This window comes from Mycobacterium sp. BK086 (assembly GCA_004362315.1).
GTDB lineage: Bacteria > Actinomycetota > Actinomycetes > Mycobacteriales > Mycobacteriaceae > Mycobacterium.
In genome coordinates, this window is the sequence record SNWL01000003.1 from 288,358 (window position 1) to 345,653 (window position 57,296).

50 protein-coding genes and 1 pseudogene (2 of these 51 only partly in view) are annotated in these 57,296 nt (G+C 68.0%); 17 read left to right on the forward strand and 34 right to left on the reverse strand.

The features are described 5' to 3' along the window. From opcA to EV580_RS01365, 5 genes are all read left to right on the forward strand, one after another. Nucleotides 1-311: the end of a glucose-6-phosphate dehydrogenase assembly protein OpcA gene (gene opcA, locus EV580_RS01345; RefSeq protein ID WP_133689364.1), read on the forward strand. 601 nt of this gene lie to the left of the window's left edge; only the last 311 of its 912 coding nucleotides appear in the window; its start codon lies off the left edge, out of view; it ends in the stop codon at nt 309-311. Beyond that, nucleotides 308-1,024 (forward strand): 6-phosphogluconolactonase, encoded by a 717-nt coding sequence (gene pgl / locus EV580_RS01350; RefSeq protein WP_133689365.1) that lies wholly within the window; start codon nt 308-310, stop codon nt 1,022-1,024. The genes opcA and pgl overlap by 4 nt, the downstream gene beginning before the upstream one ends. Nucleotides 1,025-1,028: 4 nt before the next feature. After that, nucleotides 1,029-1,415, forward strand: coding sequence for an ATPase (locus EV580_RS01355; RefSeq protein ID WP_133689366.1), 387 nt, complete (start codon nt 1,029-1,031; stop codon nt 1,413-1,415). A 10-nt stretch (nt 1,416-1,425) separates the two neighbouring features. Continuing rightward, nucleotides 1,426-2,718, forward strand: coding sequence for a cytochrome P450 (locus EV580_RS01360; protein WP_133689367.1), 1,293 nt, complete (start codon nt 1,426-1,428; stop codon nt 2,716-2,718). A gap of 238 nt (nt 2,719-2,956) precedes the next feature. Further along, on the forward strand, nt 2,957-3,184 hold the full coding sequence (locus tag EV580_RS01365) for a hypothetical protein (protein ID WP_133689368.1): 228 nt from the start codon (nt 2,957-2,959) through the stop codon (nt 3,182-3,184). Here EV580_RS01365 and ppc read toward each other — a convergent pair. Beyond that, entirely contained in the window at nt 3,181-5,973 is a 2,793-nt protein-coding gene (gene ppc, locus EV580_RS01370; RefSeq protein ID WP_133689369.1) for a phosphoenolpyruvate carboxylase, read from the reverse strand. The two genes, EV580_RS01365 and ppc, sit on opposite strands and share 4 nt — an antisense overlap. A 121-nt stretch (nt 5,974-6,094) precedes the next feature. Here ppc and EV580_RS01375 point away from each other — a divergent pair, with 121 nt between their 5' ends. After that, entirely contained in the window at nt 6,095-7,411 is a 1,317-nt protein-coding gene (locus EV580_RS01375; protein WP_133689370.1) for an HNH endonuclease signature motif containing protein, read from the forward strand. Here the strand turns inward: EV580_RS01375 and EV580_RS01380 are convergent. Beyond that, nucleotides 7,383-7,823: a MarR family winged helix-turn-helix transcriptional regulator gene (locus EV580_RS01380; RefSeq protein WP_255497342.1), complete on the reverse strand. Its 441-nt coding sequence runs from the start codon at nt 7,821-7,823 to the stop codon at nt 7,383-7,385. The two genes, EV580_RS01375 and EV580_RS01380, sit on opposite strands and share 29 nt — an antisense overlap. A gap of 73 nt (nt 7,824-7,896) precedes the next feature. On the opposite strand from EV580_RS01380, the gene EV580_RS01385 reads away from it, so the two are divergent. Then, complete coding sequence (locus EV580_RS01385) at nt 7,897-8,835, forward strand: quinone oxidoreductase family protein (RefSeq protein ID WP_133689372.1); 939 nt, start codon at nt 7,897-7,899, stop codon at nt 8,833-8,835. A gap of 4 nt (nt 8,836-8,839) precedes the next feature. Here the strand turns inward: EV580_RS01385 and secG are convergent, their stop codons facing one another. From secG to EV580_RS01415, 6 genes and pseudogenes are all read right to left on the reverse strand, one after another. After that, entirely contained in the window at nt 8,840-9,073 is a 234-nt protein-coding gene (gene secG, locus EV580_RS01390) for a preprotein translocase subunit SecG (protein ID WP_133689373.1), read from the reverse strand. Between the two features lie 30 nt (nt 9,074-9,103). Then, on the reverse strand, nt 9,104-9,889 hold the full coding sequence (tpiA, locus tag EV580_RS01395; protein WP_133689374.1) for a triose-phosphate isomerase: 786 nt from the start codon (nt 9,887-9,889) through the stop codon (nt 9,104-9,106). Next, nucleotides 9,871-11,120: pseudogene (locus EV580_RS01400) on the reverse strand (phosphoglycerate kinase). Before EV580_RS01400 ends, tpiA begins: the two are co-directional and overlap by 19 nt. A gap of 5 nt (nt 11,121-11,125) precedes the next feature. Beyond that, the gene (gap, locus tag EV580_RS01405; protein ID WP_133689376.1) at nt 11,126-12,148 is read right to left on the reverse strand and encodes a type I glyceraldehyde-3-phosphate dehydrogenase; all 1,023 of its coding nucleotides are present in this window, start codon (nt 12,146-12,148) and stop codon (nt 11,126-11,128) included. Nucleotides 12,149-12,219: 71 nt separating this feature from the next. Beyond that, complete coding sequence (locus EV580_RS01410; protein WP_133689377.1) at nt 12,220-12,933, reverse strand: ABC transporter substrate-binding protein; 714 nt, start codon at nt 12,931-12,933, stop codon at nt 12,220-12,222. A 10-nt stretch (nt 12,934-12,943) separates the two neighbouring features. Next, nucleotides 12,944-14,353 carry a glycosyltransferase family 2 protein gene (locus tag EV580_RS01415; protein ID WP_255525493.1) on the reverse strand — a complete coding sequence of 470 codons (1,410 nt, stop codon included), beginning with the start codon at nt 14,351-14,353 and terminating at the stop codon, nt 12,944-12,946. 88 nt (nt 14,354-14,441) lie between these two features. Between EV580_RS01415 and EV580_RS01420 the strand changes: the two genes are divergently transcribed. Further along, nucleotides 14,442-15,116 (forward strand): MOSC domain-containing protein, encoded by a 675-nt coding sequence (locus EV580_RS01420; RefSeq protein WP_133689378.1) that lies wholly within the window; start codon nt 14,442-14,444, stop codon nt 15,114-15,116. On the opposite strand, the gene whiA is transcribed toward EV580_RS01420, so the two are convergent. Genes whiA through uvrC form a run of 4 tightly spaced genes read right to left on the reverse strand, consistent with a single transcriptional unit; the run spans nt 15,088 to nt 19,995 of the window. Continuing rightward, complete coding sequence (gene whiA / locus EV580_RS01425) at nt 15,088-16,065, reverse strand: DNA-binding protein WhiA (RefSeq protein WP_094478415.1); 978 nt, start codon at nt 16,063-16,065, stop codon at nt 15,088-15,090. The genes EV580_RS01420 and whiA overlap by 29 nt on opposite strands. Then, entirely contained in the window at nt 16,062-17,084 is a 1,023-nt protein-coding gene (locus EV580_RS01430) for a gluconeogenesis factor YvcK family protein (protein WP_133689379.1), read from the reverse strand. The genes whiA and EV580_RS01430 overlap by 4 nt, the downstream gene beginning before the upstream one ends. Then, nucleotides 17,081-17,971, reverse strand: a complete 891-nt coding sequence (rapZ, locus tag EV580_RS01435; protein ID WP_502703915.1) for an RNase adapter RapZ — start codon at nt 17,969-17,971, stop codon at nt 17,081-17,083. Before rapZ ends, EV580_RS01430 begins: the two co-directional genes overlap by 4 nt. A 23-nt stretch (nt 17,972-17,994) precedes the next feature. Next, complete coding sequence (gene uvrC, locus EV580_RS01440) at nt 17,995-19,995, reverse strand: excinuclease ABC subunit UvrC (protein ID WP_133689381.1); 2,001 nt, start codon at nt 19,993-19,995, stop codon at nt 17,995-17,997. A gap of 60 nt (nt 19,996-20,055) precedes the next feature. Between uvrC and EV580_RS01445 the strand changes: the two genes are divergently transcribed. After that, nucleotides 20,056-20,520, forward strand: a complete 465-nt coding sequence (locus EV580_RS01445) for a GNAT family N-acetyltransferase (RefSeq protein ID WP_133689382.1) — start codon at nt 20,056-20,058, stop codon at nt 20,518-20,520. Here the strand turns inward: EV580_RS01445 and EV580_RS01450 are convergent. Genes EV580_RS01450 through EV580_RS01460 form a run of 3 tightly spaced genes read right to left on the reverse strand, consistent with a single transcriptional unit; the run spans nt 20,507 to nt 22,715 of the window. Beyond that, nucleotides 20,507-20,965, reverse strand: coding sequence for a PH domain-containing protein (locus EV580_RS01450; protein WP_133689383.1), 459 nt, complete (start codon nt 20,963-20,965; stop codon nt 20,507-20,509). The genes EV580_RS01445 and EV580_RS01450 overlap by 14 nt on opposite strands. Further along, the gene (gene ribH / locus EV580_RS01455) at nt 20,962-21,441 is read right to left on the reverse strand and encodes a 6,7-dimethyl-8-ribityllumazine synthase (protein WP_133689384.1); all 480 of its coding nucleotides are present in this window, start codon (nt 21,439-21,441) and stop codon (nt 20,962-20,964) included. The genes EV580_RS01450 and ribH overlap by 4 nt, the downstream gene beginning before the upstream one ends. A 2-nt stretch (nt 21,442-21,443) precedes the next feature. Next, nucleotides 21,444-22,715: a bifunctional 3,4-dihydroxy-2-butanone-4-phosphate synthase/GTP cyclohydrolase II gene (locus EV580_RS01460; protein ID WP_133689385.1), complete on the reverse strand. Its 1,272-nt coding sequence runs from the start codon at nt 22,713-22,715 to the stop codon at nt 21,444-21,446. Nucleotides 22,716-22,971: 256 nt separating this feature from the next. Between EV580_RS01460 and mgtE the strand changes: the two genes are divergently transcribed. Then, entirely contained in the window at nt 22,972-24,357 is a 1,386-nt protein-coding gene (gene mgtE / locus EV580_RS01465; protein WP_133689386.1) for a magnesium transporter, read from the forward strand. Nucleotides 24,358-24,473: 116 nt separating this feature from the next. Here mgtE and EV580_RS01470 read toward each other — a convergent pair whose 3' ends face one another. The 4 genes from EV580_RS01470 to EV580_RS01485 form a co-directional block, all read right to left on the reverse strand. After that, nucleotides 24,474-29,117, reverse strand: coding sequence for an Ig-like domain-containing protein (locus EV580_RS01470; RefSeq protein WP_133689387.1), 4,644 nt, complete (start codon nt 29,115-29,117; stop codon nt 24,474-24,476). A gap of 260 nt (nt 29,118-29,377) precedes the next feature. Next, entirely contained in the window at nt 29,378-30,718 is a 1,341-nt protein-coding gene (locus tag EV580_RS01475; protein ID WP_133689388.1) for an Ig-like domain-containing protein, read from the reverse strand. Between the two features lie 192 nt (nt 30,719-30,910). Next, nucleotides 30,911-34,840, reverse strand: a complete 3,930-nt coding sequence (locus EV580_RS01480; RefSeq protein ID WP_133689389.1) for a beta strand repeat-containing protein — start codon at nt 34,838-34,840, stop codon at nt 30,911-30,913. Between the two features lie 315 nt (nt 34,841-35,155). Then, complete coding sequence (locus EV580_RS01485; RefSeq protein ID WP_133689390.1) at nt 35,156-35,755, reverse strand: riboflavin synthase; 600 nt, start codon at nt 35,753-35,755, stop codon at nt 35,156-35,158. 130 nt (nt 35,756-35,885) lie between these two features. Between EV580_RS01485 and EV580_RS01490 the strand changes: the two genes are divergently transcribed. Next, the gene (locus EV580_RS01490; protein ID WP_166654553.1) at nt 35,886-36,584 is read left to right on the forward strand and encodes an LppX_LprAFG lipoprotein; all 699 of its coding nucleotides are present in this window, start codon (nt 35,886-35,888) and stop codon (nt 36,582-36,584) included. A gap of 11 nt (nt 36,585-36,595) precedes the next feature. Then, a complete protein-coding gene (locus EV580_RS01495; RefSeq protein WP_133689392.1) occupies nt 36,596-38,155 on the forward strand; it encodes an MFS transporter in 1,560 nt (519 codons plus the stop codon). Here the strand turns inward: EV580_RS01495 and lysA are convergent. Continuing rightward, complete coding sequence (gene lysA, locus EV580_RS01500) at nt 38,152-39,405, reverse strand: diaminopimelate decarboxylase (protein ID WP_133689393.1); 1,254 nt, start codon at nt 39,403-39,405, stop codon at nt 38,152-38,154. The genes EV580_RS01495 and lysA overlap by 4 nt on opposite strands. A 60-nt stretch (nt 39,406-39,465) precedes the next feature. Between lysA and EV580_RS01505 the strand changes: the two genes are divergently transcribed. Then, the gene (locus EV580_RS01505; RefSeq protein ID WP_133689394.1) at nt 39,466-40,020 is read left to right on the forward strand and encodes a type 1 glutamine amidotransferase domain-containing protein; all 555 of its coding nucleotides are present in this window, start codon (nt 39,466-39,468) and stop codon (nt 40,018-40,020) included. On the opposite strand, the gene ribD is transcribed toward EV580_RS01505, so the two are convergent. The 8 genes from ribD to EV580_RS01545 are packed head-to-tail and all read right to left on the reverse strand — an operon-like array spanning nt 40,017 to nt 49,156. After that, nucleotides 40,017-41,024: a bifunctional diaminohydroxyphosphoribosylaminopyrimidine deaminase/5-amino-6-(5-phosphoribosylamino)uracil reductase RibD gene (ribD, locus tag EV580_RS01510; RefSeq protein WP_133689395.1), complete on the reverse strand. Its 1,008-nt coding sequence runs from the start codon at nt 41,022-41,024 to the stop codon at nt 40,017-40,019. The genes EV580_RS01505 and ribD overlap by 4 nt on opposite strands. Then, a complete protein-coding gene (gene rpe / locus EV580_RS01515) occupies nt 41,021-41,695 on the reverse strand; it encodes a ribulose-phosphate 3-epimerase (RefSeq protein WP_133689396.1) in 675 nt (224 codons plus the stop codon). The genes ribD and rpe overlap by 4 nt, the downstream gene beginning before the upstream one ends. A gap of 11 nt (nt 41,696-41,706) precedes the next feature. Then, nucleotides 41,707-43,107, reverse strand: coding sequence for an RsmB/NOP family class I SAM-dependent RNA methyltransferase (locus EV580_RS01520; RefSeq protein WP_133689397.1), 1,401 nt, complete (start codon nt 43,105-43,107; stop codon nt 41,707-41,709). Next, a complete protein-coding gene (gene fmt, locus EV580_RS01525) occupies nt 43,104-44,033 on the reverse strand; it encodes a methionyl-tRNA formyltransferase (protein WP_133689398.1) in 930 nt (309 codons plus the stop codon). The genes EV580_RS01520 and fmt overlap by 4 nt, the downstream gene beginning before the upstream one ends. Before the next feature lie 4 nt (nt 44,034-44,037). After that, nucleotides 44,038-44,574 (reverse strand): LemA family protein, encoded by a 537-nt coding sequence (locus tag EV580_RS01530; RefSeq protein ID WP_133689399.1) that lies wholly within the window; start codon nt 44,572-44,574, stop codon nt 44,038-44,040. Beyond that, entirely contained in the window at nt 44,568-46,376 is a 1,809-nt protein-coding gene (locus EV580_RS01535) for a DUF2207 domain-containing protein (protein ID WP_133689400.1), read from the reverse strand. The genes EV580_RS01530 and EV580_RS01535 overlap by 7 nt, the downstream gene beginning before the upstream one ends. 27 nt (nt 46,377-46,403) lie before the next feature. Further along, entirely contained in the window at nt 46,404-48,401 is a 1,998-nt protein-coding gene (locus EV580_RS01540; protein ID WP_133689401.1) for a primosomal protein N', read from the reverse strand. A 32-nt stretch (nt 48,402-48,433) separates the two neighbouring features. After that, nucleotides 48,434-49,156 (reverse strand): lysoplasmalogenase, encoded by a 723-nt coding sequence (locus EV580_RS01545; protein WP_133689402.1) that lies wholly within the window; start codon nt 49,154-49,156, stop codon nt 48,434-48,436. Here EV580_RS01545 and lipI point away from each other — a divergent pair. The 4 genes from lipI (at nt 49,134) to EV580_RS01565 (ending at nt 52,997) form a co-directional block, all read left to right on the forward strand. Beyond that, on the forward strand, nt 49,134-50,060 hold the full coding sequence (gene lipI / locus EV580_RS01550; RefSeq protein ID WP_133689403.1) for an esterase LipI: 927 nt from the start codon (nt 49,134-49,136) through the stop codon (nt 50,058-50,060). The two genes, EV580_RS01545 and lipI, sit on opposite strands and share 23 nt — an antisense overlap. A 96-nt stretch (nt 50,061-50,156) precedes the next feature. Then, the gene (locus EV580_RS01555; RefSeq protein WP_133689404.1) at nt 50,157-50,552 is read left to right on the forward strand and encodes a hemophore-related protein; all 396 of its coding nucleotides are present in this window, start codon (nt 50,157-50,159) and stop codon (nt 50,550-50,552) included. 175 nt (nt 50,553-50,727) lie between these two features. Next, nucleotides 50,728-51,477 (forward strand): SDR family oxidoreductase, encoded by a 750-nt coding sequence (locus EV580_RS01560; protein ID WP_133689405.1) that lies wholly within the window; start codon nt 50,728-50,730, stop codon nt 51,475-51,477. Nucleotides 51,478-51,518: 41 nt separating this feature from the next. Further along, on the forward strand, nt 51,519-52,997 hold the full coding sequence (locus tag EV580_RS01565; protein ID WP_133689406.1) for a flavin-containing monooxygenase: 1,479 nt from the start codon (nt 51,519-51,521) through the stop codon (nt 52,995-52,997). A gap of 12 nt (nt 52,998-53,009) precedes the next feature. Here the strand turns inward: EV580_RS01565 and EV580_RS01570 are convergent, their stop codons facing one another. From EV580_RS01570 to coaBC, 6 genes are all read right to left on the reverse strand, one after another. Continuing rightward, a complete protein-coding gene (locus EV580_RS01570) occupies nt 53,010-53,252 on the reverse strand; it encodes an Ada metal-binding domain-containing protein (protein ID WP_133689407.1) in 243 nt (80 codons plus the stop codon). Then, nucleotides 53,249-53,959: a 2OG-Fe(II) oxygenase gene (locus tag EV580_RS01575; protein WP_133689408.1), complete on the reverse strand. Its 711-nt coding sequence runs from the start codon at nt 53,957-53,959 to the stop codon at nt 53,249-53,251. The genes EV580_RS01570 and EV580_RS01575 overlap by 4 nt, the downstream gene beginning before the upstream one ends. Further along, complete coding sequence (locus EV580_RS01580; RefSeq protein WP_255525543.1) at nt 53,959-54,507, reverse strand: methylated-DNA--[protein]-cysteine S-methyltransferase; 549 nt, start codon at nt 54,505-54,507, stop codon at nt 53,959-53,961. Before EV580_RS01580 ends, EV580_RS01575 begins: the two co-directional genes overlap by 1 nt. A 59-nt stretch (nt 54,508-54,566) precedes the next feature. Further along, nucleotides 54,567-55,049: an RNA polymerase sigma factor gene (locus EV580_RS01585; RefSeq protein WP_133689410.1), complete on the reverse strand. Its 483-nt coding sequence runs from the start codon at nt 55,047-55,049 to the stop codon at nt 54,567-54,569. 115 nt (nt 55,050-55,164) lie between these two features. Beyond that, nucleotides 55,165-56,373: a methionine adenosyltransferase gene (gene metK, locus EV580_RS01590; RefSeq protein ID WP_133689411.1), complete on the reverse strand. Its 1,209-nt coding sequence runs from the start codon at nt 56,371-56,373 to the stop codon at nt 55,165-55,167. A gap of 119 nt (nt 56,374-56,492) precedes the next feature. Next, nucleotides 56,493-57,296: the 3' portion of a bifunctional phosphopantothenoylcysteine decarboxylase/phosphopantothenate--cysteine ligase CoaBC gene (coaBC, locus tag EV580_RS01595; protein ID WP_183519152.1), read on the reverse strand. It continues 441 nt past the right edge of the window; the window shows 804 of its 1,245 coding nt (coding positions 442-1,245); its start codon lies beyond the right edge, outside the window; the stop codon is at nt 56,493-56,495.

Genomic DNA, 57,296 nt, shown 5'->3' on the forward strand with positions numbered 1-57,296 from the left:
TCTCCGGGCTGAAAGACGAACCGGCCCTGGATATCTTGGCTGGCTGGCTGGCCAGCCGCATCGACGGCACCGTCAAGCGCGCCGTCGGCGACCTGAAGGTCGAGCTGGTGCGCCCGACCGAGACGGTGACGCTGAGCCGCCCACAGGAGGGCATCACCGCCACCCTGACCCGCACCGACCGTCCCGAGGCTTTACTCCCGTTGCCGCGCAGGGAAACCCGCGAATGCCTTGCCGAGGATCTGCGCCGGCTCGATGCCGACGAGATCTATCACGAGGCGCTGGCCGGTATCGACAAGGTGCAGTACGTATGACCAGGATCATCGAGACCTACCCCGACACCGAAGCGCTGGTGACCGCCGTCGGCGATCGGCTCGTGGGAGCGATCACGTCGGCCATCGCCGCGCGCGGTGAGGCGTTCATCGTATTGACCGGTGGCGGAACGGGAATCGGCCTGCTCAAGCATGTCGGCGCCCACGACGAGGCGATCGACTGGTCCAAGGTGCACATCTTCTGGGGTGACGACCGCTTCGTGCCCGCGGACGACGACGAGCGCAACGACAAGCAGGCTCGCGAGGCGCTGCTCGACCACGTCGACATCCCCGCCGCCAACGTGCACCCGATGGCGGCCAGCGACGGCGAGTTCGGCGACGACCTCGACGCCGCCGCGGCGGCCTACGAGGGCGTGCTGGTGCCGTCGTTCGATGTGCACCTGCTCGGAATGGGCGGCGAAGGCCATATCAACTCGCTGTTCCCGCACACCCCGGCCGTCGCGGAGACCACGCGTCTGGTCGTCGGCGTCGAGGACTCCCCCAAGCCGCCGCCCCGGCGGATCACGCTGACGTTGCCCGCCGTCACCCGCTCGCGCGAGGTGTGGCTGGTCGTGTCGGGTGCGGCGAAAGCCGACGCCGTCGCCGAAGCCATCGGCGGCGCCAGCCCGGACGACGTGCCCGCGGCCGGCGCGATAGGACGCGAGGCCACGGTTTGGCTTCTCGACACCGAGGCGGCGAGCAAGCTGCAAGACTGAGCCCATGGTTGACACCCCGCCACCACCCCGCACTGGTCGCGACCGGATCAAAACCCTGGCTCAGGCCGCACTCAACGCCGACGTCACCGTCGACCAGCTCGATACCATCCTGACCGGCATGAGCGAGGCGCTCACCGATCTGAACAAGACGATGAGCGGCATGAACGGCACCCTCGAGTACTTCGAGGAAACGCTGGGCGTGTTCAATTCCACGCTGGGCCGGATCGACGAATTGGCCCCCAGGCTGGATGCGGTAGTCGCGCGGATGGAAGGGATCGTCGAGCGGGTCGAACGCATCGTCGGGGTCGGCGAGGCCGTGTTGTCGCCACTGGCCGCCACCGAGTCCGCGGTGCGCGGTGCGATCAACGCGGTGCGTCGAGTGGGCCGGTAGCGGTTGGCTCATGGACCTGCAGATCAAGACCAAGACCCACTGGTTGTTGGGATACGGACTTGCGCGTGGGTTACTGAAGCTCCTGGCCCGCCGTCGTGACCCGTTCGCCCGGCTGGTGATCGACAACCGCAGACCGCAGGATGCCCATCTCCTCATTGAGCAAATCCGCGCCCGTGGACGAATATCGCCGGGATTCGCCAAGAATGTGTGGGTCACAGCGGATGCGCGCATCATCCGAGATGTGTTGCGGGATGACAGGTTCCGGACGATCAAGCCCCACGACCGATCCCCGATCCGTCTTGTTCGGTGGTTGGCCGCAAAGACCGACCCGGACTTCATGAACCCGGTGGAGCCGCCGTCGCTGCTGGTGGTGGACCCACCCGAACACGCACGGCTCCGTCGCCTGGTGTCGCGGGCCTTCACCCCGCGTGCGATCGACGGGCTCCGGCAGCGCATCGAGGACATCACCGAGGCCGCGCTCGACGATCTCGACGGCCAGACGCACTGCGACCTGATCACAACGTTCGCCAGCCGAGTCCCGATCGAAGTCATCGCCGAGATGCTGGGGGTTCCCCAGGAGGAGATCCCCCAGCTGCACGCGTTCGCCGACCCCGCCGCCAAACTGCTGAGCACGACGGTGCCGCCCTGGGCCGACTTCCTCACGGCCACCACGGCATTGCGGGAATTCGACAGCTATATCGCCGCGCACATCGAACGGCTGCGGCGCGACGGCGCCGACGACAGCATCCTGTCAGCGGTTCTGCAGGACAGCGAGCTGACCGACGAGGAGGTCAGGATGTTCGCCGGCCTCCTGCTCGGCGCCGGATTCCTCACCACCACACACGCATTCGGCAACGCCGTGGTCGCGCTGCTGGCTCACCCGGAGCAGCTGGCCGACCTTCAGGCGCATCCCGAAGGCTGGCCGAACGCCGTCGAGGAGACGCTGCGGTACGACTCCGTCATCCGGATGGGAGCGCGGGTGACCACCGAGACGGTGCAGCTCGACGGCAATACCCTCGGCGCGGGCGAGACTCTCTTCGTCCTCATCGCCGGCGCCAATCGGGATCCGGCACTCTTCGAGCGCCCCGCCGAATTCGACGCCACCCGGCTCAATGCCCGTGAGCATCTGAGTTTCAGCAGCGGGATCCACGTCTGCCTCGGCGCGCCGCTCGCACGTCTGGAACTGCAGATCGGCCTCGAGGCACTGTTCAGGCGTTTTCCGCAGCTGTCGCTGGCCGGCGCCCCGACGCCCACCGACAGCACTCTGTTGCACGGGATCAAGCATCTGCCCGTGCACCTCTGAGAGCTACCACCAGCCGTCGTCGGGGTCGGCGACCGACCAGTCGGCGAGCACGGGCGGGGCGACCAACGGCAGCGGGCCGATCAGTTCAGCGGTGTTCTCCAACGAGCAGTCGGGTTGTGTCATAACGGTTTCGACGTGAGCGCGCGGTACGCGGTTCCCTTGTCCACCGATTGGGGGACAACAGAATCAACCCACTGCCCGATCGACGGCCTATCGACACTGGGGCAGATTGATAGTCATGACGATCAAGAACCGCCTCGCAGGATTCCTCGCCGCGCCGGCCGTCGCCGCAGCGGTCTTCGCAGGCGCACTGACGCTCGCCGGGCCGGCCAGCGCCGACGTCTCGACCAACACCTCCTCGGGCGGCACTTCGTCTGGCGCACACCCCAACACCGAGATCGTCGTCACGCCCAACACCTACGCTCGTCCCTCGGTCTTCGTGCCGTGGCCCGGCTGGTACAACTAGCCGCTATTGCGTAGCGCCGAGGCCAGCCCGCTCATCGTCAGCAGGATGCCGCGCTGCACCAACTCGTCCTCGTCGCCGGACCGGAAGCGCCTCAGCAGTTCAACCTGCAGGTGGTTCAGCGGCTCCAAATACGGGAAGCGGTTGAACACCGAACGGGCCAGCGCCGGGTTGTCGGCGAGCAGATCGTCCTGACCGGTGATGAGCTTGTGCATGCGGATGGTGCGGTCATGCTCGGCGACGATCTTGTCGAAGACCCGATGCCGCAACTCCTCGTCGTCGACGAGCTCGGAATAGCGTGCGGCCAAACCCATGTCGGACTTCGCCAGCACCTGCGCCATGTTCGACAGCACGGTGGCGAAAAACGGCCACTTCACGTAGAGGTCCTGCAATATTTCCAAACGTCCGTCGCCCTCGGCGATCCACTCCTCGAACGCGGTGCCCGTGCCGTACCAGCCGGGCAGCATCACGCGTGACTGACTCCACGCCAGCACCCACGGGATGGCCCGCAGATCCGCGATCGACGTGGTGGGTTTACGCGACGTCGGCCGGCTGCCGATATTGAGCGAGCCGATCTCGCTCACCGGCGTCGACGCCTTGAAATACTCGACGAAACCCGGTGTGTCATGGACCAATTCGCTGTACGCCCGCTGTGCGCGGGCGGCGAGGTCGTCGAGCACCTGATAGGCAGGCTCGGCGGCGTCACCGAGGCCCTCCACATCGAGCAGCGTCGACTCCAGGGTGGCCGCCAGCAGCGTCTCCAGATTGCGGTGAGCGATCCGAGGTTCGGCATATTTCGCCGCGATGATCTCACCCTGCTCGGTCAGCCGTAGCGATCCGTTCACCGCGCCCGGCGGTTGCGCCAGAATCGCGTCATAGCTCGGACCGCCACCGCGGCCGACGGTTCCGCCACGGCCATGAAACAGGCGCAGCCGGATACCGGTCTTGCGGGCCGACTCCACGAGATCCAATTCGGCCCGGTAGAGCGCCCAGTTGGCGGCCAGATACCCGCCGTCCTTGTTGGAATCCGAATACCCGAGCATGACCTCCTGACTCTCGCCGCGGGCATGCACCATCGCGCGGTAGAGCGGAAGATCCAGCACCGACTCCAGGATGGCGGAACCGCGCTGCAGGTCGTCGATCGTCTCGAACAGCGGCACGATTCCGACGGGCGCGTAGGCCTCTTCCCCCGAAACATCCAGCAGCCCAGCTTCTTTGAGCAGGATCGCCGCTTCGAGCATGTCGGATACCGACTGACACATCGAGATGATGTAGTTGGGCACCGCCGCCGGCCCGAACACCCGGACCGCGCGGGCCGCAGCGAAGACGATATCGAGTTCCTTGCGAGCCAGCTCCGAGAGATCGGAGTCGTCGCGCACCAGCGGGCGCCTGGTGGCCAGCTCCGCCGCCAGCACCTCGACGCGTTCCGGCTCGGACAACGACGCGTAGTCGGGGTGCACGCCGGCCCACGACAACAGCTCGGCAACCACCTCCTCGTGCATCTCTGAGTTCTGCCGCATGTCGAGGCCGGACAGGTGAAATCCGAAGACGTCCACGGCATCTCGCAGCCGCGCCAGCCGGTCATCGGCGAGCAGCGCACTGCCGTTGGCGCGCAGCGAGGCGTCGATGACGTCGAGGTCGGCCAGCAGTTCGGCCGGGGTCTGGTAGGGGTCCATGCCGAGATCGAGCGTGTGCGGCGGGGTTCGGTCCAGGATGTCCTGACCGGTGGCGGTCAGTCGTGCGTGCGCCACCCGCAGCGCCCGGCGGTAGGGCTCGTCGAGGCGAGCCGGCTCGTTACACGAGCCGGCCAGCGCTTCCAGGTCATCGGTGGTTTTCACCAGCCGCGCCGACATCGACAGCTCCTGCTCCAGGTGCGTCAGTTCGGCGAAGTAGTGCCCCAGCGCCGTGTAGGCGGCGCTCCCGGTCGCCAGCCGCACCACGTCGGCGGTGACGTTGGGGTTGCCGTCGCGGTCGCCGCCGATCCACGAGCCCGGGCGCAGGATCGGCTCGGCCAGAAGTTCGGTGTCGGGCCACCGTTTGCGCAGGGCGTTGCGGACTTCGGCGTTGACCTTCGGGATCACCTCGAAGAACGCCGCCGGGTAGTACCGCAGCCCGACCTCGATCTCGTCCTGAATCTTCAACCGGGACAAGCGGATCAGTGCGGTCTGCCACAGCGTGAGGATCTGGCGGCGCAATTCGGTCTCGACCGGCTGTCCGTCCTCGGTCTCGTTCTGGCCGTGCAGCCGCACCCGCATGAGCTGGGTGATGCGGTGCTGGGTGTCGAACACGGTGCGGCGGCGGGTCTCCGTCGGATGAGCGGTGATCACCGGCGACACCAGCGCCCCCCTCAGTGCATCGGCGACGGTGCCCGCCTTCAGATTCGCGGCGTCGAGCTTCTCGTAGGTGGCGGCCAGCGTGCTGTTCTGCGGCGGCTCGCCGGCGGCCACGTGGACGGCCCGGCGGCGTTCCCGGTGGATGTCCTCGGCGACGTTGGCCAGCAGCGCGAAATGGCTGAAGGCCCGGATCACCGGGATCGCCTGGTGGATGTCGATGCCGTCGAACAACTCTGCCAGTTCGGAGCGGTCGATTTCGGACCTGCGCACCCGGAACGATTCGACACGAGCTTTCTCGACGAGGTCGAACACCTCCTCACCGTTCTGTTCGCGCACGGTGTCGCCGAGGATCGCCCCGAGCAGGCGGATGTCCTCGCGCATCGGCTCGGTGGCCTCCCGCCCAACCTTCGTGCGGGTGACCGCGCCGATCGGTTCCAGGGATTCGGGTAGTTCAGCCATCCCTCAAGTATCGGGGTGCTCGGTGGGTGGCGCAGGGCGTGGGTTTTCCACAGACTCGGGTTCATCCACAGGCGTGGCTTCCGAGGCTTTCATTCGAATGTTTGTTCGATAGCGTGGGCGCATGGCCCGCGAACCGCTCACCTGCCAAGGGGTGCATGACGCGGTCCGTGGTGAGCTCGATTTGATTGACGCCGCCCACGACCGGCTGCGGGCGATCGGTACCGACCTGGCCGGCAATGCCTTTCGCATCGAACTCGCCGAACGCCTGGAGCACCAGAACCGGGCCAACCGAGGGCTGTCGTACCGGATGTTCGGCGAGATCGCCGCCGGACCCAAGGTGCGCGATGTCCTTGCCGGCCGGTTGCGGCTGACCGCCGGAGAGGTCAAGCGACGGTTCGCGGTGGCGGCGCGCATCCGGCCGCGACGATCGCTGACTGGGGAGTCGTTGCCGCCCGAGTTGCCGACGCTGGCGGATGCCATCGACGCGGGCGATGTCGGCGACGACCATATCGCCGCGGTCTGTAAGACGCTCGACAAGTTGCCCGCCGCGGTGGCGCCCGCCGACCGCGAGGTTGCCGAGCGGGCGTTGGTTCACCATGCCCGGGAACAGGATTCGCAGTTCGTCACCGCGATCGGCACACAGATCTCGGACTGGCTGAATCCGGACGGAAACTTCACCGACGAGGACAGGGCGCGCCGCCGGGGCCTCGTGCTGGGTCCGCAGGGTCCCGACGGGATGAGCCGGCTGTCCGGATGGCTGGACCCGGAATCCCGCGCTTACGTGGAGGCGGTGACGGCCGCGGCCGGGCCCGGCCGGCATATGCCCGACGGCGCCGAGGAGCCAGACCGTCGAACTCCTGAGCAGCGCTGCCACGACGGCGTGAAGCTCGGGCTCAAAGCCGGGATCGAATCGGGCGCGCTCGGGCAGCATCGCGGCCTTCCCGTCACCGTCATCGTGACCACCACGCTGGGCGAGTTGGAGCAGGCCTCGGGGTGGGCGCGCACCGGCGGCAAGGGCCGCCTGCCCATGCGCGACGTGATCCGGATGGCGAGCGAGGCGATCCACTATCTGGCGGTGTTCGAGGACCACTCGGAGCGGCCGCTATACCTGGGCCGTGCCAAACGCCTTGCGACAGCGGACCACCGGATCATCTGCTGCGCCCGCGATCGCGGTTGCACCAAACCGAACTGCTTTGAGCCCGGGTACCACTCGGAGGTGCATCACGCCGTGCCGTGGAGCCAGGGCGGCCTGACCGACGCGGACAATCTGTACTTCGCCTGCGGCTGTGACCATTCGATGGCGACGGACGGCACGTATACGACGACCGTCACCGAGGAGGGTCGGATCGCCTGGAGCAACGGCACGGGTCCCCCGCGCGTCAACGACGTGCACCACCCGGAGCGGTTGGTCATCGATGACGACGATCCGGGCGGGTGACGGGCGGCGCCGGGTCCAGCATCCCCGCCAACAACGCACCCAACCGCTTCTGCTCGGCCGCGCTGAGCCGGGTGGTCATCGGGGCCAGCAGCCCGGCCACCTTCTCGGCAATCTCGGCGCTCTGGCGCTGCCCTTCCGCGGTGAGGGTGACATGCACCGAGCGGGCATCCTCGCGGCTGGCGGTCTTGCGGGCCAGCCCGCGGCGTACGGCGCGATCCATCAAGCCGCTCACCGACGACCGCTCCAAGCCCAGGTAGTCGGCCAGCTGGGCCATCGTCGGCTCGCGGTCACGCAGGATCGCCAGCGCACGCAGCTGCGTCAGCGACAGGTCGTTCTCGGCAGCGACCCGGTTGAGCACCGCCATCACCGCGAACGAGGTGCGCACCAGGTCTTCGAGCAGCTCGTCGTTCATGGCCTTAGCGTACCTCATTAGTTCGTATTACCATCTATTTTAATTCGCAATACCATCTATATTTGGAGACCTGATGTACGCAGCAGTTGTCACCGACTTCGCCAAACCACCTGCCTACCAAGACTTCCCGCAGCCCACTGCGACCGCCGACAGCGAAGTCGTCGTCGACGTCATCGCCGCGGGCCTGCATCCGCTGGTGCGCTCACGCGCGGCCGGAACGCACTACACCAGCACCGGTGCGCTGCCGCTCGTCCCCGGTATCGACGGGGTGGGCCGCGCCCCGGACGGCACCCTGCGCTACTTCGTCGTGGCCACCGACCTGGGCGCCATGGCCGAGCAGACGCTCGTCGACCTGCGCCGCAGCGTCGTGCTGCCCGATGACGCCGACCCGGTGGCGATCGCCGCGGCGATGAACCCCGCCATGTCGTCGTGGGTAGCGCTGCGCCGCCGCACCACCCTGCAGCCCGGCCAGACCGTGGTGGTCCTCGGTGCGACCGGCAGCGCCGGGCGCCTGGCCATTCAGGCCGCCAAGCATCTGGGCGCAGGCACGGTGATCGGCGTCGGGCGGGATCGCCGCCAACTGGACGCGCTGCCCGAGCTGGGCGCCGACCAGGTCATCGCGCTCGACGAACTCGGCACGAACCTCGAGCGGGTGATCGGCGCTGACATCGTCATCGACTACATCTGGGGCCCGCCCGCCGCCGAGCTGATGGCCGGCCTCGCGCGCGGCCGCCACGATTCAAGCCAGCCGCTGACCTGGATTCAAATCGGTTCGATGGCCAGCCTCAGCGCCGACATCCCGTCGGCAGCGCTGCGGTCCATGCCGCTACAGATCGTGGGCAGCGGTATCGGCTCGGTGCCGGTGGCCGACATCGTGGCAGAACTGCCGCAGCTGGCGGTCGCGATCGCGAACGGCACCCTGCGGACGCAGGCACGCGCGGTCCCGCTCAAAAATGTGGAACAGGTGTGGCAGCAGCCGGAGAACGGTCAGCGGGTCGTTCTCACGCCCTGAGGGCTCAGCTGTACTTGATCTGCAGTGCCATACCGACGATGGACACCACCCAGATACCGGTCACGAACAGCGTGAGGCGGTCGAGGTTCTTCTCCACCACGGTCGACCCCGACAGGCTGGACTGCACACCGCCGCCGAACAGCGTCGACAGGCCGCCACCCTTGGCGCGGTGCAGCAGCACCAGCAACACCACCAGCACGCTGGTGACCACCAGGATGATCTGCAGGGTCAAAATCATGGCGCCCAGACTACCTGGTTGAGACGCAGATCAAGGCAGCGGCCCACCTGCGGCGATCGCCGACAGGGTGGCGAACTGCTCGCCGTCCAGCGACGCGCCGCCGACCAGCGCTCCGTCGACATCCTTCTGCCCGACGATCTCGCCGACGTTCTTGGCGTTCACCGAGCCGCCGTAGAGCACCCGGATCCCGTCGGCGATCTGCTGCGAGGAGATATTGGCCAGCTCGGCGCGAATCGCGCCGCACACTTCCTGCGCGTCGGCGGCGCTGGCCACCCGGCCGGTCCCGATCGCCCACACCGGCTCGTAGGCGATCACGACGTTGGCCAGCTGCTCGGCGCTCAGCCCGGCCAGCGACCCGCGCAGCGAGTCGACGCAGAACTGGACGTGGTTGCCCGCCTCGCGGATCTCCAGCTGTTCGCCGATGCACACGATCGGGGTCAGCCCGTGCTTCAGCGCGGCGGCGGCCTTCGCGGCGACCAGTGCGTCGTCCTCGTGGTGATAGGTGCGGCGCTCGGAGTGGCCGACCACGACGAACGTGCAGCCCAGCTTGGCCAGGAACGCGCCGCTGATGTCACCGGTGTAGGCACCCGAATCGTGCTGCGAGACATCCTGCGCACCGTAGGTCAGCCGCAGCTTGTCGCCGTCGACGAGCGTCTGCACGCTGCGCAGGTCGGTGAACGGCGGGATGACCGTGACGTCGACATGGTCGAAGTACTTGTCGGGCAACGAGAACGCGATCTTCTGGACGAGCGCGATGGCCTCGAAGTGGTTGAGGTTCATCTTCCAGTTGCCCGCGATCAGCGGTTTACGGGACACAGCACTCCTAATTCAGGGTCCTCTAGTTCAGGACGGTGATGCCGGGTAGTTCTTTGCCCTCAAGGTATTCCAGGGATGCGCCGCCGCCGGTGGAAATGTGGGAGAAACCGTCTTCGGGCAGGCCGAGTTGGCGGACTGCGGCTGCTGAGTCGCCGCCGCCGACCACGCTGAACGCGCCCTTGGCGGTGGCGCCGATGATGGCTTCGGCTACGCCCTTGGTGCCCGCGGCGAACGCCGGGAACTCGAACACTCCCATCGGGCCGTTCCAGAAGATCGTGCGCGCATTCGACAACAGCGTGGTGAACCGCTTCACCGACTCCGGGCCGATATCCAGGCCCATCGTGCCGTCCGGGATACGATCAGCAGCAACGGTTTCCGGGGTGGAGTCGGCCGCGAACTTCTCGGCGACCACGATGTCCACCGGCAGATGGATCACATCCCCGTAGGTCTCCAACAGCCCCTTGCAGGTTTCGATCATCTCAACCTGGCACAGCGAGGTACCCACCGACACTCCTTGCGCGGCAAGGAAGGTGAAGCACATGCCGCCGCCGATGATGATGCTGTCGGCCTTGGTGGCCAGGTTCTCGATCACGGCCAGCTTGTCCGACACTTTCGACCCGCCCAACACCACCGCATACGGGCGGTCGGTCGAGCTGGTCAGCTGCTCGAGCACCTTGACCTCAGCGGCCACCAGCGTGCCCGCATAGTGCGGCAGCAGCGTGGCCACGTCGTACACCGAGGCTTGCTTGCGGTGCACCACACCGAAACCATCCGAGACGAAAGCGCCGTCGTCGCCGACCAATTCGACCAACGCCGCGGCCAGCTTGCCCCGTTCGGCGTCGTCCTTGCTGGTCTCCCGCGGATCGAACCGGATGTTCTCCAACAGCAACACATCACCGTCGGTCAACCCCTCGGCACGAGCCAGCGCATCGGTACCCACCACATCACCGGCGAGCTGGACGTGACGGCCCAGCGCCTCAGACAGCGCGGCGGCCACCGGTGCCAGCGAGAACTCCGGCTCCGGACCACCCTTGGGCCGGCCCAGGTGCGCGGTCACGATGACCTTGGCTCCGGCATCAGCCAGCGCCTTCAGCGTCGGCACCGACGCCAGGATGCGCCCCGGATCAGTGATGGTCCCGCCGTCGAGGGGGACGTTGAGATCCGAGCGCACAAGAACGCCCCGACCCTCGACACCTTCGGCCAGCAGATCAGACAGTGTCTTGACGGCCATCGCTACTACAGGGACTTGCCGACCAGCGCGACCAGGTCCACCAGACGGTTGGAGTAGCCCCACTCGTTGTCATACCAGGACACGACCTTGGCCTGGTTGTCGATGACCTTGGTCAAACCGCTATCGAAGATCGAGCTGTGCGGATCGGTCACGATGTCGCTGGAGACGATCGGTGCGTCGTAATACTTGAGGATGCCCTTGAGCTTGCCGTCGGCGGCGGCCTTCATCGCGGCGTTGATCTCCTCGGCGGTGGCCGACTTGCTCAGCTCGGCGGTCAGGTCGGTCACCGAGCCGGTGGGGATCGGCACCCGCAGCGCGTAGCCGTCGAGCTTGCCCTTCAACTCCGGCAGCACCAGGCCGATGGCCTTGGCCGCGCCGGTCGAGGTGGGCACGATGTTCAGGGCGGCGGCGCGAGCGCGACGCAGGTCGCTGTGCGGGCCGTCCTGCAGGTTCTGGTCCTGGGTGTAGGCGTGGATGGTGGTCATCAAACCCTTGACGATGCCGAACTCGTCATTCAGCACCTTGGCCAGCGGGCCCAGGCAGTTCGTGGTGCACGACGCATTCGAGATGATGTTCTGGCTGCCGTCGTACTTGTCGTCGTTGACACCCAGCACGATGGTGATGTCCTCATCAGAGGCCGGCGCGGAGATGATCACCTTCTTCGCCCCCGCATCCAGATGGCCCTGAGCCTTTTCGCGCTTGGTGAAGATGCCGGTGGACTCCACCACGATGTCGACACCCAGGTCGCCCCAGGGGATGTCGGCCGGTCCGGCCTTGACCTCCAGCGCCTTGATCTTGGTGTCGCCGACGACGATGGTGTCCTCGCCTTCGAGGCTCACCTCGTAGGGCAACCGGCCCAAGATGGAGTCGAACTTCAACAGATGCGCAAGAGACGCGTTATCGGTCAGATCGTTGACCGCGATGATCTCGATATCGGTGTTCTTGCCCTGCGCCTTCTGCGCGTCAAGAGCCCGGAAGAAGTTGCGCCCGATTCGACCGAAGCCGTTAACGCCAACCCGGATGGTCACCTTGTCTCCTCATAGTTGCTTCTGACACTTGCGCCCAGCCTAGTGTCCTGCTCACCGCCGTGCGCGACCGCCTAGAGGTCACCCGATCTCTGGTCGGCGCGGGGCGAGCCGGTCCAGCGTTCCCGGATCGCGGGCAGCGTCCCGTCCTGCTCGAGAGCGGCCTGCGCGACGTTGATCCGGCCGAGTAGCGCGGTGTCGGTGGTGGGCACCGCGATCGCGATCTTCTCGGTGGTGATGCCGCGCTGCACGACGGTGACGCCGGGCACCGCCTCGGCCAAGGTGGTCAGCACCGGGTCCAGTTTCATGAAGGCGTCGCAGCGGCCGGTGGTCAGGTCGCGCAGGGCGCTGCGGATGCTGCCGTAGTCGTAGACCCGCACCCGGGCCACTTTCTCGTCGGCCAGCAGCCGGTTGGCGATCGGCTGGCTGGTGTTGCCCTGTTGCACGCCGATCGTCAGGCCGTCGAGGTCCTCGATAGAGGTGACCTCGGGCAGCCGGGTGGTGTCGACGGCCAACGCCTGGCCGGAGATCAGGTACGGATCGCAGAACGCCGCTTTGAGCGCGCGGGATCCGGTGATCGTGGTGCCCGATGCGACGCAGTCGAAGTCGCCGGAGTCCAGCGCGTCGAAGATGCCGTTGAAGTCACGGCCCTCGTAGTGGATGAAACGAACTTCGGCGCCGAGCTGTTCGGCGATCGCGGTCATCAGCTCGACGTCGAGGCCGGAGTTCTGCGCAGAGTTGAACGGCGGATCCGGGAACGCCGCACCGACGCGCAGGACCTCAGCCATGACTCAAACGCTAGCCCCTGCGCTGCGGGCCCCACCGGTGCGCACCGCCGAGGAACGCCGTCCAGCCCAGCACCGCGCCGGTGTGCAGCAGGAGCGTGAACGTCACCGGTTCGATCACCAGCGCGGCGGCCGCGGCGGGCAGGCTGGCCCGGCCGGCATCACCGACCCAGCGGCGGTAGTGGCGTAGCGCCCACACCCCGAACGCCATGTCGATGACGAGCTTGCCGACGATCACCACCAGCACGGGCGCCAGCACGGTCAGGTTCCGGGTCGCCAGGAAGTAGATCAGCAGCCCGAATGCGGTCAGCCCGTAGAGCGGTGCCACCGTGTCGATGGCCTTGACCGGCAACATGACGGTGCCGAGCCGGCCGAACCGGGGATCACCGACCATGCCCCGATACCACCAGTGGGTCTGCAGGAACCCGCCGAACCAGCGGCGCCGCTGCCGAAGGAAGGCGGGCACCGACGCGGGCGCCTCGGTGCGGGCCTGAGCGTCACCGAGCACCCGAAAGCGCCAGTCCAGTCCGCGTTCTCCGGCAAACCGCCGCATGCGGGCCACCAGCTCGTAATCCTCGACCAGGCAGGCGTCGTCGAATCCGCCGACGTCGGTGACCGCATCGCGGCGAAAACCGGCGAACGCCCCGGAGATCAGTTGCAGGCAGCCCACCCGCATCCAGGCATACCGGCCCAGGAAGTTGCGGATGTACTCGTAGGTCTGGAACCACTGCATCGCGCGCCCCAGTGCGGTGGGCGGGCAGTGCGGGGTGATGACACCGGTGGTCGCGACCAGCTCGGGCTCACGCGAAAAGGCTTGGCGCACTGCGCTGATCGCGCCGCTGTCCGGCACGGTATCGGCGTCGACGGTGAGGATGATGTCGGCGTCGGTGCGCAGCAGCGCGGCGTTGAGGGCCGCTGATTTGCCCCCGTGCGGCAACCGCAGCCAGCGCAGCGCCGTCGAGCCGACACGTATCTGCCCCACCGATGGAACCGCGAAACCGTAATCCCTGCACAGCATTTCAGCGGTGGCGTCGGTCGATCCGTCGTCGGCGATGAGGATCTCGTCGGGTGGGTCGGTCTGGCTGAGCAGCGCCGCCAGGGTGTGTGGAAGCACGGTGGCCTCGTTGTGCGCGGCGACGATGACGGCCAGCGTCAGCCGGTCCGTGACGACGTCGGCCGGTGGCGCGCTACGGCCGAGCGTGCGGATCTGCCACCCGGTGAACACCTGAAGTGCGGCGTCGTAGCCGAGGTAGGCCAGGCCGACCGACCAGGCCAGCACCCCGCCGCGGCCAAACGCCAGCAGGAACAACGTGACCCACAGCGCGAACACCAGTACGTGGATTCCGATGCTGACAGCCGGGGTCCCTGGCCGCGCAAGCCGTGAGGACGCGCGGGTCAGCGCGGGTGTCAGTGAATCTGTCAACGGTTCGATGATAGAAGAACGGCATTGTGGCTGAGTCGGTTCGAACACACGCCCGGCTCGAATCATGCCCCGCCATTACGCTGTTGTGATGGCAAGCGTTTTGTCGGTCAATCTGTCGGCCCGCGCCCGAACGAATCCGGACACCAAGGCACCGAAGCCGACGGGCATCGACAAGGTCAGCACCACCGCGGCGGTACTGGTGCGTGCGCCAGGTCCGATGCGCGAGGGGCTGGGCAGCGGCCTTGTCGGTGACACGATCGGCAATCAGAAGTTGCACGGCGGTGACGACCAAGCCGTCTACGCCTACGCCCGCGAGGACCTCGACGAGTGGCAGACGCTGCTGGCGCGCCCGCTGGCCGACGGGATGTTCGGTGAGAACTTCACCACCGCCGGCATCGACGTGACCGATGCCCGCATCGGCGACCGGTGGCGAGTCGGCACCGACGGACTTCTGCTCGAGGTCTCGGCGCCTCGCACCCCGTGCCGGACCTTCGCGAAGTTCCTCGACATCGACGGCTGGATCAAGACGTTCACCAATGCCGGCAAACCCGGCGCCTATCTGCGGGTGATCTCACCGGGGACCGTGCGTGCCGGCGACACCGTCGAGATCGAGGACCGGCCCGATCATGACGTGACGATCGGCCTCGTCTTCCGCGCCAAAATGCTGGAGCCCGCCTTGCTGCCCCGACTGCTGGCCGCTGACGCCCTCTCCGAGGAACTGAAGGAATACGTGGCTAAGCGTCTTCCAGCAAGTCGGGCGTAACCGCCGACTCGGTGTCGGGGATGCCGTCCTGCTTGGCCTTGCGGTCGGCCATCGACAGCAGCCGCCGAATACGGCCGGCGACAGCATCTTTGGTCATCGGCGGGTCGGCGAGGCGGCCCAGCTCCTCCAGTGACGCCTGACGGTGTTCGACCCGCAGCCGTCCCGCGGCGGCCAGGTGGTCGGGCACGGTGTCGGCCAGGATCTCCAAGGCCCGCTCCACGCGGGCGGCGGCGGCCACCGCGGCGCGGGCCGAACGGCGCAGGTTCGCGTCGTCGAAGTTGGCCAGCCGGTTGGCGGTGGCGCGCACCTCACGGCGCATCCGCCGTTCCTCCCACGTCAGCCGGGTGTCCTGGGCACCCATCCGGGTGAGCAGCGCACCGATGGCCTCGCCGTCGCGCACCACGACGCGGTCGGTCCCCCGCACCTCGCGGGCCTTGGCGCTGACGCCGAGCCGGCGTGCGGCACCGACCAACGCCAGCGCGGCTTCCGGTCCGGGACAACTGACTTCGAGAGCCGACGACCGACCCGGCTCGGTGAGCGAGCCGTGCGCGAGGAACGCGCCGCGCCAGGCCGCCTCGGCGTCGCCGACGCTACCGCCGACCACCTGCGCGGGTAGCCCCCGCACCGGTCGGCCGCGCATGTCCAGCAAGCCGGTCTGGCGGGCCAGCGCCTCACCGTCCTTGGCGACCCGCACCAGATACCGGGTGCTCTTGCGGATGCCACTGGCCGAGAGCACGTGCACGACGGCGTTGTAGCCGTACAGGTCGTAGATGTCCTTGCGCAGCCGGCGGGCGATGATGCCCAGGTCCACTTCGGCCTCGACGACCACCCGGCCCGACACGATGTGCAGCCCCCCGGCGAAGCGCAACAGCGAGGCCACCTCCGCGCGGCGGGCAGTCACCGAATTGACCGCCAACCGGCTGAGTTCGTCCTTGACCTCGGCCGTCATCGCCACGGGTCGTCACCTCTCGGTCCGTTGCCAGTAGGTCCCTGCACCGCCGGCGGGAGGGAAGATGGCGCAGGAACCGTGTTCCGGGTGCGCACACCGTCAAGCGCTGCAGCCAGCTTCGCCGGGTCATGTAAAGGTGTACCAGGTCTGGAGACGTCGGCAAACCGAACTGAAGCTTCCAGCAGGCTTGCGGTACGTCTGAGTTGGTCACGTTCCCGGTCAGACGGGACACGGGCCGCGTCCACGACGATCTCGTCGATGACGAAGCCCGGCGCATGCTGAGCCAGAACGTGCAAATGGCGCTCCGCGGAGAAGCCGGCGGTCTCCCCCGGTTCGGCCGCCAGGTTCAGCACCAGCGCGCGGCTGGCGGGGGTGGCCTGCAGCGCCGCGACCAGTTCCGGCACCAGCACGTGCGGGATGACACTGGTGAACCAGGACCCCGGCCCGAGCACCACCAGGTCCGCGGTCATGATGGCGTCGACCGCCTGCCGGGTGGCGGGCGGATCGCCGGGCAGCAGCCGCACCCGGCGCACCTTGCCCGGGGTGGTCGCCACCGCCACCTGCCCGCGGATCACCCGGCTCATCCGTGGATCGCCGTCCAGACCCGATACGTCGGCTTCGATCTGCAGGGCGATCGGGCACATCGGCAGCACCCGGCCCTTGACGCCGAGGATGCGGCCCAGTTCGTCGAGCGCGGCCACCGGGTCGGCCAGCAGCTCGTTGAGCCCGGCCAGCATCAGATTGCCGATCGGATGCCCGGCCAGCGCGCCGCTGCCACCGAACCGGTGCTGCAGGATGGTGGCCCACAGCCGGCCGTGGGGGCTGTCAGAAGCCAAGGCGGCCAATGCCATTCGCAGATCACCCGGAGGCACGATATCGAGCTCGCTGCGCAACCGGCCCGACGATCCGCCGTCGTCGGCGACGGTGACCACCGCGGTGATGTCGTGGGTGAGTCGACGCGCGGCCGACAGCGTCGCGTACAGACCGTGCCCACCGCCCAGGGCGACGATACGGGTCATTCGCGACCCAGATCACGGTGCAGCACGCGGACCGTCAGGTGCTGGTTGTGCTCGAGCAGCCCCGCGAGCGCTTCGGCCATGGCGACACTGCGGTGCTTGCCCCCGGTGCAGCCGATGGCCACGGTCATATATCGCTTCCCTTCCCGGCTGTAGCCGTCCACGACGAGCTTCAGCAGCTGATGGTAGGTCTGCAGGAACTCCGTGGCACCGGGTTGGCTCAGGACGTAGTCGCGGACCGCCGCGTGCTGACCGGTGTGCGGCCGGAGCTCGTCGACCCAGTGCGGGTTCGGCAGGAAGCGGACGTCCATCACCATGTCGGAGTCCATCGGCAGGCCGTACTTGAAGCCGAACGATTCGACGGTGACGCTGGTCTGCGCGACGGTCTCGCCACCGAAGGCCCGTTCGATGCTCTCCCGCAGGCCGTGCACCGACAGCGTCGAAGTGTCGATGACCAAGTCCGCCGACGCGCGCACCGGGGCCAGCATCGTGCGCTCGGCAGCGATGCCCTCGGCCAGGGTCTGGTTGCCCTGTAGCGGGTGACTGCGCCGGTTGTTCTCGTAGCGGCGGACCAGGATGTCGTCGGAGGCCTCCATGAACAGCACCCGCGAATGGATGCCGCGGGTCGCCAGCTCGTTACGTACCCAGTCGAGGTCGCCGGTGAACCCGCGGGAGCGGACATCCATCACGACCGCCAGCTGGGTGATCCGGGAGCCGGCGGCCAGACCGAAGTCGACCATCCTGGCGATGAGTTCGGGCGGCAGGTTGTCGGCCACGTACCAGCCGAGGTCTTCGAGTACCTTGGCCGCGGTCCCCCGGCCGGCGCCGGACAGGCCCGTCACCAAGACCACGTCGATACCCGATTCCTCGCCGGTCTGGCCGGTGCGCATGTCTTCGCCTGTGCTGTGATCTGTCATGTGGTCGCCTGTTCAGCAGACTGATCTTCACCGACCGGCTCGCCCTGCGCAGCCGATCCCGCCGAATTCACTGTCACGCCTAGCGCTTCCAGCACCGCGGCGGCCGTTGCCGTCCCGATCCCCGGTACCGCGGTGATCTCGTCGACGCTGGCCTGCCGCAACCTGGCCAGTGATCCGAAGTGAGTCACCAGCGCCTTGCGCCGGATGTCGCCGAGGCCGGGCACCGCATCCAGTGCCGAGGCCGTCATCCGCTTGGACCGCTTGCTGCGGTGGTAGGTGATCGCGAAGCGGTGCGCCTCGTCGCGGACCCGCTGCAGCAGATAGAGGCCCTCGCTGTTGCGGGGGAAGATGAGCGGGTCCGGTTCGGCGGGCACCCACACCTCCTCGAGACGCTTGGCCAGGCCGATCACCGCAACGTCGGTCACGCCGAGATCGTCGAGCACCGCCTGGGCCGCGTTGACCTGCGGGGCGCCGCCGTCGACGACGTACAGATTCGGCGGGTAGGCGAACTTGCGCGACTTCCCCTCGGCGGAGAACTCCTCGACGCTCTGCTGCTGCTCGGCGACGTGCCGGGTGAAGCGGCGCCGGGTGACCTCCGCGATCGACGCGACATCGTCGGAGCGACCCCCGCCCGCGGCTTCCCGGATCGCGAAATGACGGTAGTCGGATTTGCGTGGCAGGCCGTCCTCGAAGACCACCAGCGAGGCCACCACATCGGTGCCCTGGACATGGCTGATATCGACGCATTCGATCCGCAGCGGCGCGTCGGCCAGCCCCAGGGACTCCTGAATGTTCTGCAGCGCAGCAGATCTGGCGGTGAAGTCGCCGGCACGCTTGAGCTTGTGCTGCTGCAACGCCTCCTGCGCATTGCGGTGCACCGTCTCGGCAAGCGCCTTCTTGTCGCCGCGCTGCGGCACCCGCAGTGCCACCCGCGAGCCGCGCAGCCCCGAGAGCCAGTCACCCAGCTCGTCGGCGTTCGGCGGCAGGCACGGAACCAGCACCTCGCGCGGCACCGGGTTGGTGGATTCGTCTGCGGCACCGCCCAATTCGGCCTGCTCACCGTAGAACTGGGTGAGGAACTGCTCCACCAGCTGGGCCTCCGCGGATTCACCGGGATCGCCGGGCTTCTCGACCACCCAGCCGCGCTGGCCGCGTACCCGCCCGCCACGGACGTGGAAGACCTGAACGGCGGCCTCCAGGTCGTCGTCGGCGAAGGCGACCACGTCGGCGTCGGTGCCGTCACCGAGCACGACGGCCTGCTTCTCCAGCGCGCGCTTGAGCGCGGCGATATCGTCGCGCAGACGGGCCGCCCGTTCGAAGTCGAGCTCGGCCGACGCGGCGTTCATCTGGTGTTCGAGCTCACGGGCGAAGCGGTCGGTCTTGCCGGACAGGAAGTCGCAGAAGTCCAGGACGATCTTGCGGTGTTCCTCGGTGCTGACCCGGCCGACGCACGGCGCCGAGCACTTGTCGATGTAGCCCAACAGGCAGGGACGCTCGATTTGGCTGTGCCGCTTGAACACTCCCGCCGAGCACGTGCGGGCGGGAAACACCCGGGTCAACAGGTCGAGGGTCTCGCGGATGGCCCAGGCGTGCGAATACGGGCCGAAGTAGCGGACGCCCTTGCGCCGCGGTCCGCGGTAGACGAACAGCCGCGGGTATTCCTCGCCCAGCGTGACGGCCAGCACCGGATAGGACTTGTCGTCGCGGTAGCGGACGTTGAACCGCGGGTCGAACTCCTTGATCCAGTTGTATTCCAGCTGCAGCGCTTCGACCTCGGTGTTGACCACCGTCCACTCGACCTTGGCCGCGGTGGTCACCATCTGGCGAGTGCGGGGATGCAGGGCGGAGAGATCCTGGAAGTACGACGTCAGCCGGCTGCGCAGGCTCTTCGCCTTGCCGACGTAGATCACCCGGCCGTGCGGATCCCGGAATCGATAGACACCCGGCTCGACGGGAATCGACCCGGGCGCCGGGCGGTAAGTCGACGGATCGGGCACGGTCCCAGGTTAGTCGTGCCGTCCGACTGCTCCGCGCCGACAAGCATTACCGTCGACGACGTGCCTGCAGCGCGCATCACCCGTCTCACCGAGTCGGACTGGGAACAATTCGCCGAACTCCGGCTGCGCGCCCTCTCCGACACGTTCGGCACCGCGGACCCGCAGTACGTCGCCGAGGCCCGCTTCACCCCTGCCGATTGGCGCAGACGGCTGCGCGATCACGCGCAATTCGTGGCGATCCAGGCCGGCCGGGCCATCGGTGTGGTCGCCGCCTACCAGGAGAGCGCGGAGACCGCCTACGTGTACTCGCTGTGGCTCGAGCCAAGTGCGCGCGGGCACGGGCTGGGCCGTCGTCTGGTGGCCACCGCGCTGGACTGGGCCGGCCGTCGTGGGGTGCGCACCGCGACGCTGCGGATGGCGCCCGACAACACCGACGCCCGCAAGGTCTACGAGGGGCTCGGGTTCACCGAGGTGCCCACCGGCGGGGCCGCGGGCGAAGTGGTGATGAGACTCACGATCCGGTGACTCCGTACTTCGCGGCCAGCGTGCGCAACGTGTCCATCGAGGTCACCGCGCGCTCCCGGTCCACCGACTGGATGGCCAACACCGGAACGTATTCGTAGTCGGCCAGATCAATCCGAGCCCACCGGGCACCCTGCGGAAAGGACACGTCGACAACGTCTTTCCACTCCACGACCCGTTCGGTCAGGATGTTGCGGACCCCGATGCCGGCGGGGCCGACCCGGACGCGCGGGGTGGCCAGCAGCAGGACCGCGGCGGCCAGGATCACCCCGAGGACACCCATCGACACCTGATCGGCGGTCTGGATGATGGCCCCGGTGTAGCGCAGCTTCAACAGGAATCCGACCACGATCCCGGAGGTGGCGATGATGAAGGCCACGACATAGGCGACGTACGGCGTCAGGCGGGGCCGCAGCACCACATCCCAGTCGCTGTCGGTCGTTGTCATGCCCCGCGCAGGTGGCGCAGTGTCAATGCGGTCGACAGCGCGGCGGCGACGGCCTGGGCACCCTTGTCCTCGGCCGAATCGGGCAGTCCGGCGCGATCGAGCGCCTGCTCCTCGGTGTTCGTGGTCAACACCCCGTTGGCCACCGGCGTCGACTCGTCGAGCGAGACACGCGTCAGTCCCTGAGTGACGGCGTCGCAGACGTAGTCGAAATGCGGTGTCTGGCCGCGGATTACGACGCCGAGCGCGACGACCGCGTCATGGGTACGAGCGAGTTCCTGTGCGACGACCGGGATTTCGATCGCGCCGAGCACCCGGACGACGGTCGGATTGGGCACGCCGGAGTCCTCGGCCACCTTGCGGGCACCGTCGAGCAGCGCGTTGCAGATTCTCGCGTGCCAGGTGCTGGCCACGATCGCCAGCGACACCTCCGATGCGTCCATCTCCGGAAAATCCGGGACGCCGGCGCCTCCACTCATACTCAGAGGGCTCCGGGCAGATCGCCGGGCACGACCTCGTCGTAGTCCTCGAGTCCGGTGAGGTCGTGACCCATCCGGTCACGCTTGGTCATCAGGTAGCGGATGTTCTCGGCGTTGGCCCGCACCGGCAGCGGCACCCGCTCGATGATGTGCAGCCCGTAGCCGTCCAGACCCACCCGCTTGGCCGGGTTGTTCGTCAGCAGTCGCATCGAGCGCACCCCGAGGTCGACCAGGATCTGCGCGCCGATGCCGTAGTCGCGCGCGTCGGCGGGCAATCCCAGCTCGAGGTTGGCGTCGACGGTGTCGGCGCCGGCGTCCTGCAACTGGTAGGCCTGCAGCTTGTGCATCAGGCCGATGCCACGGCCCTCATGCCCGCGCATGTAGAGCACGATGCCGCGGCCCTCACGGGCCACCATCGCCAGCGCGGCATCCAGCTGCGGACCGCAGTCGCAGCGCCGCGACCCGAACACGTCGCCGGTGAGGCACTCGGAGTGCACCCGGACCAGCACGTCGTGGCCGTCGTTCTCCGGCCCGGAGATATCGCCCCGGACCAGCGCGACGTGCTCCACCTCTTCGTAGATGCTGGAGTAGCCGACGGCCCGGAACTCACCGTGCCGGGTCGGGATACGCGCCTCGGCGATCCGCTCGATGTGCTTCTCGTGCTTGCGCCGCCACTCGATCAGGTCGGCGATGGAGATCAGGGCCAGGTCGTGCTCGTCGGCGAAAACCCGCAGCTCGTCGGTCTGGGCCATCGAGCCGTCGTCCTTCTGGCTGACGATCTCGCAGATGGCCCCGGCCGGCTGCAGACCGGCCAGCCGGGCCAGGTCGACGGCAGCCTCGGTGTGACCGGGGCGGCGCAACACGCCGCCGTCCTTGGCGCGCAGCGGAACGACGTGCCCGGGCTTGGTGAAATCCTCCGAGACGCTGGTCGGATCGGCAAGCAGCCGCATGGTCGTGGCCCGGTCGGCCGCCGAAATACCGGTTCCCACACCATTTTTGGCATCAACGGTGACGGTGTAGGCGGTGCCGTGCTTGTCCTGGTTGACCGCGTACATGGGCAGCAGCCCGAGGGTGTCGCAGATCTCGCCGGACAGCGGGACGCACAGGTAGCCCGAGGTGTAGCGGACCATGAACGCGACCAGCTCCGGCGTCGCCTTCTCGGCGGCGAAGATCAGGTCGCCCTCGTTCTCACGGTCTTCGTCATCGATGACGACGACGGCCTTGCCCGCCGCAATATCGGCGACCGCCCGTTCGACGGTGTCCAGCCTCGTCATACAGACAGTATGGACCACCCCGGGCGTCCACCTATTGCCCGTCCTGCTCAGCGGCCCGATCGGTGGTCGCCCGGGGTGACCGACCACGGATATCTGCAGGCCAGCCGGGCGGTGTGTGACGTACGTGACAGGACGGGCCCACGGGGTGAACGGCCGATGAACACTTCAGCGCCGCCACCCTCTGGAGCGCCTCGGCGCGCCATCGGTGCGATCTCATACCTCCCAGGACGGCACGTTGCGAATGCTGAGGAGTGCGATGAAGGGTCCCGGTCTCGACGTCGGTGTGCTCGGAGTTCTACCGGTCCGCGCCGCCCAGTTGGACTCTCCCGACGCGGTCGACGGGTGGCTTCGCTCGGTCGGATCGATGGAGCGAACCCGCCAGGTCGGCGCGATGTCGCGGGAGAAGCTCGCCGGTTTCGTGGCGCTGCTCACCGCGGCGACGGGCCCCGAACTGCTCGGCTCGGTGGACCCCGACCTGGCGACCCGGATCGTGCAGGCGGCGGACACCGCGCAGGCCGCCCGCTGGCTCGAGACGATCGAAACCGACGAGGCCGCCGAGATCCTTCGGCGGCTGACGAATCCGGCCCGCGACACACTTCTCGATCAGATCGATGAGTCGCAGGCAGCCACGCTGCGCGACGTACTGCGGTGGCCGCCGGCGTCGGTCGCCGCGCACATGCTGCCCGACGTGTTCACCGTCCCCGACTCGATCACGGCCGCCGAGGCCGAGGCACTGATCCGCGACCAGAGCGCCCAGGTACGCGGCCGGGCCAGGCAGGGCGCGCTGATCTACGTGATCGACGCCGACCGCAGGCTGATCGGTTTCCTCGACTTCCAAGATCTGGTGCTGGCCCGGCCCGATCAGGCCGTCGCGGAACTGAGCAGTGCGGATCCGGTCTGGGTGCGCCCGCTGGTCGATGCCGAGCAGGCCGCCCAGTCGCTGGTCGACTATGAACTGGCCGCGCTGCCGGTGGTCGACGACCAGCGCCGGCTGCTCGGGGTGCTGACCGCCGACGCGGCCGCCGACATCATCGAGACCGAGGCAACGCGCGACGCCGAACGCCAGGGCGGCTCCGAACCCCTGGAGGTCCCCTATCTTCGGGCCTCACCATTTCGGCTGTGGCGCAAGCGAATTGTGTGGCTGCTCGTGCTCTTCGTGGCCGAGGCCTATACCGGCACGGTGCTGCGGGCGTTCGAGGATGAGCTCGAGGCCGTCGTCGCGCTGGCGTTCTTCATCCCGCTGCTGATCGGCACCGGCGGCAACACCGGCACCCAGATCACCACGACACTCGTTCGCGCGATGGGAACCGGACAGGTGCGGCTGCGCGATCTCCCCCGGATCCTGGCCAAGGAGGTGTCGACCGGCTTCCTCATCGCCGCGACGATGGCCGTCGCCGCCGTGATCCGCGCGTGGACCCTCGGGGTGGGTCCGCAGGTCACCGTCACGGTGTCGCTGACGGTGGCCGCGATCGTGCTGTGGGCGTCGATCGTCGCGTCGGTGCTGCCGCCGCTCCTCAAGAAGCTGCGAGTGGATCCGGCAGTGGTGTCCGGACCGATGATCGCGACGATCGTCGACGGCACCGGGCTGATCATCTATTTCCTGATCGCCCACGCGACGTTGCCCCAGCTGGCCGGGCTCTAGTTACCCGTGCTGGTGGACGTGTTGTTCCACGTCTTCCACACCCGGGTCGGGTAGGTCGTATCGATCACGCCGTTGACGACACGGTAGTAGCCGTCGTAGACGGTGTCGGAGCGAGATCAGACCTGCTTCTGGCCCGGCGTGCTGGTCACCACGCCGTTGGAGGTCCTCCAGTACCCGTCGTAGACGGTGATGGTGAAGGAGGAGAACTTGGTGAGGGCGGCGGTGCCGAGGTTGAGGCTGCCGGTCAGGGAGTCCCCGGTGGAGACGATGTACCCCGAGCCGGGGTTGGCGTCATTGGGCGGGGCGCTGAGTTTCGTGGTCGAGATCGTCTCACCATCGGGATCGGTCGCTTTGATGGAGGTCCAGCTATTGCCGACCTTGACTGCGCTCGTAGTCGGGTCCCTGTTTTCGGCGTAGATCGGGACGACCACCGTGACGGTGCTGGTGCCGCCGTAGCCGTCGGTGACGGTGAAGTTGAACCAGTCCGTCTTTTGCGCCGCGGTGGCCCCCATCTTGGCCGCGGCGTGGAAGTAGGCCGCGCTCTGGCTGATCGAGTACGACATGGTGCCGTTGGAGTTGACGGTCACCGTGCCGCCGTTGGCGGTGGTGATGGTGCCGCCGCTGGCCAGGGCGAAGGTCGTGCCGCTGCCATCGAACTTGTTGTTGATCAGTAGTGCGTCGGAGTCGGCGTCGCTGGCGGCGAATGTCAGGCCGGTGATCGTCTGGACTCCGGCCGCGTTGGGGTTGGTCTTGGATCCCGGACCGGACACCGTGACCGTCCCGGAGCTGCCGTTGACCGTCACCGCGGGCGCATTGTTGCTCACCGACGGGGCGACGTTGATCGTGGCGATGATCACCGACTTGCCGGTGGCATCGGTGGCCTTGATGGTGAACGAATCGTTCGGGGTCGTGCTGTGGCCAAGGCCTGCGGTCCGCGTGTAGGTGTACGTGCCGTTGGCGTTGACCACCACGCTGCCCTTCGACGGACCGGTGCCCAGGCTGTAGGTCAGCCCCAGCCCGGTGTCGCCTGCGGGGACGTTCAGTGAGCCGTTCGTAACGCCCGCAACCCCGTTGGTGTTCGTCTGCGGCGACGGAGTGGTCAGCCCGCTGAGAGTGACTGTCGCCGTGGCGGTTCCACCGTGATTGTCGGACACCTGCACCTGGAACGTATCCGACGTGACGCCGGACTTCGGAATGTACGTGAACGAGGTACCGGACATCGTCACGATGCCGCCGTTGGAGCCGTACACCGAGCCGCCGGTGGTACCGACCAGCGTGTAGGTCAGGCCGTCGCCGTCGCCATCGGAGCCGCCGTTGATCGTGCCGCGCACCACGCCGAGGCCGCTCGTGTTCGAGCTGGCCACGCTTCCGCTCAAAGTCGGTGCGGCGTTCTGCTTTTCGATCGGAATGCCGTAGGTCACCGCGGTGGTGCCACCGAAGGCGTCACTGACGTTGATCGTGAACGTGTCGCCGGGGTCACCGGTGACGGCATGGTCGTGCCAGTAGCTGTCCGAGACGCCGAACCACGCGTACTTCTGGATCGTGTAGCTGAACGTGCCGTTGGCGTTGACGGTGATGGTGCCACCCTGGGCCGTGTTGTACGTACCGGCCGCCCAGGTGAGCGTGTCGCCGTCCGCGTCAGTCGCTTTCAGCGTGCCCGTGGTGTCCTGCTGATCGTTCGGACCGACGACGCGGGTCAGCGACGAACTGCCCACTGTCACACCGTTACCCACCGGCGCGCTGTTCGCGATCGTCGGAGTGACCGTGATCGTCGCGATCGTCACCGTCTTGCCGGTGCCGACCTCCGTCGCCACGATGGTGAACGAGTCGGTCGGGGTCGTGGAATGGCCCAACGTACCTGTGCGGGTGTAGCTGTAGCTGCCGTCGGCATTGACCGTCACGGTGCCCTTCGACGGGCCGGTTCCCAGACTGTAGGTGTACAAGCCATTTTCGCTCGCCGGGACATTGAGATTGCCGGTGACCTTGCCCGGTACGGCGGTACTGACATTCGCCGTCGGCGACGGCGTCGTGAGCCCACTGAGGTTCACCGTCGCCGTTGTCACGCCGCCGTGGCCGTCGTTGACGAGCACCTGGAACGAATCCGACGTGACGCCGACCTTCGGGGTGTAGGTGAACGAACCGTCCGAATTGATCTTGACGATGCCGCCGCTGGCGCTGTACACCGAGCCGCCCGTCGCGCCGATCATGCTGTAGGTCAGGCCATCGCCGTCGCCATCGGAGCCGGCGATGTTGCCGCGCACCACACCCATGCCCGAGGTGGTCTTGTTGTTGATCGTTCCGCTGTCCACTGTGGGCGGCGCGTTGAGCTTCGCGATCGGGACCGAGTACGTCACCGCGGTGACGCCGCCGAAGCCGTCGCTGACGTTGATGGTGAACAAATCTCCGGGGTCGCCGTCGACGGCGTGAGTGTGCCAGTAGGCATTGTGAACTCCGAAGGGGGCGAACACATTCTTGTCGTACGTGAATCGACCGTTCGCGTCGACAACGATCGAACCACCCTGGGTGGTCGTGTAGGTGCCGGCAGCGAACGTCAGCGGGTCGCCGTCGGCGTCCGTGGCGTTGAGCTGACCCGTCGTGTGCTGCTCGTCGCGCGGACCGCCCAGCGCGTTGTAGGTCGGCGCCCCGACGGGAGAGTCCGTCGTCAGACCGGCACCCACCGGCGCGCTGTTGCCCGTGGTCGCGTTGACGTTGACCACGGCGACGGTCACCGTCTTCCCGGAGCTGTCGGTGCCCAGGATCGTGAAAGAGTCCGTCGTGGGCTGCGATCCAGCCGTCGCCGACCTGGTGTAGACGAAAGTGCCGTCGGCGTTCACAACCACGCTGCCCCGCAACGCATTCGGGCCGGTGCCAAGGCTGTAGTTCATCAAGCCGGCGTCGGCGCCGTTGATCACCATGCCGCCGGTCACCTTGCCGGTCTTGGTGTTGAAGGTGGTCACCGGCGACGCGGAACTCACCGGTACCGTCACGCTCGTCGTATAGGTGTAGCCGAAGCTGTCGGTGCTGACGACCTGGAACGAGTCCGTCGTCGCACCCGATGCCCGGTTCGGGATGTAGGTGTAGGCACCGGTGGCGGCATTGAGCTTGACGATGCCGCCATTGGCGGTATACGCAGATCCCCCACTGCCTCCGCTCAGCGCGAAAGTTGTTGGGTTGTCCGGGTTCTGCGGAGTGCTGACCGTGCCGCGAACCACGCCCATCGGCGAGGTGCTGCCGACCGTATTGGTCATCGAACCGATGGCCTGGTTGTAGTAGACGGTCACCGTGACCGTCTTCTGCGTGGTCTGCGTGTCGCCGTCCGGCATGTACGGATGGAGCACGCTGATCTCGCCGTCACCCTGCGCGAGAATCGTCATGGTGAACGTCAGGGTCTTGGGGGTCGAGGGGCCCAGCGGATTCCAGTCCCAGACAGTCCAATTCATCCGGCCGTTCGTGCCGTCGACCACGGTGACGGTGAATCGGCTGTCGTTGGGTTCGGTGAAACCGTACGAGGTGATCGGATCGCCGTCGGCGTCGTAGAACTGGACGTAGCCCGAGACGGTGGTCCCGCTGGCGCCCGGGAGATGCTGACTGGTCTGCTTCATATCGGTCACGACGGGCGCGTGATCGGTCGCCACGTCCTCGAACCGCCGGAAGATCGCGACCACGACGACATACATCGCGAGCGATACCGGGTTCGGGTTGACGAGGTCGATTGTCTTGTCCAGCACGGTCGCCGGGGCGAGGAACGCGCCCGACGCAGCCGAGGTGATCGGGTCGTTCAAGCCATTGATGAGATCGCCCTTGGCCAGTGCGACCATCGCGGCCCCGAGGCTCAGGGCCTCATTCCCCCACGCGATGGGGTCGGGATTCTGCGACATGTTGAAGACGACGATGGCGCCGGCGAGAACCGCGGCCGTCACCGACGCCTGCGTGATGGTCGACGGCGCGCCGTCGACCATCTTGAACGGGGGCACGATCACGTTGAGCAGGCTGGCCGCGCCGTTGACGATGTAGGAGAACCGGTCGGCCGTGATCCGCGACACGAAGAACTGGCTCAGGATGTCGATCGGCATTCTCAGCCACGCGTTGGCGGGCGTCATCGGAGCCGCGAGTAGGGCATTCAGCTGGGCACCCCAGGCATCCAGCGTGGTCTGGAGGGCGTACTGCGCCGGCGTGGTGATCGGGCCGGCACCGGCCTGACCGTCCGACACTTCGCCGTTGAGCACGTAAGCCGGGGTGGCCGCCGCCGACGGGACCTTGGCAGCAGCCCTGGCCGATGTCGTCTTCGCGACGACCGCCTCGGTCGCGGGCGAATCCGGCGTCACGGAGACCGTCACGGTGGGGGTGTCGCCGGGCGCCGCCGTTGTCATCGTCGTGACGGGTGTGGTGCTGTCTGTCGGATCGCTGCTCGGCACCAGCGCGCGGCCCGAGCCGGTCGAACGGACGGACCCGGTGGCCCCACTGTTGGAGGCCGCCGCGGGCGCCTTGGCCGTCGAGCGGGTGCGCGCAGGTCCGGCGGATCCCTTTTTGGGAGTCGCCGAGTGGCTGGAATTGCTGCCGGCATTGCCCGTAGATCCGGAATCCGAGGATCCGCCATCGGTGGACGCAGCGGCCACGCCCTGTCCGACACCTGCCGCCAGACCCAGACCGATGGCCGCGGCGAACAGGCTGTTTTGCGCCGTGCGCCTGCCGTTGTGAGCCGAGCGCTTCCGGTGGCGGGCAGCCTGTTTCCGGTGGCGTCCCACCCGCTTGTTACTCACCGAATCTCCCGACGCGACCGATGGGTGACGGAATCCACACACGCCCGTGCACGGAGATGAACGTCACTTGAACCGGCCCGCAACGTAACACTGCTTACAGCTTTTTGCCAAAGCTTGTCTCAGTCAAGTTTTTAAGAAATTCGTTCACCTGCGGTTTTAATCCATATTTGACAGTTTTGTGTCGCGTGTCGATGCTGAGCATGTGCACAGCAAGCGAGGTTTAGCAAATTTGCAAACTGGAATAATTTCGACCGCGATCGCTAGATGCTGAGCGACCCGTCGTAATTGACGGTGATGGTGACCGTGACGGTATGGCCATTGGGGGCGTAGGGATGGCTGAGCCCCAGATCGAGCGCCTGGCCGGCGGTGTCGTCGATCGTGACGTCGAACGAGTCGGTGTCGTCGGCCAGCAGGTTAGACGTGCGGGTATAGACCCACGAGCCATCGGCATTGACCACGACGATGCCGTTCGTCGGTTGGCTGTACGTGTAGATCAGCGGGTCCTCGTCGGCGTCGGTCGCGTTGACATTGCCGGAGACGACGAGCAGCAGCTGCCCGGTCTGGGTGTTGTTGCTCGTCGGGAGATGGTTGAGGGCCACCCACTTGTACCGGTCGTAACACGCCACCAGCGCGACGTAGGCGATCAGGGAGAAGAAATTCGGCGTCGCACCGGTTGCGAACGTCATGTTCAGGATGCTGCCGGGGTCCGTGGCGCCGGCCGTCCCGCCCTCGGTGGCAGCGTCGCGCCAGTGTTCCGGGTTGAAATCGCCCGCCAGCAGCTCGTCGAGTACCTTGACCAGCGCGCCGACGGCTGCCGCCGCCACCTGGGCCTTGGTCAGGGTGAGGTTCTGCGGGGACTTGATCTTGTACGGCGGCACGATCCGGTTCAGGAAGGAACCGAACACGTTGAGGCCGTCGCCGAATGTATAGGCGGGGTCGATCGGCTGCAGGAACAGATGCACGATGCTCATGAGGTCACGCATCCACCGGGTGGCCGGGGTGGGGTGCGCGTAGAAGAAGTCGATCGTGGCGGTGTGGGCGTCGAGGGCCTGTTCCAGGGTGTAGTTCGCGGGTGTGACGAAGGTGAATGTCGGCGGCTCGGGCCAGCCCTTCAGCTGATCCAGAATCGCGTTGAGCGTGGCGATGAACTGGGCGGGCGACCCCAGCGGTGCGTCCGACGCCGATGCGGTCTTCGTGGCGCCCGCCGCTTTGGTCGAGGCCGCCGGCGCAGAGACGATCCGCGCCGAATGCCCGGTGGCCGGCGCGATCTCGGCGTCCAGGGCCGATCGCTTCGCCGTCGCGCGGGTCTTGGCCGGCGCCACGGGCAGCTTGGACCCGGGCCTGCCGCTGACAGCCTTCGGGGCCGGCGGCTGGTTTCCCCTCGCGGGCCCGGCCGACGGTGACTTGCCCGCGGACGCGGAGTTCGACGACGCGCCGGTGCTGGCGGACGCGGTGGCCTGGCCGCCGGCAAGCGCCGCGGCGAGTCCGACCCCAACCGCGCCGATACCGAGCAATTGCGCGTAGTTCGACGCGTCGAAGGTCGAAGGTTTGCGATGACGACCCTTGCCCCGGCGTGGCTTCCGAGGACTGGAGGCGGCCATGGCAGCTCCTTTGCTCCGTCACAAGACGTACCGTCCCGCAACGTAACATCGGCCGGCCGCCTCACGCGGGACAATTAACGCTGAAAACTCAAGCAATCTGCTGAACAGCCCGTTCCGCGATTCTGGTCCGTGCTCGTACCGCTTGACACCCGGCGGGTGGTAGACGTGGTGCGATCGGATAGCAAACGCCGCTCAGGCGACCGTATACGTCCTGGAGTTACTGGACAGTGCGGCGGTGACCGCGCCCCCGCTCACGACGTAGTAGCCGTCGTAGACCGTGATCGTGACCACGGTGCCGCTGCTGGCGCCGCTGGTGGACAGGGTCAGCCAGAACGAGTCGTAGGTCGCAGTCCCCTGCGTGGAGGTGACCACATACGTCAGGTCGTCACTGTCGCTGTCGCTCGCGTTGCCGACCCCGGTCCAGTAATTGCCCCACCGGGTGCCACCCGAGGTGGTGCCCGGGGCTGAGTTTTGCGCATAGATCGGCACGGTCGCCGTATAGGACGTCGAGCCGCCGAAGGCATCACTGACCGTTGCGGTGAACGTGTCATTCACCGCGGTGCCGGTGGCCCCGACCTTGGCTGCCGCGTGGTAGTACGAATAGCCCTTGCTGATGGTGTAGTTGAACGTTCCGTCGGCGTTGACGATCACCGTGCCGCCGTTGGCCGTCGTGAACGTGCCGGCGGTGTAGGTGAGGGTATCGCCGTCGGCATCGTTGGCATGCAGTGTGCCGGTGGAGGTCTGATTGAGATTGCCGATGCCGAGCACACGGTTGTCTTGCAGGTTGGACGAGCCGATCGTCGTCGTGCCGGGCGTCGGGGCCGCGTTGGTCACCGTCGGGTTGACGTTGATCGTCGCGATGATGACCGACTTGCCGGAGGCGTCCGTCGCCTTGATCGTGAACGAATCGTTCGGAGTGGTCGTGTGCCCCAGCCCTGCGGTGCGGGTGTAGGTGTAGGTGCCGTTGGAGTTGACGACCACGCTGCCCTTCGACGGTCCGCTGCCCAGGCTGTAGGTCAACCCCAGCCCGGTGTCGCCGCCAGGGACATTCAGCGAGCCGTTGACCACACCGATCGAGGTGTTGGTATTCGTCTGCGGCGACGGCGTTGTCAGCCCGCTCAGCGTGACCGTCGACGTCGTCACTCCGCCATGACCGTCGTCGACCCGCACCTGGAAGGTGTCCGACGTGACCCCGGACTTGGGAATGTAGGTGAACGAGGTGCCGCTCATCGTGACGATGCCACCATTTGACCCGTACACCGATCCCCCGCTGGCATTGACCAAGCTGTAGGTCAGCGTGTCGCCGTCGCCGTCAGAGGCACTGGCGATGGTGCCGCGCACGACACCGAGGCCGCTGGTGCTCGAACTGCTCACGGATCCGCTCAACGTCGGTGCGGCGTTTTGCTTTTCGATCGGAATCCCGTAGGTCACGTTGGTCGTGGCGCCGAAGGCGTCAGTGACCGCGATCGTGACCGTGTCACCGGGGTCCCCGGGCACCGCATGGTCGTGCCAGTAGCTGTCCGACACACCGAACCAGGCGTACTTCTGGTTCGTGTAGGTGAACGTGCCATTGGCGCTCACCGTGATGGTGCCACCCTGAGCGGTGCCGTAGGTGCCGGCGGCCCAGGTGAGCGAATCACCTTCGGCGTCAGTCGCTTTCAGCGTGCCTGAAGTATCTTGCCGGTCGTACGGGCCGAATATCCGGGTCAGCGACGAACTACCCACTGTCACACCGGTACCCACCGGCGCGCTGTTGACCACCGAAGGATTGACAGCCAGTTTCAGGGTGACGGTGCGGCCGGCGGCGTCGGTGGCGATCACCGTGACCACATCGCTGTTCGCCGTCGTACGGCCGACGCTCGAGGTATACGTGAAGGCGCCGGTTATCGGGTTGAAGGACGTCACGGTGCCCCTCGTCGGGCTGGCGCCCAACGCGTAACTGGTGAAGATGCCGGCATCGCCGCTCGGGACCGGTACCGAACCGGTCACGACGTAAGGCGTCGAGGTATTGAGATTGCCGGGGGTGATCGACGTGGTGTTGGCCACCGTGACGGTCGCGATCGTGGTGCCACCGTGGCCGTCGGTCATCTGTACCTGGAAGCTCTGCGTGGCCCCGGCGGTCGCCGACGACACGTAGGTGAAGGCGCCGGTGGTCGCGTTGAGGGTGACGATGCCGCCGTTCCCGGCGCCGTTCTTGGTGTAGGCGGAGTTGTTGCTCAGGCCGTTGACCGAGGACCCGACCAGCGAGTACGTCAAGGTGTCGCCGTCAGAGTCGCTGCCACCGACGCTGCCCCGCACCACACCCAGGCCGTCGGCGGCACCCGTCGTCGGAGACGCGGTGGGCGCGCTGTTCGATCCGTCGATGATCTGGATCTTGAAGGTGAGGGTGTAGTTGACGCCGTCGGCGGATGTCACCGGGATGTTCACGGTGTCGTATCGGTCGGCCTCGTTTTCCGACGTCGCCCGGTGGAAGAACGCCGCGCCGGGCAGCGTGTTCGTATACGTGAACCCACCGCCGCTGGTGTTGATGGTGACCAGGCCACCGCCTGCCGAGGTGAAGGTCCCGAGCAGCGACGTCCCGAAGTCCACCGGCCTGCCGTCGGGATCGACCGCATGGAAGGTGCCGGCCGCATACTCGGAGCGGGTGCTGTCGCCGCCCAAACTCAGTGTGTAGAGCCAACTGTCATAGGTCGTGCTCGTCGTGAACGTCGTCAGGACGGCAACTTCCTGGAACCGCTTGTACATGGCGACCAACGCGACATAGGCCACCACCGTGAACGGATTGACCTGCGCGGCAGTCCATGTCGGCAGCGTGATGTTCCAAGCCCGGGTCGGGTCGTAGTAGGCACCACCGTCGCTGAGTCCGAGGGTCAGGATGGCCGCAGCCTGCGCCGCGGCGATCTTGGTTTCGAGGCTGGTGGAGTTGGTGAGGTCAGCCCTCGTGACGGTGGCGCCGGTCGTCGCCTTGATGACGTCGATCTCCCACTGGGCCGGGTCATAGACACCGTTGAGCATGTCGGTCAGGACCGTCGCCGTGCCGACGACGGCAGCGCCCATGATCTTGTACTGCGTGATGATGCCGAAGGTCCCCGCCCCTGGGGCGATGTTGAACGGCGGCACGATCCGGTTGAGGAAGTCACCCCACGCGTTGAGGGTGTCGGAGAACGAATAGCTGGGGATCGAGGGCTTGACGAACATTCCCAGGATGCTGCTGAGGTCGGGAATCCACCGGGCCGGGCTGCCCGCGATCGCGTTGGCGATCAAAGCGTCGAGCTGGTTGTCGAGGGTGTCGAGGTTCTGGTCGGTCACATAGTTGGTGATCGTGACGAAGTTGTGGGGCAAGCCGGGCCAACCGGCGAGTCGGTCGACCGCCCTGGTCAGCACACCCATGAAATACCAAGCCGCCGAACCTGCTTCGGCGGTCGCCGCGGCGGTCGGTGTCGCCGATGCGGCCGCGCTGGGGGCGGCGCCCGACGGAGCCGCAAAGAGATCGTGCAGGCTTGCGGCGATCGGCGCGACAGACAACCGGATCGAACGTTCGAGATCCCTTGTCGCGTTAGCTATTTCGTCGCCGAGTCCGGCGCCGACACGATGGACGACCCGCGTCGCCAACTCCGACAGCTCAGTGAGGAGACGCGTGCCGTCGACATTGACCGGCGGAGGCGTCGGTAGCCGAACGGGGCCTCCGACCGGGCCGAGCCCGATCGAGTCCAGTGCATCGTTGAGGGCTCGGACATAGGGCGTCGGTGCCGCGACCGCGGCGGCGCTGCGTGTCGCAGTGGCCGGTACAGCCGAAGGCGCGGACACGGTGAGCGGAGCGGCCGGCTTGCGTTTGGAAGACTCCGACTGGCCGACCCGCGCGGACGGGCTACGCGGACCGGCGGCGGCCTTCGACGTACTGCGGTCGGATTTCCCATGACCTGTGCTCGCACCCGGATTTGCGGACTGCGAGTCGTCCGGAGCTGCCGAGGCAATGGCCTGGCTACCGACGATCGCCGCACCCAGCCCGACACCGACGGCGCCGACGCGCAACCACTGAGCACAGTTCGACGACTCGAACGCAGAGGGCTTGCGGTGACGACCAGTAGTCCCGCGCCGTTTCCGCGGACTAGTGGCAGCCATCCCACCTCCTTCACTCGCAGTGTGTTCACGCCGACACAGTCACTCCGGAAGACCCCTGTTGGGGACACGCGGAGGCCTGTGACGCGACTCGCACACATTGCTTGGGTGAGGCGCACCTTACGTTCGTCCGGCAACCTAACACGGACATTCATTTTCGCCAAGGACAATTACAGCCCCGGGCGCGACTGATCGCTTGAACAGGGCTTTCGCCGGGTTTAACTGCGAAAAACCGGACGGCTTAGCTCCACTTATTTGCGAAAAAGCGTAAATCCAGCAAATTTTGGTACTGATCAATTGATCAGTGGTTTGCCAGTCTTACCGGCCGCGATCGCTGAGCAGTCGCTCCACGTATTTGGCGATGACGTCCACTTCGAGGTTCACCGGCGTGCCGACGGGCGCGCGACCCAGCGTGGTCAGCGCCAAGGTTGTCGGAATCAACGAGACCTCGAACCAGTCGTCGCCGAGACCCGACACGGTCAGCGAGATGCCGTCGACGGTGATCGAGCCCTTCTCCACGACGTAGCGAGACAGTTCGGGCGGCAGCGCGACCCGAACCACCTCCCAGTGCTCGGAGGGCGAGCGGGACACCACGTGCCCGGTGCCGTCGACGTGGCCCTGGACGATATGGCCGCCGAGGCGGCTGTTGACCGCCGCGGCCCGCTCCAGGTTCACCGCGCTGCCGACGTCGACTGCGGCGAGGCTGGACCGGTTGAGCGTCTCGGCCATCACGTCGGCACTGAACTGACCGTCGGGCAGCACGTCGACCACCGTCAGGCACACGCCGTTGACGGCGATCGAGTCGCCGTGGCGGGCGTCGGCGGTGACGACGGGCCCGCGAATGACGAATCGGGCGGAGTCGGCCAGCTCGTCCTTGCCTACGACCTCACCCAGTTCTTCGACGATTCCGGTGAACACGCGCCCAATCTAGCCCGGCCCCGGCGACACTCGCTTAGCCCCACTAAAATCGCAGGTCAGAGCCGATAAGGCCGGGTAATCCCCACCTGGGCCATGACTCCGCGTCGGCGCGACCCTCTACGATGCACCTATGCCGACGTGCCGCCGAATGTTTGCCGTCCTTGTCGCCCTCCTCGCCACAGCAGCCCTGTTCGTCGCGGGCTGCTCGTCGTCGTCCAAGCCCTCTGAGCCGCTGCCCGACGCCGCCGGACTGCTGCAACAGTCCATCGCCGTCACCAAGGGCCTCAAGAGCGCCCACCTGGACATCACCGTCGGCGGCAAGATCGAGGGCCTGCCGGTCAAGAAGCTCACCGGTGACCTGACCAACGTGCCTGCCGTCGCGGTGTCGGGGAACTCCACGATCACGATGGGCGGCTCGGACGTCGACATCCAGCTGGTCGTGCTGGACGGCACCCTCTATGCCGCCCTGACGCCCAACAACTGGCTCGACATGGGCCCTGCCAAGGACATCTACGACCCCTCGGTGGTGCTCAACCCCGACAACGGCCTGGCCAACTGGCTGGCCAGTATCACCGATCCCAAGTCGGAGGCCAGCGAGACCATCAACGGCGTGGACACCGTGCGGATCAGCGGCAAGGTCAGCGCCGACGCGATGAACAAGCTGATCCCGCTCAAGGCCACCAACCCGCTGCCCGCCACGGTCTGGGTCCAGAAGGCCGACCCGCATCAGCTGGTGCAGGCCAAGGCCGACACGGGTAACGGCAGCAGCATTCAGATCACGCTGTCGGAGTGGGACAAGCCGGTCACCGTCACCAAGCCCAACGTCTGACGGCGCCGCTCATGGCTGAGTCCGTAGACACCGCCGCCGACCGGGCAACGAGCAGCGGCCGCAGCCGCCGGATCGTGATCAGCGCGGGCAGCCTGGCCGTATTGCTCGGGGCGCTCGACACCTACGTGGTCGTCACGATCATGGTCGACATCATGTCGACGGTCGGCATCCCGGTGAACAAGCTGCAGCAGGTCACCCCGATCATCACCTGGTACATGCTGGGCTATATCGCGGCCATGCCGCTGCTGGGCCGGCTGTCCGACCGGTTCGGACGCAAGCTGATGCTGCAGCTGTCGCTGGTCACCTTCGCCGTGGGCTCGGTGGTGACGGCACTGTCCACCGACTTGACCATGTTGGTGATCGGCCGGCTCGTGCAGGGCATCGCGGCCGGTGCGCTGCTGCCCGTCACGCTGGCACTGGCCGCCGACCTGTGGGCGGCCCGCAGCCGCGCCGCGGTGCTGGGCGGTATCGGTGCCGCCCAGGAGCTGGGCAGCGTGCTGGGCCCGCTGTACGGCATCGGCGTGGTGCTGGCGCTGGGCAAGTGGCAGGACGTGTTCTGGATCAACGTCCCGCTGACCCTGATCGCGATGGTGGCGATCCACTTCAGCCTGCCGTCCCACGACAAGGCCGCGAATCCCGAAAAGGTGGATTTCGTCGGCGGGGTCCTGCTCGCGATCGCGCTGGGCCTGGCCGTCATCGGTCTCTACAACCCGGCGCCCGACGGCAAGCAACTCCTGCCGCCGCACGGCCTTCTGCTCGTGGGCTGTGCCGTCGTGGCCGCGATCGCCTTCTTCGTGTGGGAGAAGTTCGCCCGCACCCGGCTGATCGAGCCTGCGGGCGTCCGGTTCCTCCCGTTCCTCGCCTCGCTGGGGACCTCGCTGTGCGCGGGCGCGGCACTGATGGTCACCCTGGTCAACGTCGAGCTGTTCGGTCAGGGTGTGCTGGGCAAGGACCAGACCCAGGCCGCATTCCTGTTGCTGCACTTCCTGATCGCGCTGCCCGTCGGGGCCCTGATCGGTGGATGGGTGGCCACCAAGATCGGCGACCGGATCGTCGCGGTGGTGGGCATGCTGATCTCGGCGGGCGCCTACTGGCTGGTGTCGGACTGGGGCGTCAACGTGTTGAGTGAGCGCCACGACCTCGGTTTCATCTCGCTTCCGGTGATCGACACCGACCTCGCGCTGGCCGGCATCGGGCTCGGCCTGGTCATCGGTCCGCTCACCTCGGCCGCCCTGCGCGTGGTGCCGGCGGCCCAGCACGGCATCGCGTCGTCGCTGGTCGTGGTGGCCCGCATGACCGGCATGCTGATCGGTGTCGCGGCGCTGAGCGCCTGGGGCCTGTACCGGTTCAACCAGATCCTGGCCACCCTGCCCAGCCCGGGTGGCAACACCTTGGCCGCCAAGCTCGCCGGCGAGGCCGAGCGCTATCGCACCGCGTTCGCCATGCAGTACGGCTCGATCTTCTTCATCACGGTCATCGTGTGCCTGGTCGGTGCGGCGCTGGCCTTGTTCATCGGCGGTAAGACGGCGCACGCCGACGAACCGGACGTCGAAAAGACCCTCGCCGCTTAGACGTCACGGGCCAGCAGGTCCGCCCAGGTGTCCCGGCGCACCACGAGCCGGGCGTCACCGTCCTTCGCGAAGACGACGGGAATCCGGCGCGCGCCGTTGTACTGGTTGGACATCGTGTAGCAGTACGCCCCGGTGACCGGCACGGCAAGCAGGTCGCCGACGGCCGGATTGTCAAGCGGCACACCGTCGATCAGCTCATCGCCGGACTCGCAGTGCCGCCCCACCACCGTGACGATGTCGGCACCGCCCGGCCGGTCGACGAGCGCGGCCTCGAACCGCTGCCCGTACAGCGACACCTCGAGGTTGTCCCCCATCCCGCCGTCGACCGCGACGTGGGTGAGCATGCCGCGCTTGACGGTGGTGACCCGGTAGACCGTGCACGCCGCGGTCGCGGTCATCGAGCGGCCCGGTTCGACGATGATGCGGGCGCCTGCGGGGACCAGCGCGCGGGCCTTGTCGATCATGGCCTGGGCGTAGGCGGCCAGCGACGTCGGATGATCGGCGTACGTGTAGCGGACGCCGAGGCCGCCGCCGAAGTCGTACACGTCGAAGCTGCCGAGCTCGGCGACGGGAGCCACGGCGGCGGCCAGCTGCTCGGCATCGAGCAGCTGGGAGCCGACGTGGGTGTGCACGCCGTCGCAGCGCAGCACCCTGCTGCGACGGATCTTCTCGATTGCCACCAGGGCGTCATCAGGCAGCAGCCCGAACTTCGAACCGGCATGTCCGGTCGCGACGGCCGCGTGCGTGTCGGCCTCGATGCCCGGCACGACCCGCACCAGGCAGGCCTGCCGCCCGCCCGATTCGACGATGCGCTCCAGCCGGTCGATGTCGTCGAAGTTGTCGACCACCACCAGCCCGACACCCTTGGCGACGGCCAGCTCGAGTTCCTCGTCGGTCTTGGCGTTGCCGTGCAACAACATTCGGGCCGGGTCGGCGCCTGCAGCCAGCGCCGTCATGATCTCGCCACCGCCCGCGACGTCGAGCAGCAGACCCTCTTCACTCATCAGGCGCTGAATGGCGGTGCACGGGAACGCTTTTGACGCGAAGGCTACATCGGTGTTCGGCCAGCGACCGCGGAACGCGGCCAGGTAGTCCCTGGACCGTTGGCGCACCGCGTCTTCGGCCACCACCATGACCGGGGTGCCGAACTCCGCGGCGAGTTCATCGAGGCGGCAGCCGCCGACGCTCAGGACGCCATCGTCGATCGCGGATCCGGGCGGGAACAGGCCGAGCACGTCGGGGTCGCTCATCAGGCCATCTTGCTCCACATCGCGGGCATTAACTCGCTGTCGGCGGGTACCCGGCTGTCCATGAGCAACGAACTTTCCGGAAAGCGCATCGCATTCCTGGTCGCCCCCGAGGGCACCGAGCAGGTCGAGCTGACCAAACCGTGGGAGGCTGTCGAACAAGCCGGCGGTACGCCGGAACTGGTCTCGACCGAAGTCGGCAAGGTCCAGGCGTTCAATCACCTCACCCCGGCCGACACGTTCGAGGCCGACAAGTCGGCCGACTCGGTGTCGGCGACGGACTACGACGGCCTGGTGCTGCCCGGTGGCGTGGCCAATCCGGACCTCCTGCGCACCAAACCGGCAGCAGTCGGCTTGGCCAAGAGCTTCTTCGAGGCGGGTAAGCCGGTGGCCGTCATCTGCCACGGGCCGTGGACGCTGGTCGAAGCCGACGTGGTCCGTGGACGTCGCATCACGTCGTGGCCCAGTGTGCAGACGGATTTGCGCAACGCGGGCGCCGACTGGGTCGACGAGGAGGTCGTGGTGTGCACCGGCGGCCCCAACACGCTGGTGTCCAGCCGCAAGCCCGACGACCTGCCGGCCTTCTGCGCCGAGTTGGTGGCGGCCTTCGCGGGCTAACCCGGGACCAGGCTCAGCAGCAGATCGGGGCCGATCCGGTCGACACCGTCGTACTGCCAGCGCAGCGCCCGCGCGATGCTGGGCACACCGACGTCGTCGACGGCGACGATCGGACCACCGAGCAGGATCGGGCCGACGTAGGCCAGGATCCGGTCGATCGCCCCGGCTCGCAGAAAGGCACCGGCCAGCGTCGGGCCGCCCTCGAGGAGCACATCGGTGCGGTCCGACAGCGCCTGGATCACCTCATGTGGATCATGGGTGCGGATCACCATCGTGCGCGAATCATCGTTCAGCACATTGGCTTCCGGCGAGATTTCGCGCTTGCCGACCACCACCCGCAGTGGCTGGCGCTCCGCCAGTCCCCCGCCGGGCAACCGGGCGGTCAGCGTCGGGTCGTCGATGTCCACGGTGCCGGTACCGACCACGATCGCATCGCACACCGCGCGGCGCACATGTAGATCGGCACGCGCCGCCTCGCTGGTGATCCACTGCGACGAGCCGTCGGCGGCGGCGCTGCGCCCGTCCACGCTGGTGGCGAATTTCCAGGTCACATGTGGCCGGCCGGTGCGTTGTTTGTGCAGCCATTCCCGCAGTGGTCCGCCCGCGACCTCTTCGGCGCCCACCCCGGCGGTCACCGTGATCCCGGCCGCGCGCAGCCGGTCGGCACCGCCGGCGGCCACGGGATTGGGGTCGGCGACGGCGTAGACCACCGCCGCCACCCCGGCCTCGATCAGGGCGTCGACGCAGGGCGGGGTGCGGCCGTGGTGATTGCACGGCTCCATGGTGACGACGGCAGTGCCGCCTGCCGCCCGCTCCCCTGCCTCACGAAGGGCCATCACCTCCGCGTGCGGCCCACCGGCGGGCTGGGTGCCACCGGCCCCGACCAGCTCGCCTGCCGCATTCAGAATGACCGCTCCCACAGGCGGATTCGGATACGTCGTACCCTTCACCTGCTGGGCTCGGGTGATGGCCAGCCGCATCGCGGCCTCGACCGCCGCCGTCATATCCGCAGATGCTGCGAGGCGGTGGCCGCCTGGCGGCGCAGCGCCTCGACCGCGGCGCCGGGATCCGCTGCGCCGTAGACGGCCGAACCCGCCACAAAGCAGTCCACCCCGGCCTCGGCGGCCAGCTCGATGGTGTCGGCGTTGATACCGCCGTCGATCTCGACCAGGATCGTCAGCTCACCGGAATCGACGAGCCGCCGCGCCGTCGTGACCTTCGAGAGCACCTCGGCGATGAAGCTCTGCCCGCCGAAGCCCGGTTCGACCGACATCACCAGCAGGGTGTCGAAGTCGCGCAGGATCTCCAGGTAGGGCTCCAGCGGGGTGCCCGGCTTGACCGACAGGCCGGCCTTGGCGCCGGCCGCCCGGATGTCGCGGGCCACCGCGACCGGGTTGTCGGTGGCCTCGGCGTGGAAGGTGACGTTGTAGGCCCCGGCTTCGGCGTACCCGGGCGCCCAGCGGTCCGGGTTGTCGATCATCAGGTGGCAGTCCATCGGGATGTCGGTGGCGGCCAGCAGGCTCTCGACCACCGGGAGGCCGAGGGTGAGGTTGGGCACGAAGTGGCCGTCCATCACGTCGACGTGCAGCCAGTCGGCACCTTCGACGGCGGCGGCCTCGTCGGCCAGGCGGGCGAAGTCGGCGGACAGGATCGACGGGGCGATCAGGGGTCGCATGGCAGTCAACCTTAGAGGGCCTTCTGCAGGGCAGCCGCGAACATGGCGTCGGTACCGTGCCGGTGCGGCCAGAGCTGGACGTGCGGACCGTCGCCCAGGCGTTCGGCCGGGGCGAACAGCGGCCGGGTGTCCAGGGCGGTGACCGGATGACGCCGCAGCGCGTCGGTGACCACCCCGACGGTCTCGGCCAGGTGCGGCGAGCAGGTGGCGTAGAGGATCACCCCGCCGGGACGGGTCAGGGCGATCGCGGCGGCCAGCAGTTCGCGCTGCAGCTTGGCCAGCACGGGGACGTCGGCCGGGGTGCGCCGCCACCGGGCCTCCGGCCTGCGCCGCAGCGCACCGAGCCCGGTGCAGGGAGCGTCGACCAGCACCCGGTCGAAGCTGCCCGGCGCCAGCTCGGATTCCCGGCCGTCGACGCGCAGTACCTCGACGGGCAGGCCGCGGGTGTTCTGCTCGACCAGGTCGGCGCGCCGCGGCGCCGGTTCGATCGCGGTCACCCGCCCTCCCCGCTGGGCGGCGATCGCGGCGATCAGCGCGGTCTTGCCGCCGGGGCCCGAGCACAGATCCAGCCAACGCCCGCCGTCCTCACCGGCCAGCGGGGCCAGCGTCAACGCCTGCGCCACCAGCTGGCTGCCCTCGTCCTGAACCAGGGCCTTGCCGTCCCGCACCGCGTCGAGCCGGCCGGGGTCACCGCCACCGAGATAGACCGCATACGGCGAATACCGGCCGATGGTCCCGTCGACCTCGGCAGCCAGCTCCTGCGCGGTCAGCACGCCCGGGCGCGCCGCCAAATGCACACCGGGCCGGCCATTGTCGGCGGCCAGGGTGGCGTCGAGCTCCCTCGCGTCGGCGCCGAGCGCGTCGGCGAACGACTGGGCGATCCAGCGCGGGTGGGCGTGCACGAACGCCAGATGCCCCACCGGATCGGTGTCCGTCGACGGAGCCAGCTCGGCCACCCAGGCGGCCTCGTCGCGCCCGGAGATCGTGCGCAACACGCCGTTGACGAAACCCGCTCGGACACTGTCGAATTCGATGCCCGCCTGCTCGACGGTGGTCGACACGGCCGCGTGCTGGGCAACGTTGGTGCGCAGCAGCTGATAACTGCCGAGGCGCAGCAGGTCCAGCAGCACCGGATCGATCTGGTCGACGGGGCGCCCCGCCGCGGCGGCGATGACGGCGTCGAGCAGCCCCAGCGTTCGGCAGCTGCCATAGGCGAGTTCGGTGGCGAATGCCGCATCGCGGCCGTGGATTCCGCGTTCGGCGAGCATCGCGGGCAGTACCAGGTTCGCGTAGGCGTCGCGCTCGGACACCGCGCGCAGCACGTCGAAAGCGGCCCGCCGGGCGGGATCCAGTGGCGTGCGAGAACGTTTGCCGCCCTGCGGCTTTCTTCTGTTGCCGGGACGCTCGCTCATGATGCCCGCACCGTCTCATCCAGCCGGGCACCGCGGGCCCAGTCGGCTGCGTTCATCAGCTTCTTGCCCGGCGGCTGGACCTGGCCCAGCACGACCGGCTGCGACCCGGTCCCGACCCGCACGCCCGACCGGTCCACGGTGATCTCCCCGGGCGCCAGCGGCGCGGCCGCCTCGTCGAGGGTCACCGGACCGACCTTGACCCGCAGGTCACCGATCATCGTCCAGGCACCGGGATTCGGGGTCACCGCGCGGATCCGGCGGTCGACGACATGCGCGGGCAGCTCCCAGGAGATCCGGGCCTGCTCGACGGTGATCTTCGGCGCCACGCTGATGCCCTCGGCGGGCTGCGGCACGGGTGTCAGCGTGGCGTCGGCGATGCCGTCCAGCGTCGCCTCCAGCAGACCCGCACCCGAGACGGCCAGCCGCCCGAGCAGATCGCCCGCGGTGTCGGCGGGCCGTACCGTCTCGGTCACGACACCGTAGACAGGCCCGGAATCCAGGCTGGGCTCGATGAGGAAAGTCGTTGCGCCCGTGACGGTATCGCCGGCGGCCAGGGCGGCCTGCACCGGTGCCGCGCCACGCCATGCCGGCAGCAGCGAGAAGTGCAGGTTGATCCAGCCGTGCGCCGGAACCGCCAGCAGCGCTTCACTGAGCAGCGCGCCGTAAGCGACCACCGCACAGCACTCCGGCGCCAGCTCGGCCAGCTCGGCGATGAATTCGCCGGAGTTGGGGCGCGTGGGGCGCAGCACCGGGATGCCCGCCTCGTCGGCCAGCCGCGCCACCGGTGACGGCGCGGGTTTACCGCGGCGGCCTGCGGCGGCGTCCGGGCGGGTCAGCACCGCGATCACGTCGTGGCGCGGTGAGTCGATCAGCCGCTGCAGCGACGGCAGTGCCGGTTCGGGCGTTCCGGCGAAAATGATTCGCATACTTCTACTTTGGCACCTGATAGAACTCACGCTGCGACACCCCGGCCATCCCGGCGACGAACATCGTCGGGATCGTGGTGGTCAACCGGTTGACGGTCGCGACGGCATCGTTGTAGTACTGCCGGGCGAAGGCCAGCTTGTCCTCGGTATCGGCCAGGTTCTGCTGCAGGTTCAAGAAGTTGTTCGAGGAACTCAGCTGCGGGTAGCTCTGCCCGAGGGCAAGCACCTGACCGACGGCGCTGTCGAATTCCTTTTCCGCCGAAGTACGTTGCGCCACAGACTTTCCCGCGGTTGCGGCGGTCAGTGCAGTCTGGGCATCCGCGATGTGATCCAGGACCGCCTTCTCGTGGGCGGCGAAAGTCTGCACAGTGTGCACCAGCCCCGGAATCAGCGAGGCGCGCCGGGTGAGCTGTACGTCGATCCCACCGAGTGCCTCGTCGACCCGGACGTCGGCCGCCCGAACCTTGTTGTAGCCCAGGACGAAGCCGACCAGCACCAGGACCGCGAGCACCAGTACCACGATCAGCACGAAGCTCACCATGAACCGCCTCCTCCTCCACCGCCGCCACCACCGCCACCGCCCCCGCCACCGCCGCCACCGCCGCCACTGCTGGACGATGACGAGGACTGCGAGGCGGTGTAGGCGCCGATCGACGACGACAACGCCGACTCGAAGCTGTCGAAACTAGCACCACCGCTGCTGGCCGCGTGCCAGCTGGTGCCCGACGACGAGTGATACCAGTCCGGCTGCGGGTCGACCTCACCGGTGGTGGTCTGGTACTTGCGCGCCCACAGGGCGGCGACCCCGCCGGCCACCGCGAACGGGATATAGGCGGTGTAGAGGTCCTTGCGGGCGGCGAAGTCGAACCGCGACTCGGCCGAGTCGGTGGACAGCATCCGGTAGAAACCGCCTGCCTGCGACCACAATTCGCGCCCGGCAGCGGTGCGGCGGCTGCCCACCCCCGTGACCCACGACCGGGCCGAGAACAGGAAGAAGACCGCGAACGGCAACCCCCACAAGGTGAACGAGGACCAGACGAAGGCGCACACCGCCAGCACCAGCGCGGCGACGTTGAAGAACCGCAGCCACAACTCCCTCGAGCGCTTGACCATGAGCCCGTCGAACGCCCATTTCATCACCGAGGCGCTCATGTCCGTCTTGGCCTTGGAGAGTTTCTTGCCCGCGGCCACAGTGCCGTTGGCGTCGAACCGGGCGTCGGGTCCGACGATCTTGAGCGCGCTGGCCACGTCCAGACTCACCCGGTCGATATCGGCCCACGCGGCGTATTCGGCGCTGCCGGTGATGCTCCACTTCTTCTCGCTGAGCTGGTGCAGGGTGATCAGCTTGCGCTCGGCCAGGTAGAACAGCGTCGCGGTCACCCCGTTGGCGGGCACCTTCTCGGTGCGGATGTATTCGCACTGCACCGGGCCCAGGCCCGGCGGCGGCGCGTACTGCAGCGGGAAGCCGGGCGACGGCTCGACCGTCGTCCGCCACCAGAGAACGGCGCCGAGGCCCGCTGCCAGCGTCAGGCCGACCAGCCACAGCACCGCAGGCAGTGACCGGCCCAGCACCGGATCCCAGCGGTAGCTCCACGGCAACTCGTCGCGGGCCGGGGTGGGCACGTCGACACCGGCCCGCACCGTGACCGGGGTGCGGGGATCCAGGTCGCTGGCCGACAGGTGGACCCTGTCGCCGCTGACGGTCAGGTCATCGCAGGCCCGCCCGACGCCGTAGCCGACCGAGCACTGGGCGCCGCTGACGCCACCGGGCAGGGTCACGAAGATGTCGGCCCGTTCGATGGTGTTGTTCCACGCCGGAGCGACGACGTTCCAGAAGAACGTCGACCGCGCCGACGGGTCGCCGGTCGAGGACGCGAACTCCTTGCCCGCGCCCGTGCCGCCGGGGTCGAGCACACCGTCGACGGTGTAGCGGATCCGGAAGACGTGAGTGCCGTAGTCGAGGTACTGGTTCGGATCGCCAATCTTGGCTATCCGGAAGCGTTTTCCGCCGTTCCACTGCAACACGTAGGGCACCGGCCGGTCGTCGAGCAGGATCTCGGTGATCCGCGGCTCCTGCCGGACATACGGGCTGTTGGCGTTGGTGACATCCCAGTACCGGAAGATGCCGTGCCGCCCGCTGGGGAATTCGCCGGTGATGATCTCGGTGGCGTCCATCCGGCCGCTGGAGTCGACGACGAATTCGGCGTGGTAGTCGGTGATGACGACGGGGTCGGACGGCGGGCTGCCCTGCGAGTCGCCGGTGAACACCAGCGGCCACAGCAGCCCGAAGACGATGAGCAGCAACGCGATCAAGGACCAGATGACCCGGCCGGTCGCTTTCATGCCGCCTCCCCCGTCAGATAACGGGTCTCACCCTATGTGCAACGGGTCGATCTGTACCCGAACCGCCTCGTGGTCGTGCCGGGCACTGGCGATGGCGATCGCATGCCGCAGCGACGCGGCCAGCCCCAGCCCGTCGTCCTTGGGGACCCGCACGAGCATCCGGATGACCGGTTCGCCCGGCCGGGTGGCGGGCGGGCGGCGCACGCCGGGCGGCAGGTCGACGGGGCCCAGCTGGTCGGCGTCCTCGGGCAGTTCGGCGTGCTCGAGCAGTGCGCTGACCGCACCCGAGCTGCCGTCGACGGCCGCCATGTGCACGCATGGCGGCAGCGCCACCTCGGCCCGGGCCTCCAGTTCGGCCTCGGCATGACCGACGGGATCCCACTTGATCAGCGCCTGCACGGTCGGGATGACCGATTCGGCGACCACCGCCACCACGCCACCGTCGCCGCGGGGCCTGACCTGTGCGGCGGCGGCCATCCAGCGCCGCAGGGTGTCCTCGGCGGCACGCAGGTCCTGGCGGCCCAGCAGCGCCCAGCTGTCCAGCAGCAGCGCGGCGCCGTACCCACCCGGCACGTGCGGCTCCGCCCCCGGCGTCGCGACGACGAGCGCCGGCCCGGGCTCGATCTCGGTGTGCACCGCATCGCCCGCCGAAGTGATCACCGTCGTCCCGGGGAAGGCCCGGCCCATCTCCTCGGCGGTGCGCCGGGCCCCGACGACCACGGCGCGGATCGCGTCTGACCCGCAGCGCCGGCAGCGCAGTGAGCTGTCCATCCGCCCGCACCAGCGGCACACCGCACCGGTGGCATCCCGCTCCGCGAGCGACAACGGCCCCATGCAATGCCTGCAGCGCGCGATCGTCCGGCAGCGGGCGCACGCCACCGACGGCACGTAGCCGCGCCGCGGCACCTGGATCAGCACCGGCGCCTGCTGTTCGAGTGCGCCGCGCGCCGCGCGCAGGGCCAGCGACGGCAGCCGGGCCGAGCGGGCCGCCGGGTCGCGTTCGTCGGCGTAGCCCTCGTCGTCGAGGGCGACCACCCGGGGTGCGGCCGCGCGCACCAGCGGCCGCGGTGCCACCAGGTCGTGCGCCCAGCCGCTCTGCACCAGCGCATGCGCCTCGGCGGTCCGGGCGTAGCCGCCGATCACCGCCGCACAGCGCAGCTGATGGGCTCGCAGCATCGCCACCTCACGCGCGTGCGGGTACGGCGAGCGCGGTTCGGCGAGCGTGTCATCGCCGTCGTCCCAGACGATGACCAGGCCGAGCCGCTCGACGGGGGCGAACACGGCGCTGCGGGTGCCGATGACCAGCCGGGCGTGCCCGCGCAGCGCCGCCAGCCAGCGCCGATAGCGGGCCGAGGGGCCCAGTCCGGCCGACAGGGCCACGACGGCAGCGGCATCGATCCGGGCCGTAGCCGCCTTCCACAGCGCGTCGATATCGCGCTGATCGGGAACCACAGCCAGCACGCCGTAGCCGCCGCTGACGGCGGCCGCGGCGGCTTCGGCGATACGGTCGCACCACTGCTCGCCGGGCAGCGCCTGCCAGACGGCGCGGGCGGCGCGGCCGTCGCGCAGGGCGGTCAGGAACCCTTCGCCGCGGCCGTAGCGAGCCCAGCCGGACGGGTCGACGGGGTCGATGACGGGCAACAGTGGCGGGTCGGCCTGGGTCTTCTCCGCGCGGGCATGCCGGGGTGGAATGGCCAGCCGGAGGACGTCGGGACGGGTGCCTGCGTAGCGGGCGGCGACTGCGTCGACGAGGCGGCGGACCTCGGGGGTAAGCACCGGCTCGGGCGAGATGACCCGGTCCAGCCAGCCGAGCTGGCCGACATGGTCTGTGTCAGAACGGCGTTCGAGCAGGAACGCGTCGACGAGGCGGCCGTGAAACCGGACCCGCACCCGCACCCCGGGCTGAGCGTCGTCGGATTGTTCGGCCGACACCAGATAGTCGAACTCGCGATCCAGATGCGGCACCGACAGCATCGGCAGCACCCGGGCGATGGGTTCGTGCTCGGCGGCGCGCCGGATCGGCATCGTCGAAGACTAACGACGGAGCCGACAGAGTTTTAGTCGGCCGCCGTGCGGCCGAAGAAGAACCCAGCGGTGATCAGCAACTCCGAGGCGGCGTACACCCACCAGATCGGCACTTCCAGCGCCTGCGAGTCGAGCACGAAGCGGCCGATGCCGATCATGCCGTCGGAGATCGCGAAGCACACCGCGCCCAGCGCGGTCCACGGTGTGGGCAGCTCGGCCAGCAGCGCCGAGCACACCATCGCGGCCAGCACCGCCATGTAGACCAGCACGGGGATCGTCAGCCCGTCGACGACCAGCCGCGGCCAGAACCAGATCAGCAGGCTCACGCACGCGACCACCACGACCGCCGACGCGATCAGGCCCGGCACGCGCGGCGCCCGCAGCGGCAGCAGGGCGCCCAGGAAGCAGAGGTGAGCCACCAGGAACGAGCCGAGCCCGAGCACGAACGACGGCTGCCACCACGGCGTCGCGAGGAAGAAGTCGCCGCCTGCCGAGAACAGCAGTGCCGCGATCAGCCAGCGTCGCTCCCGGGCGATCGGATGCGACAGAGCGGCCACCGCGAGTAGCACCGCCATCAGCGCCTTGACGGCAGGCTGGCCGGGAAACTGGCCGGTGAGCATCGAGTTCTCGGGCAGCCGCAGTGCAGTGATCACCAGGAAGATGCCGTAGCCGACGGCTGCCGCGGCACCGGCGAGCCACCAATTTGTCAGCGTGCGTAAGTACGGTGGGCTGATGCGACCGCCGGTGGATGACATCCTGCAAAAGGTACTGGAAGCGGTGCCGTTCCAATTGACCGTCGACGGCGGAATCGAGGAGGCGCGCCGCCGGCTGCGGGACCTGCCGCGCCGCCCGGTCCATCCCGACCTGCGGGTGGAGAACCGCCACATCGACGGCCCCGCCGGCCCCATCCCGGTGCGGGTCTACTGGCCGGATTCCGTGGAGAATCCACCGGTCACCATGTACTTCCACGGTGGCGGCTTCGCCGTCGGCGATCTCGACACCCACGACGGGACGGCCCGCAACCACGCGGTCAGCGCCGAAACCGTGGTCGTCTCGGTCGACTACCGGCTCGCGCCTGAGCACCCCTACCCGGCCGCCGTCGACGACGTCTGGGCCGCCACCCGCTGGGTGGCCGCCAACGCCGACAGCCTCGGCGCGGACGGCTCGCGGCTCGCCGTTGCCGGCGACTCCGCCGGCGGCACGCTGTCCGCGGTGGTGGCCCAGCTCGCGCGGGACAACGACGGCCCGCCGATCGCCTACCAATTGCTCTGGTATCCATCGACGATGTGGGACAACTCGCTGCCGTCATTCGCCGAGAACGCTGATGCGCCGGTGCTCGACCGGGGCGCCATCGATGCATTCAGCCGCTGGTATGCGGGGGACGTCGACCTGTCCGACCCGCCGGCGGGGCTGGCCCCCGGCCGGGCTGACAGTCTCGCCGGCCTGCCGCCCGCCTATATCGCCGTCGCCGGCCACGACCCGCTGCGCGACGACGGAGCGCGCTATGCCGAGTTACTTGCCGCCTCAGGTGTAACAGTCGAGCTGCATTTGGCCGACACACTGGTGCATGGCTATCTCGGTTACGCCGGGGTCGTTCCGGCCGCCACCGAGGCGACCGAACGGGGATTGGCCGCTCTGCGCGCAGCGTTGCACGCGTGATCGGCTGAGGAAAAGCACTGCTAGCAGCAACCTTGTCGGGATCGTCCGGACAGGCCACAATGGCAACAGAATTCACAATGTGGAGGGATTTACCCCATGAAAATTGCTGAAGCCGCCGCAACCCGGCGAACACTCGGCATCTGTTTCGGCGCCGTCACCGCCGGTCTGGCAGCGGCAGTCATCGCGGCCCCGGCCGCGGTCGCCGCGCCCGACTGCAGCCAGCCGGCCATCGACGCGCAGGTCGCGAGCTCGCAGGGCGCGATCCAGGGCTACCTGAACACCCATCCGGATGGTCAGCGGATGCTGATGAGCGCGGCGCTGCAGCCGCGTGCACAGGCCGCTCAGACCATCCAGACTTACGCGCAGGCCAATCCGCAGGAATACCAGGAGTTCACCGCGCTCCTGGCCCCGCTGGGCACGCTGCAGAAGCAGTGCGGCGTTCAGGTCGTCCCGCCCCAGTACCAGTGGGCGTTCGACCAGTTCGTCGGCTAACTCCGCACAACTCACCGGGACAGCCCGGCCGTCATGGCTCCGAGCCGACGGCCGGGCTGTTCGCGCATGCGCCCGCGAATGTGGCTCAAGCCCAACGGGAATGATCTGTACCTCCAGCCGCTTGTTCACAGTTGCCAATCCAATGGCTCCGACAGACAAGCAACGGAGGAACCCGATGACCGCTCCCACTCCCCTGGCCGGCCGGCGCGCCCTGGTCACCGGCGGCTCCCGCGGGATCGGCGCCGAAATTGTGCGGCGCCTTGTCGCCGACGGTGCCGCGGTCGCGTTCACCTACCAGTCCTCCGCACAGGCGGCTCAGGCCCTGGCTGACGAACTGGTGGCAGCCGGCGGGTCTGTGGTCGCGATCCAGGCCGACAGCGCCGACGCCGTCGCAGTCACCGCCGCGGTCGACGAAACCGTCTCTGTCCTGGGCGGTCTGGACATCCTGGTCAACAACGCCGGTATCGCGGTTGCCGGGACCGTCGAAGACTTTCCGCTCGAGGACTTCGACCGCCTGCTCGCGGTCAACGTCCGCGGTGTATTCGCGGCGATCCAGCGGGCCGTCCCGCATCTGGGCGAGGACGGCCGGATCGTCACGATCGGCAGCGTCAACGCCGACCGGGTCCCCATGAACGGGTTGGCGGTGTACGCCCTCACCAAGGCGGCGGTCGCCGGCCTCACCCGCGGTCTTGTCCGTGAGCTCGGACCCCGCGGAATCACGATCAACACGATCCAGCCCGGACCGGTGGCCACCAATATGAACCCCGAAGTGGGTGGGTTCTCCGATCAGGTACGCCCGTTCATCGCCGTCGGTCGCTACGGTCAGCCGCGCGATATCGCCAGCGCGGTGGCCTACCTGGTCTCTCCGGAAGCCGGCTACGTCACCGGGGTGACTTGGAACGTCGACGGTGGGTTCGTCATCTAGGGGTCTTGCCTTTCGGTGCGGCCAGCGGTCACCCTGGGGCGATGATGCCTGACTACGAGACGCTGATCGTGGGCGCCGGATTCTCCGGTATCGGCTCGGCGATCCTGCTCGACAAGGCCGGCCTGCGTGATTACCAGATCATCGAGGCCGGCGAAGGCCCCGGCGGCACCTGGTACTGGAACACCTATCCCGGCATCGCCGTCGACATCCCGTCGTTCTCCTACCAGTTCTCCTTCGAGCAGAGCCCGGACTGGTCACGCACGTACGCCCCTGGCCGCGAACTGCGCGCCTACGCCGAACACTGCGTGGAGAAGTACGGGCTGCGCAGCCGAATCCGGTTCAACACCAAGGTGACTGGCGCGGTCTTCGACGAGGAGCACGACGTGTGGCGGGCCGAGCTGGATTCCGGTGACGTACTGACGGCCCGTTACCTGATCAACGCCAGCGGTGTGTTGACGATCCCCAAGGCGCCCGAGATCGACGGGGTGGATTCCTTCGCCGGGCTGACCATGCACACCGCACGCTGGGACCACGAACACGATCTCACCGGTAAGCGGGTCGCGGTCATCGGCACCGGCGCATCGGCGGTACAGGTGATCCCCGAGATCGCGCCGATTGTCCAGCGGCTCAACGTGTTTCAACGCACCCCGATCTGGTGCTTCCCGAAGGCGGATCTGCCGATCTCCCGCGCCGCCCGCCTGGCGATGCGGGTACCCGGCGGCAAGGCCGTCCAACGGCTGATCAGCCAGGCGTACGTGGAGTTCACCTTCCCGCTGGCCGCTCACTATTTCACCGTCAACCCGCTGGCCCGGCAGATGTCCGAGATCGGAAAGGCGTACCTGCGCAAGCAGGTTGCCGATCCCGAGGTGCGCGACAAGCTCACCCCGCGCTACGCCGTCGGCTGCAAGCGGCCCGGTTTCCACAACACGTATCTGTCCACGTTCAACCGGGACAACGTCGAGCTGGTCACCGACCCGATCGACAAGATCACCGGCTCGGGGGTGGCCACCGACGGCGGCGGGACCTACGACGCCGACGTCCTGATCCTGGCCACCGGATTCAAGGTGATGGACACCGACAGCGTGCCGACGTATCCGGTGACCGGGCTGGGCGGGCAATCCTTGGCCCGATTCTGGGACGAGAACCGGCTGCAGGCCTATGAAGGCGTCAGCGTGCCGGGCTTCCCCAATATGTTCACCGTGTTCGGGCCGTACGGCTACGTCGGATCGTCGTACTTCGCCCTGATCGAGGCGCAGGGCCACCACATCGTGCGCTGCCTGACGCAGGCCCGCCGCAAGCACGCCACCCGCGTCGAGGTGACTCAGGAGGCCAACGACCGGTTCTTCGCGTCGATGATGGCCAAGCGGCACCGCCAGATCTTCTGGCAGGACAGCTGCAAGCTGGCCAACAGCTATTACTTCGACAAGAACGGCGATGTGCCGCTACGGCCGGCCAGCACGGTGGAGGCGTACTGGCACAGTCGCCGCTTCCCGCTCGACGACTACCGCTTCACGGCCTGACCGGCGAGCCTTTCACCGTCGATACTGCTCGGGCATGCACACCGCGCAGGGCCGGTATCCCGCCGCGATCGCCGTCTGTTCATCGGCGAAGAACACGCGATGGTCGGCGTAGCCGCCGGCGGCGATCGCGCGCAGCGCCGACGGGCAGTCCAGGAGTCCGTAGAGTTTGGTGCGGCGATGTCCGCCGAGCAGCCCCGGGGTCACGCTCGAAAAAGCTTGGCCGCCGGCATCTATCAACGTGTAGGTCTTCGTCACGCCGCGTCGTGAAAGATCAGGCCGAGTGTCATCCGCGATCCGGTGTGCAGTGTGGAGACCCCGTGGCGAACCGGGCCGGCTGCCCAGCCTCGTTTGGACAGCACCGGCCGCTCACGGGTGGTGATTACCAGCCCATGGCCGTGCGGGATCGATATCGCGGTGCCGCGCGACTGGGCACGGGGGCGCTGCTCGTAGAGCAGGAATTCACCGCCGGTGTAATCGATTTCGGGCCGGGTCAAGTTGATGACGACCTGCAGTGGGAACACCAGCTCGCCGTACAGGTCTTGGTGCAGCGCGCACCAGCCGCCGGCCGTGTACTTCAGCAGCAGTGCCGTAGTTCTGGTCTGCCCCGCGCGATGGCACGTGTCCAACCACTCGTCGAGGGTGTCGGGCCACGGTGGTTCGCGACGCAGTTTGGACCACCAGTCCCTGGCGATCGGCAGCAGCCGCGGATAGAGGGCGCCCTTGAGCTCACTCACCGCCCGGGGGTACGGCCGGTGGAAGTACCGGTACTGACCTTCGCCGAAGCGGTAGCGCGCCATGTCGATCGTGGAGCGGAACCGCGTCTCGTCAGGATAGATCGCCGCCAGTTCAGCGGTCTCCTTCGGACTGAGCAGCGGACCGGTCAGCGCACAACCGAGAGTCTCCAAATCGGTGGCGACCGCCTCCCAGTCGGTGGCCGCGACACGCTGTTCGTAGTCGATCATCAGGCAGCCTCCAGGTCGAGCAGCAGGCGCTTGGCCTCCGGGCCGCCGAGGTAGCCGCCCATCGCCCCGTCGCTGCGCACCACGCGGTGGCACGGAACAACAACGGGCAGTGGGTTTTTCGCGCACGCGGTGCCGACGGCGCGGACCGCTTTGGGGCTGCCGGCCAGCGCGGCGACGGCGGCGTAGCTGGCGGTCTGGCCGTAGCCGATCTCGGGCAGGTGGTGCAGCACCGCGCTGCGGAACCCGGCCGCCAGCCGCCAGTCCAGCGGCAGATCGAAGCTGCGGCGAGTCCGGCTGAAGTATTCGTCGAGTTCGCGGGCCACCGGGTCCAGGCGGGCAGGCGCGAGCAGGATGCGGGGGCTGATCTTGTCGGCCAGCTGCGCCAGCACGGCGTCGTGGTCCTCGCGGGCGTACGCGACGCGGACAAGGCCCTGCTCGGTCGCGGCCAGCAGCAGCGACCCGACCGGGCTGTCGACCGTGCAGTAGGCGATATCGAGCAGACCCTCGCGCTGGGCCGCGGTGGCGAGGCGCTGGTGCAGCTCTGCCATCGTGCCGGAGCCGGGCTGGGTGACTCGCTCCAGGTCGCGAACAAGACTGTCGCTCTTAGTCATTGGAGGTCTCCTTTCGTGCCGAGGTAGGTACGTCGAAGTGTGGCGATACCGTCGCTGGCCGCGCGGCGGGCCGCCGCGGCGGTGCCGCCGACGATGTCAGCGATCTCGGTGTAGGGCAGCCCGGCCAGATAGTGATAGGCCACGGCATGCTTCTGCTTGTGTGGCAGGCCATCGACCGCGGCGGCCAGATCGCCGAAGTCGGTGTCGCGCGGGGCCGCCGGTTCGGGGACGACGTCGGTCGGGACTGGTCGACGCCCACGGGCGCGGGTGATGTCGATGGCTTTGTGGTGAGCGATCGTGACCAGCCACGCCTCCACATTGGCGTCCCCCGGGAGGTCCGGGTACGCCTTCATGGCCGCCAGGAACGTGTCCGACCAGGCGTCGTCGGCGTCGTGCATGCCCACGATGGCGCAGCAGACCCGGAAGACGCTGGGGCCGTGGTCGCGCACCACGGTCTCAAAGGGCGGTTTGGCGTTCACAACCTGTAGACGCTCGGCGGCCGGCGTTTGTGAGGTGAAAACGCCGAAACCGACGTTGTGCAGGCGCGGTCTTGCATTTTGCCTGCCAAACGTCGGTTTGGGCGAAGAGAACTGACTAGACCGAGTTCTTCAGATCGTCGACCTTGTCCAGGCGCTCCCAGGGCAGGTCGATGTCGGTCCGCCCGAAGTGGCCGTACGCGGCGGTCGGCGCGTAGATCGGCTGCAGCAGGTTCAGGTCGCGCACGATCGCTCCCGGGCGCAGGTCGAACACCGCGGTGATGGCCTTCTCGATGCGCGCCGGGTCGACGGTTTCCGAGCCGAACGTCTCGACGAACAGGCCCACCGGGGCGGCCTTGCCGATGGCGTAGGCCACCTGGACCTCGACGCGCTCGGCCAGGCCGGCCGCCACGACGTTCTTGGCCACCCAGCGCATGGCGTAGGCCGCCGAACGGTCCACCTTTGACGGGTCCTTACCGGAGAACGCGCCGCCGCCGTGACGGGCCCAGCCGCCGTAGGTGTCGACGATGATCTTGCGGCCGGTCAGGCCGGCGTCGCCCATCGGGCCGCCGACGACGAACGTGCCGGTCGGGTTCACCAGCAGCCGGAAGTCCGAGGTGTCCATCGAGTCGTGGTTCAGGTCGGCCAGCACGGTGTTGACGACCTTCTCCCGGATGTCCGGGGCCAGCGTGCCTTCCAGGTCGATGCCTGCGGCGTGCTGCGTCGAGAGCACGACGGTGTCCAGCCGGACCGGGGTGGTGCCGTCGTACTGCACGGTGACCTGGGTCTTGCCGTCCGGGCGCAGGTAGTCGAGCACGCCGCTCTTGCGCACCTCGGTCAGGCGACGGGCCAGCCGGTGCGCCAGTGCGATCGGCAGCGGCATGAGCTCCGGGGTGTCCTTGATGGCGTAGCCGAACATCAGGCCCTGATCGCCTGCGCCCTGGAGGTCCAGCGGATCGCCCGCTCCCTCGACGCGGGTCTCATGGGCGGTGTCCACACCCTGGGCGATATCGGGCGACTGGCGGCCGATACCGATGTTGACGCCCGCGGTCTCGCCGTCGAAGCCCTTGTCCGACGAGTCGTAACCGATCTCGAGGATGCGCTTGCGCACGGTGTCGTTGATGTCGGCGAAGGCTTCCTTGGCGGTCGTGGTGACCTCGCCGATGACATGGACCTGGCCCGTGGTGACCGCGGTTTCGACCGCGACCCGGGACTTGGGGTCAGCCGCGAGCAGCGAGTCGAGAATCGAGTCGCTGATGGCGTCACAGATCTTGTCGGGGTGTCCTTCGGTGACCGACTCGCTGGTAAACAGCCGACCTGCGCTCACAGTGTCATTCCCTTCGAAAGCTTAGTTTTGCGAATCATATCTTCGCCCCTGACAGACCAAACCGGGACGGTACGTCCCGCGCAAGCGTTCTGCGCACTTTTCTTCTAAATGGTGACCGGCTAGGCCTCACGCCGCAGAAGAGAAGCGATCGCGTCCACGATACGGCTCGCCATCAGCGTCTTCGAGCCGTGCTCCAGCGCGGCCTCGGTGCCGTCTGCCCCCAGCAACCACCCGTCGTTGCTGTCCACCTCGAACGCGCGACCGTCGCCGACCGCGTTGACGACGAGCAGATCGCAGCCCTTGCGGACCAGCTTGGACCGGGCGTGGAACAGCACGTCACCGTTGGCGTCGCCGGTCTCGGCCGCAAAGCCCACAATGGCACGCATGTTCGGCAGCTGCCCGTCGGCGCGCTGGCGGACCGCACCGGCAAGCACGTCGTCGGTGCGCACCAGCTCGATGGCCGGCGCGTCCACGACATCGGGCTTCTTCTTGATCTTGCTGCTGGCCACATGCGCGGGCCGGAAGTCCGCGACGGCAGCGGCCATCACGAGAACGTGGGCGTCCGGCGCGTGCTTGCTCACGGCCTCGTGCAGCTGCGCGGCCGAAGTGATGTTCAGGACGTGCACACCGGCGGGCTCGGCGAGGCCGGCGGTGTTACCGGCGATCAGCGTGACATCGGCCCCGCGTTGAGCGGCGACCCTGGCCACCGCGTAGCCCTGTTTGCCCGAGCTGCGGTTGCCGATGAAGCGGACCGGATCGATGGCTTCCCGCGTGCCACCCGCGCTCACCAGCAGCTTGACCCCACTCAGGTCGTAGGGCAGTGCATCGGCGCGGGCCAGCAGCAGCTCGGCGAAGGTGGTGATCTCTTCGGCCTCGGGCAGTCGTCCCGGGCCGGTGTCGGCGCCGGTGAGACGTCCGGACGC

Bases quoted from the DNA above. Each gene is read 5' to 3' on its own strand.
- pgl (WP_133689365.1), top strand. From the start codon at position 308: ATGACCAGGATCATCGAGACCTACCCCGACACCGAAGCGCTGGTGACC.
- EV580_RS01355 (WP_133689366.1), top strand. From the start codon at position 1,029: ATGGTTGACACCCCGCCACCACCCCGCACTGGTCGCGACCGGATCAAA.
- EV580_RS01360 (WP_133689367.1), top strand. From the start codon at position 1,426: ATGGACCTGCAGATCAAGACCAAGACCCACTGGTTGTTGGGATACGGA.
- EV580_RS01365 (WP_133689368.1), top strand. From the start codon at position 2,957: ATGACGATCAAGAACCGCCTCGCAGGATTCCTCGCCGCGCCGGCCGTC.
- ppc (WP_133689369.1), bottom strand. From the start codon at position 5,973: ATGGCTGAACTACCCGAATCCCTGGAACCGATCGGCGCGGTCACCCGC.
- EV580_RS01375 (WP_133689370.1), top strand. From the start codon at position 6,095: ATGGCCCGCGAACCGCTCACCTGCCAAGGGGTGCATGACGCGGTCCGT.
- EV580_RS01380 (WP_255497342.1), bottom strand. From the start codon at position 7,823: ATGAACGACGAGCTGCTCGAAGACCTGGTGCGCACCTCGTTCGCGGTG.
- EV580_RS01385 (WP_133689372.1), top strand. From the start codon at position 7,897: ATGTACGCAGCAGTTGTCACCGACTTCGCCAAACCACCTGCCTACCAA.
- secG (WP_133689373.1), bottom strand. From the start codon at position 9,073: ATGATTTTGACCCTGCAGATCATCCTGGTGGTCACCAGCGTGCTGGTG.
- EV580_RS01410 (WP_133689377.1), bottom strand. From the start codon at position 12,933: ATGGCTGAGGTCCTGCGCGTCGGTGCGGCGTTCCCGGATCCGCCGTTC.
- EV580_RS01420 (WP_133689378.1), top strand. From the start codon at position 14,442: ATGGCAAGCGTTTTGTCGGTCAATCTGTCGGCCCGCGCCCGAACGAAT.
- whiA (WP_094478415.1), bottom strand. From the start codon at position 16,065: ATGACGGCCGAGGTCAAGGACGAACTCAGCCGGTTGGCGGTCAATTCG.
- EV580_RS01430 (WP_133689379.1), bottom strand. From the start codon at position 17,084: ATGACCCGTATCGTCGCCCTGGGCGGTGGGCACGGTCTGTACGCGACG.
- rapZ (WP_502703915.1), bottom strand. From the start codon at position 17,971: ATGCGCACCGGCCAGACCGGCGAGGAATCGGGTATCGACGTGGTCTTG.
- EV580_RS01450 (WP_133689383.1), bottom strand. From the start codon at position 20,965: ATGACAACGACCGACAGCGACTGGGATGTGGTGCTGCGGCCCCGCCTG.
- ribH (WP_133689384.1), bottom strand. From the start codon at position 21,441: ATGAGTGGAGGCGCCGGCGTCCCGGATTTTCCGGAGATGGACGCATCG.
- EV580_RS01460 (WP_133689385.1), bottom strand. From the start codon at position 22,715: ATGACGAGGCTGGACACCGTCGAACGGGCGGTCGCCGATATTGCGGCG.
- mgtE (WP_133689386.1), top strand. From the start codon at position 22,972: ATGAAGGGTCCCGGTCTCGACGTCGGTGTGCTCGGAGTTCTACCGGTC.
- EV580_RS01475 (WP_133689388.1), bottom strand. From the start codon at position 30,718: ATGGCCGCCTCCAGTCCTCGGAAGCCACGCCGGGGCAAGGGTCGTCAT.
- EV580_RS01480 (WP_133689389.1), bottom strand. From the start codon at position 34,840: ATGGCTGCCACTAGTCCGCGGAAACGGCGCGGGACTACTGGTCGTCAC.
- EV580_RS01490 (WP_166654553.1), top strand. From the start codon at position 35,886: ATGCCGACGTGCCGCCGAATGTTTGCCGTCCTTGTCGCCCTCCTCGCC.
- EV580_RS01495 (WP_133689392.1), top strand. From the start codon at position 36,596: ATGGCTGAGTCCGTAGACACCGCCGCCGACCGGGCAACGAGCAGCGGC.
- lysA (WP_133689393.1), bottom strand. From the start codon at position 39,405: ATGAGCGACCCCGACGTGCTCGGCCTGTTCCCGCCCGGATCCGCGATC.
- EV580_RS01505 (WP_133689394.1), top strand. From the start codon at position 39,466: ATGAGCAACGAACTTTCCGGAAAGCGCATCGCATTCCTGGTCGCCCCC.
- ribD (WP_133689395.1), bottom strand. From the start codon at position 41,024: ATGACGGCGGCGGTCGAGGCCGCGATGCGGCTGGCCATCACCCGAGCC.
- rpe (WP_133689396.1), bottom strand. From the start codon at position 41,695: ATGCGACCCCTGATCGCCCCGTCGATCCTGTCCGCCGACTTCGCCCGC.
- EV580_RS01520 (WP_133689397.1), bottom strand. From the start codon at position 43,107: ATGAGCGAGCGTCCCGGCAACAGAAGAAAGCCGCAGGGCGGCAAACGT.
- fmt (WP_133689398.1), bottom strand. From the start codon at position 44,033: ATGCGAATCATTTTCGCCGGAACGCCCGAACCGGCACTGCCGTCGCTG.
- EV580_RS01530 (WP_133689399.1), bottom strand. From the start codon at position 44,574: ATGGTGAGCTTCGTGCTGATCGTGGTACTGGTGCTCGCGGTCCTGGTG.
- EV580_RS01535 (WP_133689400.1), bottom strand. From the start codon at position 46,376: ATGAAAGCGACCGGCCGGGTCATCTGGTCCTTGATCGCGTTGCTGCTC.
- EV580_RS01540 (WP_133689401.1), bottom strand. From the start codon at position 48,401: ATGCCGATCCGGCGCGCCGCCGAGCACGAACCCATCGCCCGGGTGCTG.
- lipI (WP_133689403.1), top strand. From the start codon at position 49,134: ATGCGACCGCCGGTGGATGACATCCTGCAAAAGGTACTGGAAGCGGTG.
- EV580_RS01545 (WP_133689402.1), bottom strand. From the start codon at position 49,156: ATGTCATCCACCGGCGGTCGCATCAGCCCACCGTACTTACGCACGCTG.
- EV580_RS01555 (WP_133689404.1), top strand. From the start codon at position 50,157: ATGAAAATTGCTGAAGCCGCCGCAACCCGGCGAACACTCGGCATCTGT.
- EV580_RS01560 (WP_133689405.1), top strand. From the start codon at position 50,728: ATGACCGCTCCCACTCCCCTGGCCGGCCGGCGCGCCCTGGTCACCGGC.
- EV580_RS01565 (WP_133689406.1), top strand. From the start codon at position 51,519: ATGATGCCTGACTACGAGACGCTGATCGTGGGCGCCGGATTCTCCGGT.
- EV580_RS01575 (WP_133689408.1), bottom strand. From the start codon at position 53,959: ATGATCGACTACGAACAGCGTGTCGCGGCCACCGACTGGGAGGCGGTC.
- EV580_RS01580 (WP_255525543.1), bottom strand. From the start codon at position 54,507: ATGGCAGAGCTGCACCAGCGCCTCGCCACCGCGGCCCAGCGCGAGGGT.